We start from the raw sequence: 57,671 nt of genomic DNA, 5'->3' as shown, positions 1-57,671 counted from the left end.
TTCTCTTCAGACCAATATCCCTCCACGCGGCTACGCATCAGCGGGGACTCTCACATTTGTTTGCAGATCCCGCACAATTTTTGAAATTGCGGTCATATTTGCTTCTCCGACAGACCTTGGATTCGTTGCGCTGTCAAAATTGACCGCAAAAAATATCCCACTCACCAAATAACCGAAATGGTTATCGGTCTTTCGGATGACGCAGGGAGAGTGCTTCTCGTAGTCGATCAGTCCGGCATCGGGACCCAGAGTGCTCACATTACGATGACTCGCGCTGGATTTGAGCAACGCCCTATTGCCCTCGCCGAATGTCATCAAATTGGCGCCGTCAATCCAGATCTTTTCTCCGTCCTCAAAGACGGAGGATATGCAGGGATCCACCTTGGCGGGTTCGAAATTCATGATGTATTCAGTAAAGCATCCTTCAAACCACTCCAGTCCACGAACCTTGATGCTCGTCGGATAGGCTGCAAGCTTATCGAGAAGATCGGCATAAGGATTCGGTGAGCGCGACCGCTCACTCCCCAAGGGATTAACGGTTTCCCACACCTGCAGGAATTGCAGATAGAACGGTGTGCGATTGTCGATTTTTTCAAACAATGCATCGCGGAAACCGGCGACATTATTCAAAAATGTAAGCAGGTTGTCCGCTGAAAATCCGATGATGATATCGGAATCACGCAGTTGATCGACGATGTCTTCAAAGAAGCGGATTGGTTGCGGATGTCCCAGATAGTCATCACGTCCGAATTGAATGATTTCGGTAGGCTCGTCCTTGGTCGCCCGCCGCAAGGCTTCTACGCTATTCGAAACATACCCGTTTGGCGCGCCCTTGAAGTCTAGTATAAAGTATTTCACGATTCAATATCCCTGTGTATTGATATATCCATAATAGAATTTATGTTAAGTAGTGTCAACAACAATATTTATTAAGCATCTAGTATATAGTATTCTTGTTATTGCAAATTATTTGTATTGACCAATATGCAATTCGATATTATCGTATAAATACAGTAATAGGATTTTTTACTATGTTTATATCTGAACCTCGTCACTTTATAGAGGCGTTCAACGCAGCCGCGATAGCGGGCAATATCGGAAGCTGGACGTATGGCGGACGCCTCCTGCTACCGGGCAACGACGCGTCAATCATGGTGAAAAAGTCAGCCATTATCGTTACGATCGACAATGTACCTGCGCCGAACGATCATCCGATCAATGAATTCGTCGCCGATAATGAAGACGAGATTCGCGAGGTGACGGCAGAGGATCTCGGCTCACATCGAGAAATTATCATCGCCGGCCGCTGGCATGACAACGGAAATGAGACCCAGTCCTTCGAGCCGTATCTGATCCACAAGATTTCAAGCGATGGCTCCGCCAGATCTGCGAAATACGACTATGCCTTCTATGGTATCGGCGGCTACCGATTTGGCCTGGATCTCCATCCAGGCGTGGATGGCGAGTGCGCATTTGGAACTATGAAAGCCGCCACCGCCGATCATACCGATTACAGCCATCTGCGCCCCGGGCTGGCTGAATCCGTCGGCCTTCCAACTGGTGTCGTGTGGTATCCGGTGATCCCATCCGCGCTGCCATTTCTTGTAGTGGAACACGCCAACAAGATCTTTGAACGGCGTTCGGCGTGATGCTCGTAACGGCCGTAACAAAATCAGTGAAAGGCCGGACCGATCGCAAAATCGAGTTCAGCACTGTGGCGCCGAATACTTTTCCAATAACCAAGCACTCAAAGGACATTTCAATGCCAAAACCTAAAGGACAAGACAGCTTCACCCGCATGCAGCGAGCGATCCAGAGCAGCCCGATACCGGAGATGATCGCTGATCTTGCAGCAGGCAACATCACGCCGGTCAGCTCAACGGGAGAACTCCGGATGCGTTATCGAAAGGACCATATCTCCGAGGCGGACGCAACAACTTGCATGACTCATGCATGTCGTGCCCATGCGCTCGCGGTTGGATCGGTCCTCGTTGTGACAGATCATGCTGGAACAATCTGTTTCGGTGTTGTCCCTGATCCTGGTCTTGAAAAGGACGATCCGAAGATGGCGCCGGTGTTTCGAACACTGGGGAAATTGATCGACACCGATCATTCCGTCACCATCGTAGCGGCTAGGGCAGAACCCGATTCCCGCAGATCGGTTGAGTGTCCGATTTTTGTGATGCCGGCATTCGAATATAGGCGCACCCACGGCCGATTTGTAGAAGCCTACGGCTCCTACCTGACAAGCTTTCAGCTGGCTGTACCTCAGCTGCATGTGCAACCCGCACCTGTCGATTGACCGCTGGCCGGCTTTAAGCCGCTGACCAAGGATGTGAGATTGTATCCCCCGACCGGTCACATGCGGGGGATACTCAAGGTCAACCTATAATCAACCCGAAAGGGCAGATCCGATCTGCCGCGACATCCTTGCCCAGTGAGGGGTGAGGGCACCGCAGATATTTTCAAGCACATTCATCCGGGCATCACTGAGCGAGGTACTGTCTCATCCGTAAACTGCAAAACGTATTGTTCCACGAAAACCATCAAGAATATGAATCAATCCCTGGATACCGATTCACCGATATCATTGGACGCCGGAGTCTGAATTCCCGACATTGTCGGTATGATCACGCAGCCCTATCACATCTATGTCGAACGCACAGACGCCTCCAAAAACATGGCTCGCTATTACGCCATGGAAATCTCGGGCACGTTGTTTGGTGAAGCCTGTCTGACCCGAACATGGGGCCGCATCGGCAGTCGTGGTCAGAGCAGGATGCAACAATTTGAGAGCGAAGGAGAAGCGGTAGATCTGTTTCTGGATCTGATGCGCAAGAAACACAAGCGAGGTTATCGATCGAGAAGTCCAATGCGCAAACCCATTTGAATGAGAGTGTTGCACTTCGTTGTTCATTCAGCGCAGAAGTTTGGCTTCGATGCCACGCTCAGCCAGCAGATCTTCTACATGGCGCAGGCTCAGCGGAAAGCGAAAATAGAGCCAAACCGCGTGGACGCTTTTATCGGGGCGTCGCAATAGCGGCCGGCGGCTTCGCGCTCATGCCGTAAAATACCGCCCTGGATGTTAAGGGAACGCTTCCTCTCTAAGTCACTCAAAGCCACCGACCCGCTCGTGGCACAGCGTGAGCATCTGCACGGCCTTGCTTGCAATGTCTTCGTCGATGCCGGAGACATTCGGAATTTTAACCGCCTCGACACCTGCGCCAAGTCCGGCAAGCATCTCGTCGATCGCCCGGTTGGCCGCGCCGGCTTTCAGTCCCGCGGTTGCCGCCATCTTGAGGAAGTCCGAGCGGCGCAGACGATCATCCTTCCCATTGATCTTCAGGGCCATGCGATCGTGTTCTAGGCCCGGAAAGACAACCGTGGTGACCGCGTCATACAGCGGCGCGAGCTGCACAGTCGAAAATTTGCGCGTGCCCGGCTGCGCAATCTTGAGCAGCGCCAGGTTCTTGAGGTGCATATCGCCATCAGCAATCAACCAGGCGAACAGCGCTCGTTTGAGGACGAGCAGCAACGCGGCTTCGGGTTCGGTCGCAAGCGGTCGCACGGCGCGCGCGATACGCTCGATCGTGCCGCTATATTTGGCGTCGGGGGTAAGATCGAGAACCGAGCACAAATCTTCGAGCGCAAGGCACCGCTTGTCATCGGCGGAAGTCCGTATGTCAAAACGCTCGACGATCAATGCCGGCGGCATCCCGTCCGGCATGACGGTCAGCGCCGTTTGTGGCACGGTGAACCCGGCATGGCGGCCGAGCGCCATGGCGAGGTGTTCGATCACCGGTAGCGCCTGAAAGCCGCCAGTCCCGCCGGGTTTGAGGATGTGCGTGAAGGGCAGCCCCGTACTGGGAACGAGCTTTCCATCTTCTGAGAGGAACATCGGAGCCTTGATCTGCACTCCGGAGAGACGCGGCGTATCGGCGCTCGCATAAAGATGTGCGAGCTTATCTTCGAAACTCTGCTCGATATCCCCGCGGCTCGGCCCGGCATAGATGCCGGTGAAGATATCGCCGGCTTTGAAATCGTTCAGGCGGCTGACCAGGATATCGGCCGGCAAGGCGTCGAGGGCGGCAGCCTTGGTGCTGATGGTGATATTCGACATATAGCGCTTGCCCGAGCGCAGAACGGCGCGCTCATCGGTTTCCTTGAGGACGCGCTCCAGCCAGCCTTCAGGCAGCAGTGAGAGAATAAAGGGCGGCAGCTTGCCGGGAATGCGCTGCTGGATCAGCGGGAGATCGAACCCTTTATCCGGTTCCCAGCGCCATTCAAAGCCGTCGTTCAACAGATGCCCGATGTGATTTCCGTGCCAGGTGACGACGAAATCAAGCGCCGCTTCGTTGCGAACCTCGACCTCCGCCGAGGTGCGCAGCAGATAACGCTCTGCCTGCTCGCCCTCGCGATACCACTGGTTCTCACGGGCCAGCGCCCAAAGTGCGTCAGCGGCGGCCTTCGGGTCGCCATATTCGGCAACCAGCCGCTGCGCGATGGCGGCGCGCATTGCCTCGTCGATCGACGCGGCATGCTCGCTGCGCAGACGAAAGGCTTCGAGAAAGCGCTGGCGAATGGACGAGACATTGGTTCGGAATTCACCCATGCCGTCATCGATTATGGCGCTGGCAGTCGCTGGATAATCTGGTGCGCTATTCTGGATTATTTCCAGGGTCCTGATCCGGGTGCGCTGGTTGCGCGGCCCGCTGATAAAGAGCCTACCATCGCGCGTCGGTGCGAGCAGGACGGCGCTGGCGGAAGAGAGATAGGCGCGCGGATAGAGATAGCGGGCAATCCGGATGGCGTGCCGAAGCACATCAGCATCGGCATCAGCGTCGGCATCGACATAAATGCCGCGCATGAGCTGCACGATCTTGCCGGTTTCGGCCTGATAATGAGCGCGGGTTTTGTCGAGATTTTCGCCAACGAGATAGAGCAATTCTGTAACTTTCACGTATTTTACCTACGAGAAAGTTATAATTTCACATTTCAAATGTCAAGAAATTCTGACTTAATCGTATTTCATATACGCGATAGTTAGCATTCACCCACTTCTTGTCAAGGCGGGGCGACCATCCGCGGGCCGACAACTTCATCGGCATGATGACCATCATCACCACCGCCGTGGTGACCATGGCGCCAATGTCGGCACCGACGACGTTCGCTAATAACCGGCACAAGCATTGGCGGGAGCAACCAAATATGCCAGCCGATCAAAGAGGCGTTGGTGCGCAGATAAGATTTCAACAGACAGTCCGCCTTTGGGTCGAGAAATTTGGTCGCCATTTTGCCAACGAAATCCGGCGCCGGTCAGCCGGAAAGCTTGGCGACAAATGGTATCTCGATGAAGTCGTCATCTCCATCGGCGGCAAGAAGCACTGGCTGTGGCGGGCCGTCGATCAGGATGGCTTTGTTCTTGATGTGCTGGTGCAGAGCCGCCGTAATACCAAGGCAGCCAAACGTCTGATGCGAAAGCTTCTGAAAGGACAGGGGCAAGCTCCTCGTGTGATGATCACCGACAAACTGCGATATTATGGCGCTGCCAAGCGAGAGATCATGCCCGGCGTCGAGCATCGTTCACACAAAGGCCTCAACAACCGGGCTGAGAATTCACATCAGCCGACACGACGGCGAGAGCGCATCATGAAGGGCTTCAAGTCAGCTCGACATCTCCAGCGTTTCGTCTCCATCCATGACCCGGTCGCCAATCTCTTCCACATTCCACGCCACGATATCCCGTCCCACCATCACCGCGACCTGAGAACCGCAGCCATGCAAATGTGGAACGAGATCGCTCGCCTGCAAACCGCATAACCGAAAGCGGAGGGCGAAAATCTTGACCGGTATTCGTTAAGTTTACAGTGCCTGTTTGCGGCTTCTCGAGAATGTTGGGCTATCCTCAGCCGGTCAGGTAGCAGAAAGCCGCGATATCCCGGCGCCCACTAATCTCCCGGCGCCAATCCCATACGCGTCGCATGCCAGGAAGCTTCCGCGCGGGACGAAATTCCAAGCTTTCGATAGATCGATTTCAGGTGACTGGCGACCGTGCTTTCTGAAAGGCCTAGGGTTTCGGCGACATCAACGTTGCGCAATCCACGGCTGATAAAGGCCAATACCTCGCGTTCACGTGCCGACAGTGTGGAAGATTCTTCCGACACTGGTCCCGTGCGACGGAAGTGCTCCATAATGCGTCGCGCAATCGACGGCGATAGCGCGGGAATACCCTCAGCAAGCTGCGTAAGCTGCTGCACAATGCGCTCGGCAGGCTGCTCTTTGAGCAGATAACCACTTGCCCCGCGTGACAGTGCTGCAACAATATTGGCATCGTCCGCCATCACCGTAGTAACGACACCGAGAGTCGGCGCGCCGGATCGCCGTATATAGGACAGCAGGTCCAATCCGTTGCCATCAGGCAGACCAAGATCGATCAGAGCCAGATCGAAGACGAACCTGTCTACCGCCGCACGCCCGGCCCGCAAGCTGTCAGTCATAGTTGTGGTACATTCAGGAAATGCCGCGCGCGCGACGTCACCGAGCCAGTTCCGCGTTTCCGAAACATCTTCGACTATCAGGACGTGTTTCATGTGCGCGAACCTTGAACACTCGAGAATTGGGCCTTTAGCGTGAAGCCAGGCCCGCTCTCGATGATCTCCATCTGACCTTTGAGCGCGACCACCCTGGCGCGAATTCCGGCGAGCCCGCTGCCGGTGCCGCGCTGAAGGTCCGCTGCAGCGCACTGACCATCATCACTAATGGTCAACGCCAGCCAGCCATTTGCATGCGCGATTTCAACGGTAACTGTTTTAGCGTTTGCATGGCGAATGGAGTTGCTCACCCCCTCTCGAACAATCGACCGCAATGCATGGGTAGCAATGGGGGAGACCGGCGCATCATCGTCGCCATGAGACGTCCACCGCATTGCAAGGCCGGCTGCGGAAAGCCTTTCGGCTGTCTCAAGCCGCAATTCAGCCAGACTTTCATCAAGGGTTTGAGGCAAGCCGGTGACGTTGTTGATGATATCTCGCAAATCCGACAGAGCATCTCGAATCATAGCATCCTTGCTTTCCGGTCTTGTGCCGTGCAGCGCGCTGAGCAGTTTTGCTCCTATATTGTCGTGCATATCCCGCCCGATACGGGCACGCTCCTCTGCTATGCCCTGAGCATAGGCGTCACGGCTGGCGCTGGAGTGTCGTAGCATCCCATAAAGGTCGCCCGCCAGATCCACGTCTCGTCGAGAAAAAGATCGGATTCCGGCTTGTGCGCGGACGAGCCTGAGGGGCGAAACCAAGCCGCCGCCGGGAATGTTCAGAGAACGACCGTTGCTATCGGAATGCGGGGTTGCGAATTCAGCCGTACTTTCCAAATGCAAGGGACCGAAAGCGCGTATGAGGAGATCCTGCCACTTCTGATTACGAGCACCGTTTGGAACAGTCATGGCGACGTTTACCACTTCCTCAAACATCTGACGGTGCAGATTTTGCTGAGGCAGAAAATGCCGAGTGATCGCAGCACGTATAAGGATAAACAACGCGCTTACCGCGGCAAGGGAAACGCCAAAAGCGGGAACTTCATCAAGCGACGTTACTGATATGAGGAGAATGTGAAAAATAGCAAACGCGACAACGCCCGCACCGTAAAGCAATAACCGGAATGTCCATATTTCAATATCTAACAGGCGATAGCGGACGACGCTGAGCGTCATTCCTCCAAATAGAATGAGAGCTATCGCAAAACCCGCGACCGGTGGCACATCCGCCTCGCGGCCAAGCAACGGAGGGATGGTGTAAAACAGATTGAAAATGGCGATGCAAAGCGCCAGCGAGAATCCGAACCAGCCTATCGCGGTGCGGGTTTGCGGATCGCCTCTTGCGCGCAGGTATTGCATGGCTGCCGCTAAAAATGCCGCTGAAGCAGTCAGCGTGATGGGCAGATAGCGAGCAACGCCTGGTACCGACAAGCCGATCTGAAAAAATTCAATGACGCTCCAGAGAACAAAAACAGCGGCAAGCAGACCTAGCACGAATAAAGGCACCAACCGGCGCGGGTACACCAAAAACAGCGCCAACAGCAGCACGCAAAACCCTAAGGAACCGGTGGAGTTGAGTGCCGAGAGCGCGCGGAACAAGTTTCCGCCGAGCGCGAGTTCGCGCGACGTGTAAATGGCGGTGGGAAAGCAGCCTATCAGCAAGGCGGCGTTACTTAACACCAATATTCTGACCCCGACAATGTTTTGACGGAAACCGAGCGCCCATCCCGAGATCAGTGCGCTGGTAAAGCCGGCCAGAAGCTGCATCCAAAAGACGATGGGTAGACTGATAATCGGCCGCGCAGTGTATGGCGTGAAGCTAGCCTTTGAACCATCTCCCAACGTGAAAGTGACAGTTCCAGAGTGGATTATATTGGCAATGCGTCCCTGGCGAACGAAGAAATTTCTATATTCGGCATAAGTTCTGGCGGCGTCGGGCTCTTCAACAGCGTCAAAGGGCTGTAAGACCAATTCCTGCCCGCCACCGGCAACCCTAAGAAGATAATCACCTGGCTTTATTCCGGTGGCAGGTCCGCCCGGATCAACGGCAACGACCCTTAGTCCCTGCTCGACATTCTGGCCAGAAAGGGTCAATCCCATCCAGGGCTGGCTGAGTGCGATGTAAATCGTCGCGGCAACCAGAAAAGCTGCTGCCAGCCCAGTGGTTAAGACATTTAAGAACGAGCTTTTTCGATGTTCCAATGACTGTTCTCTAGACGATTAAAACTGAAATTTAGCGCATCGCCGACATCACGTCTCCCGCTAAATGTTCCTTGACGTCCCCTGTTCAGGGGATACCGGTAACCGCCGATTCACGTCATTTTAGCTTCGTGAGTATCGTGAAGACCGGCCGATAATCCGGAGTTCAGCAATTTTATGACATTGCGACCGACCTCCAGGCTGATGTCTCCACTGGATTTTCTTTGTCAGGGGCACCAATGAACTTTCTTAAATTTAAATGCCTTCTGAGTGCCACGGCGCTAGGCAGTGCTTGCTTGTTGGCGATACCCGCCAGCGCCCAAGAGTATTTGAACACCGGCGAAAGGCTGAAAGGCACAGGGGTTTCCGATAACGGCTCGGTGGTAATCGGCAATACAGATCCGCTGGACGGCGGCACGTCCAGTCACGCAATGGTCTGGACTCAAGGCACCGGGTTCACTTCGCTCGGGGGCGTAGAGCGCGGTATCTTGTTCAAGCTCGATGCCCTGGGCATTTCCGGCGACGGTTCAGTTGTTACGGGGACTGCAAACAATTCAATCTTTGATTCCGACACCACGGGAAACCGGGCCTATCGCTGGACAGCCGCAAGCGGTTTTCAGGACCTTGGGTCACTCGGCTCCAACAATTCGAGCGGCCTTGGAATTTCGGCCGATGGGAACGTCATTGTCGGTGGTTCCTATGATGGCGGCGGGCGATTACGCGCCATGCGTTGGACGAGCGCCGGCGGCATGCTGAGCCTTGGCCAACTTGACGCAGACGAAGTCTCGTCAGCAGCTTACGCCTCTTCCGGTGATGGTGCTGTTGCCGTCGGGATTTCCTCGGGCTTTACAACTCCCACAATTCCGCGCGCCTTTTCGTGGACCAACGACACAGGCATGGTGGCGCTGCCGACGCTGGAAGGCGGCAGTTCCAATGCTCTGGATGTCTCCTATGACGGTAGGGTCATCGGCGGCAGTTCCAAAATGGGCGGTCATCAGGTCGCAGTGCGCTGGGTTGATGGTGTTGTTTCGACCCTTGGGCAGACAGACCGCGGCTCAATTGCCTATGGGGTCTCCGGAAACGGAAAAGTTTTGGTTGGCGACATTGCTGACCCAGGATATCCATCCGGTTTTCGCTGGGATGAAACCAGCGGCCTTGTCAGCGTCGAACAATGGCTGCGCACGAGCGGTGTGAGCATTCTTGACGGCAGCACCTACACAGCGCGCGCAACCAATTGCGACGGCAGCGTCGTGGTTGGTGGGACTTTCCCATCCGGGTTCGGCCCCTTTGTTCGCTCTGACCTCTACATAGCCCGTGGCAATGGCACGGGACCGTCGACCTGCAGCTACACCACTGATGTATCCAGCGGTGACAAAGATGTGGTCGACAAAGATCCGGTCGACAAGGACCCAATCGACAATAATCCGGTCGATGTCGGCGCAGTTGACGGTGATACGGGCATGGGCCTCATCACCTTGACCGACCTGAACGCGACACTGGGCAATGCGGCAGCCACGAACGCGACGACGGTAAACGGGCTTGGCCTCTTGCTCAACGGGGCGGGCAGCCGACCGCTGGACAGGCGCGCACCGGCGCAACGCAATATTGTTTGGCTGAATGGAGACCTGGGCCGTGACGATCACGGTACGCGCGACGGTTCCGTTGGTGTGGGCGAACTCGGCGTGGGGCGAAATTTGGGCGCGGTTCAAATCAACGGCGCCATTGGTGTTTCAGGCAATAGACAGAATTCCGGCTTTGGTGGAAGCACCGATGTCTTGAGCACCTATGCCAAGCTTGAAACCATCGGTCAGCTTTATCCAACCAACGCCGGCGGGCTGTGGGGCGTGTTGACGGGCACGGCACTCCTCGGCAGCGCTGATATCACGCGCAACTACATCGCCAATGGCGGCCTAATTTCAAGTTCCACAGGCAAGACCGATCTTACCGGATTCGGCATTCGCGGCCGCTTGCAATGGGAGAACATGGTTCCTTATCTTTCGCCCTATGTTGAAGCTTCGCACGCACATGCCTGTATGGACGGCTATTCCGAAACCGGTGGCGCGTTTCCGGCCAGTTTTGACAAGCTGTGCGACAACACAACCCAAGCCCGCATTGGCTTTGACGCCCGCGTTCCAGTTTCTGAAACGGTCAATGTGATTGGCACCTTGGAGGCCATTCACCGCTTCCAATCCGCCGGCAGCAATGTCACCGGCCAGGTCATAGGCTTGGGCGCATTCAACGTGGCCGCATCCCCCTACGAGCAAGACTGGATGCGAGCCGGTCTCGGTGCTGAAGCAAAATTCGGCGATACAATTTTCTCGATCGTAGGCAATGTCACAAGTGCCGGGGAAAGTCCAAACACCTGGATCGGGGCGAGTGTGCGCACTACTTTCTAATTGTGGCATCGTAACGTTAACCCGCGGCGATTGGCCTTTGCGATTTTGCGGCATGACCCAAACCGTTCGTGATCCCCTTTATCGCCGCCACCAGTTCCCAGCTGAAGTGATTGCTCATGCCGTCTGGCTTTATCTTCGTTTCCCGCTCAGCTTGCGGATGGTCGAGGACTTACTGGCGGCGCGCGGGATCATTGTCTCGCACCAGACAGTCTGCCTTTGGGCCGAGAAATTCGGTTGGCACTTTGCCAATGAAATCCGGCAGCGGTCCGCCGGAAAGCTTGCCGACAAATGGTATCTCGATGAAGTCGTCATCAACATAGGCGGCAAGAAGCACTGGCTGTGGCAGGCCGTCGATCAGGATGGCTTCGTTCTCGATGTTCCGGTGCAGACCCGCCGTAACACCAAGGCCGCCAAACGTCTGATGCGAAAGCTTCTGAAAGGACAGGGTCAAGCACGCCGTGTGATGATCATCCACAAATTCGGATCCTACGGCGCGGCCAAACGCGACATCATGCCCGGCGTCGAACACCGTTCGCACAAGGGATTGAATAACCGGGCGGAGAATTCCCAGCCCCAAACGAGCCGGGCGGGAATGCGCCCCCAACTCGGCCACAGGGACCAGCCTCACCGCTCCTCAAGCAGACATTGCAAAAGATATCACCAGAGGTATCAGTACCTAAGGTTTGAGCAGTTCGTCTTGTAGCTCTATCCTGACCAGAAAGGGCGGCATGTGGCGAGTGAGGTCCGGCTCGGACGAAGCTCATGGCCACTACGATCCTTTGTTTTCACAGACTTTATAAACGCAGGCCAGAGAGCATGAGCATCGCGCAGGCGCGGGTTCACTTCGAAAGTTCGATCAATTTCTTGTCAAACCCGGATGCGGCGATGCTCTTCTCGCCGCATGCAATTGTTTTATCCAGCATATCCGCCTTTTTGAATTCTGCTGCTGCTTTTTCGTTCTTCAGGATGATCCCGTCGCCATTTTCATTCAGCGCTTGAATGTAGGCTTCAATGGTCTCGTCAGACAGAGTTTGAAAAGCTGCCGTGACGGTACAGTCGCACCGCTGTTTTGTCGCATCAAAATTGTAAGGGTCTAGCTGCTTGAGCTTGGTCTCGGTGAGATAATTCAAGTTGCCCTTCTCACTGTCTTTCCACTTTGTGTTTTGATATCCGATACAGGCTGCGTACAAATCGCCCCTGTTGACGAACTCGGCTTTGGCGGCAGCCGTTGTAGCCAGACACAGAAACAATGCGGTTATAGTGGTTTTCATTCTGAAATATGTCCTTTGTTTATCGGCTCGGTAAAACCCACCTTTTGGAAGGCTGGGCTGGCCACCCAATTGTCTGACTGTATATATATCGACGCCTCTGGAGCAAATGCAGTGATTGTTTAGGAGAGAGAGGGAGACCTAGCCGGTAGAAGCGGGATTACTGAGCTACAGAGTTCTGCAGACTGATGAAGACCGTCAAACAAGTCTCCCCAATTCATTCGTTGCCAATCCGATAGGTATCCCCCATACCTAGATATATTCCCGTGTAATGGCTGTATTTTCAATCGGCTAAGGTGCGGACATCGACAAAGCCCGGGCAATTGCGCCCGATTTGGCAAGGCTGCATGCAGACCTTCATGAGGTTGCCGGACCCAAGATCCTTGCTTTGGCGGAACTCAAGTGTCGACGTGTCTATGGCCGCAGGTTTTCCGTTGAAAATGGAACCTACGTGAAGAACGAAAAGGTTACGAAGCGGTGAGAGCGATAATACTCCAATTTGTTTTTTCAGCACGGCACCGGCTGGTTTCTGGTTGCCTGATGCTTTTTCTGCTCTCGGGATGCAGTGATCAACGCAACAGTTTCCTCGATCCGGGCGGGCCTATTGCCGCCGCACAGCGCGCCCACATGCTCGAAGTCGTGGCCTGGACAATGATTGCGATCCTGCCGGTCTTCATTCTGGTGCCATTGATGTTCTGGCGTTATCGATATCGCAACAAGAAGGCGCGCTATACGCCGGACTGGGAGTTTTCCGGTTGGCTCGATCTGGTCATGTGGGGCGGGCCGTTTGTGATCGTCGCCGTGCTGTCGACCCACCTTTGGAAAAGCACACACGCGCTTGATCCTTACAAACCCATCGCATCTGCTGAAGCACAGGTAAATGTGCAGGTGGTGGGGCTCGACTGGAAATGGCTGTTCATCTACCCCGATCTTGGCATCGCCACGGTCAACGAACTGGCTTTCCCTTTCGGCGCGTCGGTGGCGATGGACCTGACCACGGATACGGTGATGCAGTCACTGATGATCCCGGCGCTGGCGGGGCAGATTTATGCCATGCCCGGCATGCGAACCAAGCTGCATATCATGGCGGATGAAACCGGCCGCTTTGCGGGTGAGAACACGCAGTTCAACGGCACCGGTTTCACCAAGCAGAAATTCGAGGCGCTTGCGATGACCTCCGGGGACTTTGCTATCTGGGTGGCAAAGGTGAAGGCCAATGGCATCAAGCTGGACGCGGCGATCTATGACCGTCTGGCCGCCGCGTCGACGGGCGCGCAAGCGCATGACACGCTTGGCTCGCCGAAGATGCCGGAGGGCGTGCTCTATTTCAGTGAGGTCGAACCGGCGTTCTTTGCCACGGTGCTGGGCCGGTATACCCAAGGCACTGCCGTACCTTCCACCTTACAGCCCGGCGCCCCGGGATATAACCCGGCGGCGGCAGCAGGAGCAAACTAATGACCCCCGACCAGCCCGTACACTGGCTTTTGGGCCGACTTGGCGTTTCTTCATTGCCTATTCTGCCGGCCCTTGAAAATCCAACGGTCAGCGAAATGGTCGGCGCAGGCGCGGCGATGGTTGTCATCATCGGCGCTATTGCGGTGATTGCGCTCATCACCTGGCTTGGTGCCTGGCGCGCGCTGTGGCGTGACTGGCTGACTAGCGTCGATCACAAGCGGATCGGCATTATGTATATTGTTCTGGCGCTGGTGATGCTGGCGCGCGGGGTGCTTGAAGGTGCGGTGATGCGAACCCAGCAGGCGTTCGGATTGAATGGCGGTTTCCTTACGCCGGAACACTTCTCCGAATTGTTCAGCACCCACGGCACGATCATGATCTTTTTCGTGGCTATGCCGCTGATCGTCGGTCTCGCCAACTACATCATGCCGCTGCAGATCGGTGCGCGTGACATGTCGTTCCCGGTTATGAACCAGATCTCTCTGGGGCTGACGGCGACTGGCGCGGCTCTGGTGATGATCAGTCTTCTTCTCGGGCAGTTTTCGACCGGCGGCTGGTCCGCATATCCCCCCTATACAGGCTATGATTTCAATCCTGGTCCGGGGCCGGATTACTGGATCTGGTCGGTTGCTCTCGCCGGAATTGGGACCACGCTGTCGGGGATCAACTTCGCGGTCACGATTTTTAAGGAACGTGCGCCGGGAATGAGCATGTTCCGGATGCCGCTGTTTACCTGGACGATACTTTGTGCGGCGATCATCATGATTTATGCATTGCCGCCGCTGACCGTGGCTGCGCTAATGCTGGCTGCAGACCGCTACCTTGATTTCCACTTCTTCACCAATGACCTTGGTGGAAACATGATGAACTACGTCAACCTGTTCTGGTTGTTTGGTCATCCGGAGGTCTACCTGCTGGTGATCCCCGCCTATGGCGTGTTTTCCGAGACCATCTCGACGTTTTCAGGCAAGCGGCTCTACGGCTACAATTCGCTGGTCTATGCAACGATGGCAATTGCCGTGTTGAGCTTCACAGTCTGGCTGCATCACTTCTTCACCATGGGGCAAAGCGCAAATGTGAACATCGTCTTTGGCATTGCGTCCATGTTCATTGCGGTGCCGACCGGCGTCAAGATCTATGACTGGATGGCGACCATTTTCCGTGGTCGTATCCGGATGACTGTGCCGATGATCTATGCTCTCGGTTTTTTCTACCTGTTCGTGATTGGAGGACTGACGGGCGTCATGCTTGCCAATCCGACGATCAGTTTTCAGGTCCACAACACCCTGTTCCTCGTGGCTCATTTCCACAACGTCATCATTCCTGGCGTCGTTTTTGGTCTGATGTCGGGATATCATTACTGGTTCCCAAAAGCTTTCGGGTTTCGCCTGCATGAAGGATGGGGTCGGGCGACTGCCTTGTTCTGGATTTTCGGCTTCTCCTTCACGTTTTTCCCGCTCTATGCCCTGGGGTTTATGGGAATGCCGCGCCGTTCGGCGAGTTTCACCGACCCGGCCTTTACGCCGCTGATGCTTGTTGCACTGTTCGGGGCAGTGTTGATCGTGTCGGCCCTCGGATCGCTGCTGATCCAGCTCCGGGTCAGCGTCCGGGAAAAGCAAAGCCTGGCGGTGCCGTTGGGCGATCCGTGGAACGGCCGCACTCTGGAATGGGCGACCGCATCGCCGCCGCCGCATTACAATTTTGCCGTCCTGCCGCAAGTCGAGGACCGGGACGATTTCGCCGATGCCAAAGCCAAGGGGCGTGCCTATCAGGAGCCTGATGCCTACGAAGACATCGAGATGCCGAACAACACTTCACTTGGCATGATTGTCTGTGTCGCATCGACGCTTCTGGGGCTGGCGCTGGTGTTCTACATCTGGTGGCTGGCAATCCTTGCCACGGGGGTTATCGTCGTCGCTTTCCTCGCCCGCACATTTGTCTTGTCGACCACCCATGTCATCCCTGCGGACAAAATAGCGGCCGAGCATCGGGCCTGGCTTGCGCAGGTTCACGCCGCAGCGCCGATCACGCGCGACGCGGAGACAAGCAGTGCAAATCGAGGGCTAGCCAGGCTTGAACCACCGACATTCGTGGGAGCCGGACAATGAAAACGCCAGTCCTTCACCCTGGTCTTAACCTCGGGCCGCGTCACGGCGAAGCGCACGAACGTGCAGAAAAACTGGCCTTCGGCTTTTGGGTCTTTCTGATGAGCGATCTCATCATCTTTGGCCTTATGTTCGCGACCTACGTTACAATGGCCAACCCGATGGGGATGGCTGGTGGTCCGGGACCAAAAGAAGCCTATGACCTGACCAGTATTTTCATTCAAACGATGGTCTTGCTCACCAGCAGCTTGACATTTGGCATGGCGTCACTGGCGATGCGATTTGAGCGAGGAAAGGCGGCGATTACTGTTTGGCTTTCCGTCACACTCCTGCTTGGTATCGGATTCTTGTCGCTTGAAGTGCGGGATTTCGCGCACATGATCGATATCGGTGCTGTTCCATCGCGCAGCGGATTTCTGTCTGCGTTCTGGGGGCTGGTGCCGCTTCATGGTGCCCATGTCGCCATCGGATGCCTGTGGATCATGATCATGCTGATCCAGATGCGCGTCTTCGGGCTGGTTCAGCTGGTCAAGACACGGATTTTGCGTCTCGGCCTGTTCTGGCACTTTCTTGACCTGATCTGGATCGGGATTTTTACAATCGTCTATCTGGGAGCGCTGGCGTGATGAGTGAACCGAACTATCAACAGGAAGTGCGCGGGTATCTGACCGGCTTCGGACTGGCGCTTGTGCTGACGCTTGTGCCGTTTGCCTTGGTCCTGCGGGGAGACCTGAGCCCTCTCGCAACCCTCATCGTTCTGGGGGGCTGTGGCCTCGCACAATTTGTGGTGCAACTGCGGTTCTTTCTGCATATCGACCTGCGCCGTCAGAAGCGCGAGGACCTGCAGTTGATTTTGTTTTCCGTCCTGCTTCTCGTCATCATGGCGGGCGGTACGATCTGGATTATCGGCAATCTTGGCATGCGGATGTAGGTCGTGCTCAAGGCTGGGCACGCCTGCTTTCAGGCGAGCCCCGGAAGAACAGCCTTCGTCCCGACCATGATCATCTCCACAGCGATCGCCAACAGGATCATGCCCATAAGACGCGACATGATCACCCGCATCGTGTCGCTGAGGGCTTTGCCGAAAAAGGCCGCAAAAAAGAACACGACAAACAGCATTGCCAGAATGCCTCCAACAATCCCGCCGATGGCGATCAGGTCTTCAAATCCCTTGGCGTGTCCAGTGTAGATGATCAGCGTTGCGATGGTTCCCGGACCGACGATCATTGGAAACGTAATGGGATAGAAGGCAAGTCCGGACAGTTCCTGCATGTGGTCCTGCTCTTTTTCAGTACCATGATGCGAGGAAACGCTATTACCGTTCAACATCGTCCAGGCGATATGTGCCAGCACCACACCACCGGCGATGCGAAACTGATCGACACTAATGCCGAAAAAATCAATGATCTGTTGGCCTGCGAAAAGAATTACCACGCACATGGCAGCAGAGAAAAGTGCAACTTTCGCAGCCAGCTCGCGCTGTTGAGTCACCGTAAAATCTGCCGTGAGCGCCAGAAACATCGGCAGGTTTACAAAAGGATTCATGATTGCAAAGAATGCCCCAAAGGCTTTCGTCAGTTCAGCGTAGTCCATGTCGGCTCCTTGCCTCATATTTTCTTCGGCCCTGGCTTGTCTTTCCCATGAGGCGCTCCCCGATTATGGGCCAAAAAGAGCAGGAATTTTTCCAGGGCAAGAGCTCATCACAATGGAAATGTCGATGAGCCGCTCTCAGGTGAAATCGGCAGAGTGGTACCGATCGCACAATGAGCAGCGGAATCCGGTATAGCCTCTAGGTCATACCAGATCGTTAGCAAACCACTTTGCTTCTGGGCTCGGCTGCAAACTGGCCGGTTTCCGGTTTGCAAGGCGGTTACACCCAGCGAGCCCCCAACGCCGGTTTACTCAACAAATCGATCCCTCCCTGATCCTGGCTATGACCAGCAAATTGGCTCAACCATCCTCCCACGCTCAACCGACGTACATTCCGGATCGTGTCCGGAGGAGGCAAAGTATACCGCCCCGACCCCCAACGTTTATGAGAAAGCCGTATTATTGAAGGGATCAGGATGTTAGGTTCTTGAAATTATTCGAACATATGATGATTCCAGATCAAGGTATTTCCTATGACATCCGAGCAGATGAAACCACACTGGGCCTTGCGTGCTCTGGGTGCCGTTGCGCTTTTGGCTGGCCTCTATTTGCTGGTGGGCGGCGCCTATCTGATGTCTCTGGGGGGCTCCTGGTATTACGTCATTGCCGGTTTGGGGCTTGTAGCCAGTGGCGTTCTGATCTTTTTGGGCAGGATTCTGGGCGTCGTCATCTACCTCGCCACCTTTATCTTCACGGTCTGCTGGACCTATTACGACACCGGCTTGAATTTCTGGGGCTGGGTCCCCCGGACCGCAGCGCCGCTGGTGATTGCCATTGCCGTTCTGCTGTCGGTGCCGCTGTTCCGTGGCCGGACGGTCACGCCGCTGCGATCACGCCTGTCGGTGACCGGTGGTCTGGCGCTGATTGCGGTCTTTGCCGTATTTTTTGCGCAGATGCTCGAACCGCATGGCATCGTTCGAAATGATATTTCCATAACCCCCGGCAAAGAGACCGAAACCACCGCGGAAATGGGTGGCGAGTGGCGCGAATGGGGCAGAACCGGCGAAGGCGTCAGATATTCGCCGCTTGACCAGATCACCAAGGATAATGTCGGCGATCTCGAAGTTGTCTGGACGGCTCATCACGGGCAAATTCCAGACGCCGCTCTGGCGAACGAGGACCAGAACACCCCGCTTTATGCTGATGGGACGCTGTTTCACTGTGCGTATAATAATGTGGTCACCGCATTCGACGGGACGACGGGCAAAGAAAAATGGGTCTTCAATCCCCATGCGTCTGCGCCGTTGTGGTTGCGGTGCCGCTCGATCGCTTACGTCGATTCGGCTGTTGTCACGGGTGCTGCGGGCAACGCCAAAATCGGGGGCATTTCCGGCACCGCAAACCGGAAGACTACCGGATCAAGCTTCGCGCCTGATGTGAAGATCCTGACCGAGGGGGCGACTGATGGCTCAAACACTAAGGAGATTGATGCCAATCTGGCTGCAAATGCCGGCGACACTGTTGCCGAGCAATCAATCGAGGCAGGCAAGCGCGACAACGGAGAAGAGGAAACCGCTGACGCGAATGCCAGCACCACCAATGCCGCGGTTGCTGACTCCAATGAAACTGCCGATGTGAGCGAAGATTGCGGCCCGCGTATTGTTGTGGCCACGGTCGATGGTCGTTTGATGAGCATTCGCACCAGCGACGGCAAATTGTGCACAAGCTTTGGTGAGGACGGTGTTGTCGACCTGCATGAGGGTATGGGCAGCTATTTTGCCGGCGAATATATGCCAACGACGGGCGCTATCCTTGCAGGCAACAAGATTATTATTGGTGGCTGGGTGATGGACAACCGCTCCGTGGGCGAAGCCCCGGGTGTTGTGCGCGCCTATAATGCCATCACGGGCGCTCTGGAATGGGCTTGGGATTCAGGCAATCCGAAAATCGATACATACCCGCCAAGGGGTGAGAGCTACACACGCGGCACGCCAAATGTCTGGGCGCCGATGTCCTATGATCTCGAGCTCAACATGGTCTACCTGCCCACCGGCAATGCGACACCGGATTATTGGGGTGGCGAGCGTAGCGATAGCGATAACAAGTATTCCTCGTCAGTTGTTGCGCTCAATCTGGATACCGGCAAAGAAGTCTGGCACTTCCAGACAACACACCATGACCTTTGGGATTATGACCTGGCATCGCAACCGGCGCTGGTGGATTTCCCCAAAGCCGACGGAACCACAGTTCCAGCAGTGGTGCAGCTGACAAAACGCGGTGAAATCTTCGTGCTTGACCGGCGTGACGGCACGCCGCTGACCAAAGTGACAGAACAGCCTGTTCCGCAGGGAAGCGCCCGAGGCGAGTATTATTCGCCAACGCAGCCGTTCTCGACCGGCATGCCGTCGATCGGGTCGGACGATTCCGTTCTCAGTGAAAACAAGTCCTGGGGCATGACGCCGTTTGATCATCTTTACTGCCGCATCCGGACCATGAAGACCCGTTGGGACGGGCTGATGACACCACCTTCCACCGATGTCTATTACGAATTTCCCGGCAATGGCGGCGGCTTCAACTGGGGCAGCGCATCCTTCGACCAATCGCGAAACCTGCTGGTTTTGAACAACATGATCTGGCCGAACCGGACCCATCTGATTGAGACGGACACCACCGGCGGCAAGGATTTGAGCGGCGGTAGCGAGGGTGGCCCGATGGCCGGCACGCCCTATCAGGTCTTCATTGGCTACAATATCCTGGAATTCTTCGCGACCCCGTGCTTCGAGCCGCCCTTTGGCACCGTGACGGCCATCGATCTGGCGACGCAGAAGATCAAATGGCAGATCCCCATGGGAACGACCGAAGACACCGGCCCCTTCGGACTGAGGACCTACTTGCCGATCAACACCGGCATGCCTACGCTGGGCGGGTTGTTGACCACCAAACCGGGGCTCAGCTTCTTTGCCGGCACGCAGGACTATTATCTGCGCGCCATCGACACCGAGACGGGTGATATTGTCTGGAAAAGCCGCCTGCCTGTCGGCAGCCAATCAGTTCCGATCACCTACACCGACGAGAACAATCGGCAAATAATCGTTGTTCAGGCCGCCGGCGCGCGCCACAGCCCCAATCGTGGCGATTACCTGATCGCGTATGCGTTGAAAGAGAAATAGGGGCGCTCTGGACTTTTTGCACTGCTGAGGAGCTGACGGAAATCTGCCGTGCCCATGTGTACAGTCGGCATCGTCCTCTGGGGCGGCATAAACTCCAAACCAGCCATCAGTCGCCTCGGTCACTGACTGCGTACAATCTGCTGAAGCCCCACACCTAAGGTATCCGTCTTTATCAAGCTGTTCTTGATGTCTGGTTTCGATTCTGCTTGATGAGAGTGTTGGCCAGTTTGATCAGCTGGCATTGCCAAGTTGTTGGGTCGCGGGTTGGCGAGGCGATCGTTTTTCAAGCTGCCATTTCTGCCGTGTAATCAGCCCACAGTCAGAAGGCATCGGCGTTGTCACATAAACCTGTATTGCAGTTGCCTGCGTTTTGGGTTGGGCGTAAATTTCGACGATGCAGACACCAGATATCAGTTTCAAGCGTCATCGTTTTCCGCCATAGATCGTTGCTCACGCAGTTTGGCTTTACCTGCGGTTCAATCTGAGCCTACGTGAAGTTGAGGAAATGCTGCTCGAGCGTGGTATCGGCGTTTCCTATGAGACGGTCCGCCGCTGGATCGCCAAGTTCGGACCCCAGATCGCCCGCAACTTGCGGCGACGGCAGGCCCGCCCCGGCGATGTTTGGTATCTGGAAGAAGTCGTTGTGAAATGCGCTGGAGAGAAGTTCTGGCTCTGGCGCGCGGTCGATCAGCATGGCACCGTTCTCGAAGAAATCTTGCAAAAGCGACGCGACAAAAGGGCAGCCAAGCGCCTGCTGGTGGCGTTGATGAAACGCTATGGCTTTGTTCCCAAGCGGATCATCACCGATAAGCTCCGCTCCTACGGCGCTGCAAAGGCGGACGTGGCGCCTGGCCTCGACCATTGGTCTCACAAGGACCTCAACAATCGGGCTGAGAATAGCCATCTGCCGTTTCGAAAACGGGAACGAACCATGCAGGGCCACCGATCACCAGGAGCATTGCAACGGTTCGTCTCCATGCACTCCGCTACCCGCAATTGCTTTTCAGTTCCGTCCCGCCGCCGTGCCGCACAAACAATTCGCTACCATCGCCTCGAAGCATTCGGTGCATGGCAAACTGCGGCCTGCATCGCCTAAAAATTCAAGAGCCGCTGTCCTTTCTCGGCCTGGCAAACTTAATGTGACAATGCCGGTAGAACACCTGATCCGCACTGCGATGCACTCGGATGGCGACGACAACACACTTGAAATGGCTCAGTTGCCGCAATTATAATTCTCGTCTCAAAAGGCGTCATTTAGCGGAATCCACGGGATGAGTTCATCTATGCGTGATTGAGGGTGGCCGCACGCCAACAAACAGGGCAACATTGCACCCCACTCCCGGTCCGGCGTTGGCGCGCCCGCTATTGCAGCGGGCGCGCCAAAATCACCAGCCGCCTTCTGCGCGCCGGTTGTAGCTCTTTTCACCGCCCAAATCGAAGACCAGTAGTTTGCGCTCAGTGAACGTCTCAAGGAACCACTGCGACAGCTCACGGCCAACCCCGGACTGGCCGGTGCCACCGAAGGGCGCCAGCTGATCCCAATAATTCGAAGTTTCGTTAATGTTAACGGTGCCATGCGGCAGGGCCTCGCCGACCCGCCAGGCGGTGGCCAGATCCTGTGTCCACAGCGAAGCGATCAATCCAAGGCCGGACTGGTGCGCAATCTCGATTGCCTGCTCGGCATTCTTGATCTTGATGATCGGTGCCACCGGCCCAAACGTTTCTTCCTGTGCGATCAGCATGTCGGTGGTGACATCGGTAAGGATGGTTGCGGGATAATAGAGCCCGTCTTCCTTGCCGAACTGTTCAATCTTGGCGCCCTTTGCCACCGCATCCTGCACATGCTGCTTGACCCGGGCCAAAGTGGTCGGATTGCACAGTGGCCCCATCTCGGTGTCTTCGTCCGCAGGATTGCCGATGCGCAGCGCTGCAGCCCTGGCACGGAATTTTGCAAGGAATTCGTCATAGACATCTTCATGCACCAGCACGCGCTCGGCCGAGGTGCAAACTTGACCGGTGTAATAGAAGCAGCCATTCATCGCTCCTTCAACCGCCTTGTCGATATTGGCATCGGCCAGAATGATGAACGGGCCATCGCCGCCGAGTTCGAGCAGATGCGGACGCAGCGCACATTTCTCGGCAATGCCGCGGCCGGTCTTGGTCGAGCCGGTGAAGAACACCCCGTCGACGCCTTTCGATTCCACCAATGCCGCCCCAACCTCACCTGTGCCCTGCACCAGATTAATCACCCCGTCCGGAAGGCCTGCCTGCTTGAAGAGGTCCGCCACCATGGCGCAACACTTGGCTGCGTATTCCGATGGCTTCCAGATGATTGTATTGCCTGCCGCCACAATATGCGCCAATGCGATTGAGGCAATATCGGTCGGGAAGTTGTAAGGCGTGATCACCGCCACCGTACCCAGCGGACGATAGTTCATCACCAGACGCTTGTTGGTGGTGCGTTCCTGGGTTGACGGAAAAGATAGCCCACGATGGCGCAGGATCTCTTCCGCCGACTTGCCCCATGATGGAGCCGAGTACTCAAACACTTCTTCACGTGCATCGGTGATCGGCTTGCCGATCTCGGCGCAAAGCACCTGCGCGATAGCCTCAGCATTCTCAAGGAACAGCTGATGAATCCGCCGCATGATCTGGGCGCGCTCAATCACCGACAGGGCCGCCCATGCCGGCTGTGCCGCCCGCGCATTGGCGACCGCCTTTGCCACATCATCGGCGTTGCACTTGCCGACATTGTAGAGCAGCGAGCCGTCATGCGGATTGCGTACTTCAAACGTACCGGCCGAACCATCGACCCATTCACCGCCAATTAAGGCGCCTTTGGTCACGTTAGGATTGGTTATGCTATGAACGTTCATGGGGACCCTCCAGTGTTAGACGTTTTTGGATTTCGTTTTGTCGCGCAACAGCAGCACGGATGCGAAGATCAGCAGAATTGACATCGCCACGATCAAGGTGCCGATGGCATTGATTTCCGGCGTCAGCCCGCGGCGCAACGTCGACCAGATATACATCGGCAAGGTGTTGTCCCTGCCTGTCAGAAAGAAGGTGACCGGGATCTCGTCGAACGACAGCGTGAAGGCCAGCATGCCGGCGCCGATCACGGCAGTCCGGATATTTGGCAGCGTCACCAGGAAGAATGTCTGCAGGCCTGACGCCCCCAGATCGGCTGATGCCTCCGTCAGGCTCGCCGGCAAGCGCTGTAGCCGCGCAAATACCTGCGTCACCACAACTGCCAGAAGCGCCGTCGCATGGCCGACGATTACCGCTTCCAGGCTAAGATTGAAACCAAGCGATCGAAACATGATCAGCATGGAGATGCCGGTGATGATCCCGGGAAGCGCGATCGGCAACAGTATCAACTTGCGGAACAGCCCCTTGCCCGGAAAATCGAACCGGTCGAGCGCGATCGCCGCGGGGACGCCGATAAGCAAAGTCAGTGTCGTGGCGCTGAGTGCAACATAGACACTGTTGTAGAAGGCCTGGATCAGCTGATCGTTCTGGGCGAGCTTGTGATACCAGTCCAGCGTCAATCCTGACATCGGCCAGGTCAGCGACCGCGAGTCGTTGAAGCTGTAGGCGATCAGCACCGCAATCGGCAGGTAGAGAAACCCGAGAACCGCGGCAATTCCCAACAGCCACGACACCCGCTCGATAGCGGCCAGCAAAGTGCGCCCCCGGGGACTCGAAGATTTGACGGGATCCGCGGTCATGCGAATTTCCCCTTCCCCAGCCGCTCGAACCGATCCGAAATGGTGATGATGGTCAACACGATCAGCATCATCACCAGCGCCAGCGCCGCCCCCAATGGCCAATTCAATGCCGCGCCAAACTGGGAGGCGATGACATTTGCCACCATCAACCCGTCAGGTCCGCCGACAAGGAACGGTGCGATGAAATCGCCAAAGGTCAGACAAAACGTCATGGTGAACCCGGCAACAATGCCCGGGATCGACAAAGGCAATGTCACCTGAAAAAAAGTCCGGACCCGACCGACCCCAAGATCGTTCGAGGCTTCTGTCAGCGACTTCGGGATTTTCTCCAGAACCGCATAGATCGGCATGACCATGAACGGGATAAACACATAGATAAGCGTCACGATCATCGCCGTCTGATTGTAGAGAAACACTGACGACGGCTCTGACAGGATGCCGATCGACATCAGGAACGAGTTCAGGATGCCGGTTGTGCCCAAAATGGTTTTCCAGGTGTAAGCCCGCAGCAGATACGACACCCACAGCGGCGCCACCACCGCCATATAGAGCACCTGCCGCACGGACGCGCTTTTGACCTTGAACACCAGAAAGTAGGCATAGGGAAAGGCAATCAGGGCTGCACCAAGCGATACGAACAACGCAATTTTCAACGTTCGAGCCAACACATTGAAATATTGCGGATCGCTGACAATCTGCAGATAGTTGCCGAACTGAAATGCTGGCTGGAAGGTCGGGTAAACCTGCTCCCAGAAACTGTAGACGAACAGGATCGAGTACGGGATGAACATGAACACTATGGTCCAGATCAGCGGCGGTGACAGCACCGCCGCGCGCCAGAGACGACCGGAAGCCGGCGCACTCATGCCTGGGCCTCGTCTCTCAGGATCATGATCTTGTGTGGATCAATCGACATGGCGATGGCGCTGCCCACCTGAGGCAGGCCGGCAGTGCCAACCACATCGGTGATCGGCATGTCGACGACCACCTGTCCGCTGCCAAGGTCCATCACCAGTCGCGCGCTTTGTCCGTGATAGAGCACATCGGCAAGCTGGCCACGCAGTGTATTTTCAGCCTGTGTGTCGCCGCGCAACAGCGTCGCCTTCTCGGGACGAAACCCAAACAATGTATCTTTTCCACCCAATGCCGCCGCCGCAGCGGGCGCCTGCAGGCTTTGGCCGAAGCAGGAAATCAGTGGCCCCGAAACTCCCGCCTCTATGCGCGAGCGGAACATGTTGGTGCTGCCGACAAAGCCCGCGACATAGCCGGTTTGCGGGTTCTCATAGAGATCTTGCGGGCTGCCGATCTGCACAATCTTTCCAGCACGCATCACCACCACCCGGTCCGACATGGTCAGCGCTTCTGTCTGGTCATGGGTCACCAACACGAAAGTAAGCCCTACCTTGGTGTGCAGGGTCTTCAATTCAACTTGCATCTGCTCGCGCAGATTGGCATCGAGGGCTGACAAAGGCTCGTCCAGCAACAGCACACGCGGCCTGCGCACAATAGCCCGTGCCAGGGCCACCCGCTGCCGTTGCCCACCCGACAGCATATAGGGCGAAGCCTCATAGCGATCTTCCAGGCCCACCAGCGCCAACGCCTCGCGCGCCTTGCTGTTCACTTCAGCCTTCGGCACGCCGCTCACCCGCAGGCCATAACCGACATTTTTGCCGACAGTCAGATGCGGAAAAAGCGCATAGTCCTGAAACACCATGTTCACCGCGCGCTTGGCTGGCGGCACGTGGGTCACGTCTTCTCCGTCCAGCTCAATCCGACCGTGCGTCGGCTCTTCAAAACCACCGATCATCCGCAGCAGCGTGGATTTTCCACACCCCGATGGCCCAAGTAGAGTGACGAACTCACCCTCTTCGATATCCAGCGAGATGTCATCCACTCCCCGCACATCGCCAAATGTTTTGGTCAGGCCTCTGATTTCAATGATCTTCGTCACACGCAGCGCTCCGTCATATGGGGAGAGTCCGCGGAAGAACCGCGAACTCGTTTGCTATGATGAACCGGCTGCTTACTGCGCTTTCACCGCGTTCCACGCATTGGTGTATGTGGGCAGGCGAGCACCCAGATTGGTCCAGAGCAGCAGGCTGTCCATATATTGCGGATCATCCTGATGCAGTGCGCTATATTCCTCAGGCGACATGAAGCTTTTTGCCGCAACCGGATTGGTCGAGGAATAGCCGTTCACCTTGAACACGCCAGCCTGACCCTCGGCAGCGCTCGCCATGTTCAGGAACTGGTAGGCGCACTCCTCATTCGGCGTGCCAGCCACAATCATGTTGCTGTCCATCCAGCCTTCGGCGCCCTCTTCGGGAATGAACTCGACGACATCAATCCCTTCGGCCTTCAGCAGCGATGACTGATATCCGCCCCAGGTGTTGGAAATCCAGACTTCACCGGACTTGTAGAGATCAACCAGTTCACCTGCAGTCGCCCAGTATTTGCGAATATTGGGCCGCTGTTCGCTGAGCTTTGCCTGCGCCGCCGCAATCTGGTCATCGCTGAGTTCATAAATATTCATGTCACCGTTCAAACGCGCGGCGACATAAAGTGCACTCTTGTCATCCCACAACGAAACCCGGCCCTTCAGTTCCGGATCCCACAACACCGCAATCGAGGTTGGCGGAGTGGGGAACTTGTCCTTTAGATACATGAAGGGAATTGCACCCCAGGCGTATGGGACGCCGTAGATCTTGCCGTCTTTATGAAGACCTTCGGCAGAGGTGAATTTCTCATAGAGATCATCCCATGCCGCGATTTTCGAAACATCGATCGGCTGGACAAACCCGGCATCGATCAGGGATTTGGTGGTGTCGATAGAAGGCGTAACGATATCGAACACACCACCGCCGGCTGCCAGTTTCGGCGCGAAATCATCGTTTGAGCCTACATAGGTTGCCGAAACTTTGCACCCGGTAGCGGCCTCAAAAGGCTCTATGACAGAAGGGTCGGCATAACCTTCCCATGTCAGGATATTCAATTCACCTGATAACGCCGAAGACGCCATCGAAACGGTACACAGCGCAGCAATGCTAACGCTAAAAAAGATATTCTTCTTTGTCATGTCTTTGGTTCTCCACTGTAGGTTTTTGCGGTCGTTGCCGTTGAGGTTTCCGCCGTTGGATCGGCAGTTTTTCGAACGATTGTCCCGATATCCACGCCCAGGGCATTGGCAGCCTTTCGCTTGCTGCCATGCAATCGGATTGCCTTGTCAATAAGCGTCCGTTCATAACGACGCACTTCCGAGCGCAGATCATATGGCTCCACCCCCTGCCCCGCGGTCGCCGACGCTGCATCAAGGCCAGGAATGTCGATGGGAGCCAGAAGATCAGCCATCAGTTCGGCCAGATCGTCGACCTCTTCCAGGAAGATCGACAATTTTTGAACGATATTCAGCAACTCGCGGATGTTGCCCGGAAAACTGTAGTCGCCCAACATTTCCCGCACCCGCCGCGGAACAAACAGCGCAGCCTGCCGGCGCTGGTTGATGGTCTGTAGGAAGCGTCCGGTCAGATGGTCAATCAACGCAGGCATATCGCGCAACGGCGGCACCCGCAGCGGCACCACAGCCAACCGGTAATAAAGATCCGCACGAAAGCGCCCCTCCCGCACCATCTGCCGCAGATCGCGATTGGTGGCGGCAATCACCCGCACATTCACCACGCGCTGCTCGCCGCCATCGGGATTGCTGACAATGCCGTCTTCGAGAAAGCGCAACAGCAGTGCCTGTGCCGTCAGCGGAATTTCCGCCACCTCGTCGAGAAACAGAGTGCCGCCTTCGGATTGCTCTATCAATCCGACAAGCCGCTGCTGGCCTCCCGCCGCCGGAGCGCCGAACATGGCGCGCGCGAACTGCGCATCTCCCGACAGGGCACAATTGGCCACCACAAAGGGTGCATCCGCGTCGGCGACTGTCGAATGCAGAAACTTCGCGACCTCGGTCTTGCCAACGCCGGATTCTCCGGTAATCAGAATCCTGCCGCCTTGAAGCATCGCGCGCTCGCCGCGTGACAGCACCCGGTCCAGTTCGGGCGCCAACCGCCGCTGTTCGATAAAATCGGGTCGCGTCCTGTTCTCTGCAATGAATACTGTCCGCATCGCCTTGGCCTGCCGAGTGGCCCGCTCGCGGCGATAATCCAGCCCGGCAAGATCACGCAAGACAATGATCCGCGCGGCGGGCGAACCTGTCAACTCAGGTGCCGAACGCGGGGCAGCGAGGATCTCACGTCCATCAACACGCCGCAGCATGCAGTCTGTTGCCTGGCCCGTCACCACCGCGTGCACCAGGTCATCCCAGCCCTGACATTTCACCGGCAGATCAGAAAAATATCTGCCCCTTGCCGCCTCGGCTGCAATGCCAAGTTGACGGGCGGCCTCGGTGGTCATGTGCAAGACGGCACCATCCGCTGAGATCAGCACGACACCGTCGTCGAGCATCTCGAGGCTGAGTTCAGCCTCCGCCTGGGACTTGGCCGAAAAAAACGGATGATCTGCAAGGGTGAAATTGCTCACGCTAGATCTCCATGACATCGTTTGACAACATCAGCAAAACAAAGCCGGTGCCCTGCGCAGTCTCACGCGGTGCGATCTGCCATACAGTATCGGGCATCGCCTTGGCGAAGCGAACACTCATGGAAACCCCCAGGGACCGAACCTTCGCGATCACCTTTGCCAGTTCCGGAAGAACCGGCTCTGGGCACGCCTTGCGTATCATGGCGTCAAAGGATTGCCCCTCCGCAGCCGGCCCGAACTGCGCGACGGCTGCCGGGTTCAGTGTTTGAATTGCACCAGAGGCATCAACGGTGACGAAGGGACTTGCCAACGCTGCAATCGCCCCCTCCATCGCCGCCAACTCGTCGTTTAGCGCCTGTTCCCGCCGGCGGTGCTTAGCAACATTTCTAACTGTCCCAAACATCCGGTAAAGCTTGCCATCACCGATATGCGCACGCACATCGTTCTCGACGTAAATCTGCAGCCCGTCATAGCGCTGATCAAGTGCGGGGGAACCGTCAACTTCGAACCCGTTGGCGATCAGATTCAGCAGGAAATTCCGGTTGCTGGCATTGTCGGGAAAAATTTCATGCACCGGCCGGGTGTTCATGTCCTGCCCGGCGGGCAGCCGGTAAAGCCGCTCCATCGCCGCGTTGCAGTGGCGCCAGACTGGTCGGTTCGCAAAAATCTGATGCACAACCTGATGATCGTCCGCCATCAAATCTACGGGCGGGCTGAATTCCATGCACCAGCAGGCATCATTTGACGCAGCAAGCATGCCCCTGAGAATGTCCTCGGTCGAGACGTCCGGCAGCTCGTTCCGCACATTATCTTCGACCTTTCTTGAGACAACAATCTTACTCATGTCTAAACGATGCAGGATTTCATCGAATGATGCAATCCTAATTTTCAATAGACATGCCGCCCTACTTGCTGGGCCATTTTCATAGAACTAGCGCTGCAATATGTCATCACTAGAGATCATAGCCATGTCCAAACACGGTTTACAGGAGGAATTATCTGGGCGCAGGCTGTTCGATCGTTCGAGAGTGGGACTCAAAGCAGTCAGGACCAGCGTTGGCGCGGGGATCGGCAAATTTGCGGAATTTAGCGGCTTTGGTGCATGAATAAGAACTCAACAATTTCTGCTTATTCGGTTGCGATCGAAACCAACTTGATCGGTCCAGCATGCCGTATAAACATAACACCAGCCGCCGCCATCATATCAGGAAGATGCGATTCAAGGTGACGAACTGGGGAGAGTACGAAGCAGGCCTTCGCCGCCGTGGCAGTTTGACCCTTTGGATAACGCCTGAAGCTCTGGCGAGTTTGGACTACCCCGCGTCGCAAGACGCGTGGGGGCCAGCCGCTTTACACCGATCTAGCCATTGAGACGACGTTGATGCTGGGTATGGTATTCGGCCTGCGACTGCGCCAAAGCGAAGGGCTTTTGAGTTCGGTGCTTGCGCTGATGGGACTGGATGTACCTGTGCCCGATCACACTACACTCAGTCGGCGGGCAAGAACCTGGATGCCAACTGTCGAGCGACGGACTGCGCCCGATGCACCGCTTCACGTGCTGGTCGGCAGCACCGGGCTGAAGGTTTATGGCACCGGCCAATGGCTGGAAGAAAAGCATGGGGCAAAGTCTCGCCGTGGCTGGCTCAGATCGACGATGAGATCGACCAGTTCACTGCCGATGGAGCCTATGATGGTACTCCCCCACCGACGACGCTGTTTTCCATCACAGCGCAGGCGCAAGGGTCGTCATTCCACCGCACTTGAACGCGGTTGAACGGCCTACCCCCCAAGCATGCTGCCAGAGAGACGACCACATAACCTCCATGCAGATAGATAGGCGGCTGAAATGGCAGGCATAAACCGGCTATGGCAAGCGAGCTTTGGCTGAATCCGCGATGGGTCGATACAAGGGCTCCATCGGGCCGCGTTTGCGTGCTCGCTCATTCCTTGCTCAACAGACAGAGGCTGCGATCGGCGTCGCCATTCCTAACCGAATGCTCGCCTGCGGACGCCCTAAATCCGTTTGTTGCGAGGCATCGGCGGGAGCAACCAAATAGGCCTCCCCATCAAAGACGAAATTACGCACATTTGCTGATCCACGCACCAACGCTCCTATCCAACCTGTCTCTCACCGGGTCCATTAGCGCGGATTTGCGCCATCAGCATTGGTCCGAGCGAGAATTCGCCGCGTTCAGCGCGTCGGGTCAGATCCCGCAGATACCCGCCGGCGGAGTTGATATGGCCACCCCGTTCCAGAATACAGGCCATCACAGTGGCCGCATTTTCAGGCCCGAGAATCGCGCAGGCCTCCTCGTAGGCCGAGGGCGAGACGCCCAGCATCGAACGCACCACCACTGCGGCCCCCATCAGGTCGCGCCAGCTAGAAATTGCCCCGACAGGCCCATAATCGGCGATATCCCGGCACGCCGAAAGAACCATCCCGAGCGGAAACGGCTTGAAGCCGCCATCCAACATACGCTCGCCAGATTTTTGGGCGCGGGGAACCATCCTAACCGTATCCGCCGCCTCAACCCGGCTCATCCCCTGCCCTTCATTTGGCCTGCCGGATTTCATCTCAATGCAATCCGGCACCACATCTGATTTAACCGAGGCATCCGGAATTTTGCCCTGTTCTGTTTCTAAGAGCAGTTCAGATTCAGGAATAGAGTCGGTGTTTGAATTCTGTATATGGCGCTCAGTTTGGACGGGATTGCCGCTCGGTTTTTGAGCTTTAATCTGTGTTTCCAACTGATTGAGTACGTTTTCGCGCAAAAACTCCATCTCATGAAGCGTCGCCGAGACAACTTCCGCAGACGGGCTGCGCGGGTGGCTCGCAAGAATCGACCTGTACTGCTCCTGAACCGCCAGCCAGTCGCCCGCAGCACCCTCTTCAAGCGCTGTTTCAATCAGCTTGATCACATCACGCCGGCAGATCGTCAGGCGTTCCTTGAGGCGGCGCAGATGCAAGCGTTCCGCTTCGACTTCGGCAGCCAGTCGCTTGATTTCGTCAGCGCGCGCCAACAATGGTTTGAGCGAAAAGCCGAAGGCCTCGTCAATCTCCCCTGCCCGGCTGCGGCGTGCAAAGCGTTTGCCATTGGCGCTGTCCTTGCGCACCAGCAGCCCGGCTGAAATCAGCACCGCGACGTGACGCCGAATGGTCGGCTCGGCCATTCCATTGGCGCGTCGCGACAATTGTGCATTGGAGGGAAACACGATCATGGAATCGGCCGCCGCAAGATCTGGCTTGGGATAAAAGCTGATCAGCGCGCTCAACACCGCCAAGGCCCGGTCGGTCACGCCCAGGCGCGGCCGGGCTTCGCACAGCGCGTGATAGATCTTCCACTTGTCGATCCGCGCGCCGGGCTCAACCTCATCGGCGGCGATCTGGTCTGCCAACATGGCATAGGTCATTGCCCGCCGCCCGAAGGGCGTCGCTATATGGTCCAGTTGCATCGTCTTTCACCTTTCAAAAAGGCAACAGAAATCCAGCCGCCAAAAATATGACGTCAAACGCTTGACTGTGATTCGGGGAAATGCGATTCTCAAGCTGCGAGACACGAGAAGGGCTTCCACGACGGCAACGTTTGGGGGCCTTTTTCTATTGCGTTACACTAACTCCGTTGAACTTTTGGTTTTGCCTTGATCTCCTTGAGATAGGCGTCGTGAATGGTTTCCATTTGCCCGGCCAAATAAGCGACAAAGTCCGGTGGAACAGATTTGGCAAAGCTCATCCGCGCGCCGGAATTGCCGTAGCTGATCTCGGCCAGCTTCATGCCCTTGGACATGATTGTTTCGCGCGCGCTGGCCTTCGGCTGTAGTCCGGATGGCTTTTCAAACATAACTGACAGCGCCAAGGCAAAACGCTCCTCGCTCGGCAGGCTGGCGTCGGCGTTCTTGAGCAGTTCTTCAACCAGCTCATGGGCGCGGGGAAAGGCTATCCACTTTTCCACCAGCTCAAGCCAGCGCCGGCGGCCTATCTCCGAGGCCGGGCCAATGGCCTGCAACAAGTTTTGCGGCAGGGTGGATGCAATGCGGATCATCTCGGAAATATGCGATTTGCCGGTCGACAGCGATGCGCTGATGGTGGCCCGGTCAAAGCCTGCCTTTTCCTGGGCGAAGGCGAAATTGCACTTCTCGATGAAGGTCAGGTCATTGCGGGCAGAATTCTCTTCCCCCTGAAATACAATGGCTTCCTCATCATCAAGGGCACGAATGATAGCCTTAAACTTCAATCCCAGCTTTTTCGCGGCAGCCAACCGGCGGCGTCCATAGACGATCTGGTAGCGCGTTGCGTCGCCTTTGACCGGACGCACGAGACCGGGAACAATCTGCCCGCGCTCGCGCATGGACTCGGCCAAATCCGATATCGCTGCCTCGTCATAAGCGCCGGGAAACCGGTCGGTGATGCCTGAAGGCAGAATCTGGCCCGGATCGAGATCGGCAACATAGCCGCCGTCCTTGAGCAGGCGCTCGGCCAATTCGCCGCGCTCCTGGATCTGCCGGACACCCGCGGCTACTTTCTGAAGATGCGGCGAGGACGAGGTTTTCTCGACCGGCCTGGTCTCAAGCGGGCTGTTGTCCAAATTTCCCAGCACATTGGCAAACATGCCTTTTGAATCTTTGCGGCTCATTCCCGCCCCCATGCATGTGTCAGCAATTGCTCGATCTCGGCATTCACGCCATTGATCGACTCCATGGCCCGGTCATAGGTCTTGGGAGCCGAAAACCGTGAGCGTTGCACTTCGTACAGACTCTGCTTCCATGTTAATGCATCAGCGACAGCTGTGGATTTAATCACCGTATTGAGAAGCAGATCGGTGCCAAAAACCTGCCGCATCAAGGCCATCATATTGGCTTGCGGATGGTCATTGGCCTCGAATTTGGTGATCAGGAACTTGGCAAAATCCCACTCGGCCGTTGTCCCCATATTGCTCAGGATCTGCATGTAAGACCCGGCAAGCTCGAGGAATTTTGCCGTGGAATCAACATCCAGCATATGCGCCGGGACCGGGATCAGAACGCCCGTCGCAGCTGTCAGCGAAGACAAGGTCAAAAAATTCAGCGACGGAGCCGAATCCATCAAGATGACATCATAGCTCTGTTCAACTTGCTCAATCGCCTGGGCCGCTCGCAGCAGAAATTCCGTGCCGCCGGATTTGCGCATTTCCAGCGCCACCGCGGTTTCAAACTCCGTGAGTTCGAGGCCGGCGCAGATCACGTCCAGGCCTTCAATATGGGTCTTGTGGATCAGCGATTGAGTCGGCACCGGATCATCAAAGCGAATGGCGGAATAGAAGGTATCGCCCTCGCGGGGATCAAAATCCGACAAGGCGCCATGCAGGGCTGTCAGCGAGGCCTGCGGATCGAGATCGATTGCCAGCACCCGGTAGCCACGCAGCGCCAGATAGTGCGCCAGATGAATGGTGGTCGAGGTCTTTGACGACCCGCCTTTGAAATTGGTAACCGCGATCACCTGGCAGGCTTCACCCTCGATCCGGCGTGGATTGATCCACTTCTTGCGGCCTTTTTCAGCCAGCAACAATCTGAGTTCGAGAATTTGTTCGACCGTATAAAGCCGCCGGCCATTGTTGCTGACTTCCGGATCAGGGCCCCTGCCCTTCAAGGAGAGCTGGCGGATATAAGCTTCCGTCACATCCAGAAGGCTCGCGACTTCTGACGACGCAAATGTTCGCATGGTGCGAATCGCGTCTGGCGGATATTGTGCCAGAGACAAATTGCGCAGCGCGTGGTCCAGTTTGTTGGAACACGTCTGCATGAAGTCCAGACTGTTTAGATGCCGAGTCAATTGGCTACTCCGAGAGGTTATCAGCGACTATATTGCCCGGGATGGTTAACAAAAGGTTAAGCTCGTGGTGACTACGCAAAATATCGAAATTATCGACTTTCAACGTAATTACAGATAGCCCGATTCGGACGTGGCAGCAAACGGGCAAAATGTTTGGATCCAGCCCGGGCAAGCGTAAGTTCCCCGTGGGGAATTTTTGGAAATCCATGCTAAGAAGGCGCCTGTTCCCCGCGGGGAACCTGTCGGAACAACAAGTGGCTTTGAACCTTCGTAACCGCGCATGAACCTGCAGAGCCGCGAACCTTTGAAACCTTGCCATTGTCCAAAACCCGTCCGGACTGAAAACGGGTGAGCTTCACAATCCGTCGGATTCTGCTAGCGGCCATCCAAACCTGGAAGCTTCTGGTCCGCCAAATTCCCGGCTGCGGATCAGTTAGCGTAAACCGGAGATGAACCAGCCCTGTTCCCCGCGGGGAACAAGCTCCTCACGCGACCAACTGGAAACACAAACCAAGCGTGACGCCCGGCGTGTCCGGGACCGCTATGGGAACGAGATACAATCACTCTTCGCTTGAAAAACGATGCCGCCTGCGCGGCTTGATGGAAATGCTCATGCCGGTGACGGAGTTCGAGCGCTCTACCGGCCCAGGCCATCTTTCAAAAGATGGCTTTGCTACGGCAATAGTCTCTCGAGGGGGTCCTACAAACAATCCGCGATGACAACAGCGGTGAATTCGCCAGACAGGAAGCGTGCAGGATAGGATCGGAATGCCAGCCTTTTTCTGCGATTTTCGCGGCCCCTGGCAACGCCACTGAGCCGAGAATGCCGATGAATGCATAAGGCAAGATCTGCCCGGTCCACAAGGATTTCCGAATACCGCGAAACCGACATGGTATGGATGCTGAATTCAACTCCGAGAAAACGCCTCGGTTTCCGGACACCAATTGAAGCTTTCGCTCAAGAACTCGGCATCGGCGCGCCCGTGCTCTCGTTCGGGGATTTAACCGACGTTCTTCATCGCTGCGCACGAGACTCTTCGGCAACTACCGCTGTTTACGCGAGATCTCGGCTGGTATCAGTCTGACTGCCCAGGGGGTGAACTGATCCCCAACTCAATAGCGCCATCGAAGGGCAGGGGCCTTAATCACAGCCCCGCCGCCTTGCTCAGGTTCACCCTGAACCGGTCCCTTCGCCGCTGATATCGCCGGGTCATTTCCGCAGACGCGTGTCCAAGCTGCTTTTGCACATATCTCTCGTCGACCTCGGCAGAGGAGGCCAGACCAGCGCGGAGCGAATGGCCAGAGAATTTCAACACCCGTTCGACTTCACCCAGATCGCCGCGGATTCCAGCAGCCTCTACTGTGCGCTTGACCAGCCGGGCAATCTGCTTGTCGTTGAGCCGGTCGGCACCGGCCTCCTTGCCCCGGCCGGTAACCCGGCGGAACAGCGGACCATGGGCGATTTTTGCAAACCTGATCCAGGTCTGGACAGCGACAACAGGGCAGGTGGCATGAGATGAGCCGCGGCCGATTTCAACTTCGCGCCAACCGGTCTTGCCGCGCAGCGTGACCAGCATGCCCTTGTCAAAAATTTCGATCCATCCGCGGCCATCTTCAGTTTGTTCAGGCTTGAGGTCGAGACCGACAATTTCGGATCGCCGCAAACCGCCGGCATAGCCGATCAACAACATGGCGCGATCACGCAGGCCGCGCAGGCTGCTCCTATCGATCGTCTCCAGCATGGCGATGATATCTTCCGCCATCACCGCTTCCTTCTGAACCGGCGGCCTGGCATGGGTGTTGCGGATGCCGGCCATCACCGTTGCGATATGCCGGTCTTTGCGATCTAGGGTTTGACCGCGCTGCAAAAAATTCCAGGACAATGAGGAAAGGCGCCGCTCAATTGTCGCCACACTGTTGGGCTTTATATCTCGCCCGGAGCTGCCAGATGCAGGGGCATTGTCACCGACGATGGCACCGTTTGTTGCACAGGCGGTGATGTACAGCCCGACAGTTTGTGGATTGGCGGGTAGGGCGGCCAGTCCTGAGCGGCGGCACCAGGCGGAAAAATGCTTCCAGTCGGAAGCATAGGCTTTGCGGGTGTTGGCGGAACTGGCAGCCTCGACATAGCCGCGGGCCCGCTCGGTAAGACACACGATGTGTGCGAGGTGGGCGTGGTGCGGGTGATGGGCCGGCAGATCGGAGTTCGAGCCAGAACCTGTATCGAGGCCCTCAACAGGGGAGGGGAGGGTGCCGTCCTGATCGGCCGGAGCCCCCGGTGCGAAAACACCCGGCGCGGGAACAGTGACGCTGGAGACTGAGCTGCCCTGCGGAGCGGAGTTTTGATCGGGATGAATATTGCGGTTTTGGTCGATGATTTTGGCCATTTCTCTATAATGAAGAAAACGTCCGATAATGCAAGATTATCGGTCGTTAAATCCCAACGACATGCCGTGCGGTTAGAAGCGTTTTCGGTAGCATAAACCGCGCACCCAGTGTAGCGTCGTCCGCATGGATTCGTTGCCGCCCGACACATCATCAATACCGACTTCTGCATTTCGCCTGCCAGGCTGGGCGGTAGCGCGCGGTCGTGATCACAACGAAGCCGACGCGGCTTTTGCAGCCGGCATCGGCTTGAAAACGCTCGACGATCTGGTTCTGCTTAATCCCGTATGGGCCGGATGCTGGCGCTCCCGGCAAGCTCTGAACTGCGCCACTATTGCCGCCAGGATGATCGGCCGCAACGAGGGCGAACACGCTTCGCGTGACGCGGTGTTGCTGACTGCGCCAAGCGCTGATCCCGGGCCGGCGGGAAGGGTATTTTTGGCCTACAAAAGGCTTTCCGCGCGAAAACCCGGCCTTTCCTCAAAGCATGTGGCCGAACTGGCTGATCTTTTGGGTCTCGCCCGGGACGAGCCGCTTGCTGCCGCGGCTGCGATTGCGGCCGACAACGCGCTCCAGTCTGGCAGATCGCCACCCTTTGCTGCTGCGGAGCTGGTGACAGCGGTCTGTGCCGCTCGTCTAGATGCCGAACCGCTTGCCTGGGCACTTGCTGATGTTTTGATCGCCGAAAAGCTCAACTGGCCAAAACCTGTGCCGCTGCTGATGTCCGAACGTTTTGGCCCGGCCTTCCGCACAATCGGGAGGAGGGGACGAGTCCGTCCCGGCGAAGTGGCATTCGCCACTGCGATCTGCTTGGCTCTTGTTGACGCCACGGAAAGCGCTCTGCGTTCAGCCGACGAGATCGCCCGCCGAGCCGATCAGCTTGTTGCTGTGGCGCCGAAGCTGCGCACCAAGGGAGCTGAGCCTGTGATCCAAAGATTGCTCGACGAGGATGCGATTGCGGCCTCGGCGCCCGGCAGTGATCTGTCCCGCTGGGCCAGTACCCGACTGTTCGAACGGCTGGAGAGTTTTGACGCGGTGCGCGAGCTGTCCGGCCGATCGTCGTTCCGGATTTATGGATTGTGAGCGTGGCCAGATCGATCGCTGCAAAACCAATTCGCAGCAAAAAAGCGAACGCTACAGCCGAACGGCTGTTTGATCGGGAGCTGGAGGATTTGCCGCAGGAGCTGCGCTGGCGCGAATGGATGATGCGGGTTGAGGCAGTGATTTTTGCCTCTGCCGAGCCGGTGACCCGCGAGATTTTGGCGCGCGTTGTCGGCAAGGATTGCAGCGTCGACCTACTCATTGATGATCTGCACGAGGAACTTCGTTCCCGGCCGTATGAACTGGTTTCGGTCGCCGGCGGCTGGCAACACCGAAGCCGTTCGGCTTACGCGCCCGCGATCCGGGCTTCTTCCGCGCCAACGCGATCGGCCGCCGCAGTGCTGTCCGAGCTCGAGTCGATGGTGCTGATGGCGATTGCGTATTTCCAGCCAGTGACAAGAAGCGAACTGTCGAAGATCTTTGGCAAGGAGGTCAGTCGCGATCTGATCGGATCGCTGCGGGGGGCCGCTTTCATCGCCTCTGGGCCGCGCAGTCCGACGCCGGGGGCGCCCTATACTTACGTGACGACGAAACATTTTCTGTCCGCGTTCGGCATGGAGACGCTGCGCGACCTGCCCGACATGGAGGCGCTGGAGGATGCAGGGTTGCTGAGCCGCCATGCGGTATATGCGGAAACGCTGTCGGTCGAACCGGACGATGACGAGTTGGTGGAATAGCCAAAACATCTGCTGACGCAGGAACGTGCGCTTAAAGGGTCAATACTCGGGGAAGATGCGCCGCATGCGCACCCGCAGCGCCTCCAAGATTCGCGCGGCCATGGCCTCAAAAGGCCAAGGTGTCATCCTTGGACAGGCGCCGCTGCGGCCACTTTTCAATAACAGTGATCAAGCCCTCCGATTGCCATGGCTGAAAGGAATAGGACGCCCCGTCGGAATGAGCGTAGACCTCGTTCCGCAATGTCAGAATCTGGTCGTGCAAGGTCTTTTCCTCGTCGCTCCACTTGATGAGGCGCGCTGGCAGGCCGGGGAGGCCGCGGGCCGTCGTGAACGGGCGCGCGTAGGAAACGACCAGTGAGGTAGTGAACGCGGACTGTTGCAGGTAAATGCTACCGCGCCGCTCCCACTCGTGGGAGTGCCAGCCCTTCTTGAAGAGGAAGCGCGCATTGAAGGGAATGGGCAATGTCCATGGCGGAAATGCGGAACTTATCGAACTGGCGTTTCTGGTGAGGGTCAAGCTCAAATAGCATGTGGCGGCTCCACATTGGGGTCAGAACAAGAGCAGTGCGAAATCGTACGCTAAGGTCGAACGGAACATGAACTGTCTCGGATCTCGGATGTGCGGCCTCCGATCTCTGTGGATTGGCACCGTTAGGCACCAGTTTTGGTATCTTCGTCCGTCCGACTCGACAACGCTCTGGGCAGATTGGTCGTGTGGGGTTGGGCGATGGCAAAACGGAAGCTTCTCAAAGTTCATGATCGACAGAAGATTTTCGACATACCAGCCGACGAGGATAGCCTGATCCGGCACTATTCGTTGTCACGGTATTGCCAAGTTGTTTGACCCCGGCGTTTCGGTTATCGAGACGACATGAGATTGCCGAGCACTTTCCCCCGTCTGAAGGGGTTTCGTTTTCCGCGTGAAGTTGTCGCCTACGCGGTCTGGGCCTATCATCGGTTTGCTCTGAGCACGGCCGATGTGGAAGACCTTCTTGCTGAACGCAGTGTTATCGTGAGCAGGGAAACGGTTCGTCTCTGGATCAACCGCTTTGGCCAACATTTTGCCGACTGCGTTCGCAGAGACCGCCCCAAGCCGAACGATAAGTGGCATATGGATGAGGCCGTCATCACGATCAGTGGAAAGAAATTCTGGCTCTGGCGGGCCATTGACGCCGATGGTGACGTACTCGACATTCTAGTGGATGGAATCTAACGCTTGGTGCCCACGTTTGACGGCGGCAATAATTTTGTTGGGATCGGCGTTCCAGGTGAAGGGCTTTGGCCTTTTATTATGTTCTGCGACGAAACGGTTGATGGCGGCCTGGAGGTCGACGACTGAGTGGAAGACACCGCGCTTCAGGCGGCGCTTTGTCAGCTTTGCGAAGAAGCCCTCGACCGCGTTGAGCCACGAACAGGACGTTGGCGTGAAGTGGAATGTGAAGCGCGGGTGCCGGCCGAGCCAGGCACGCACCTTGGGGTGTTTGTGGGCGGCGTAATTGTCGAGGATCACATGCACCGCCTTGTCGGCCGGCACGCTGACATTGATCGTGTTCAAGAAGCGGATGAACTCCTGATGTCGGTGTTTTTGCATGTTCCGCCCGATCACTGTGCCATCAAGGACGTTGAGCGCGGCGAACAGGGTTGTCGTACCGTTGCGCTTGTAATCATGGGTCATGGTGCCGAGCCGCCCTTTCTTGAGCGGCAGTCCTGGCTGGGTCCGGTCGAGCGCCTGAATCTGGCTTTTCTCGTCGAATGACAGCACGATGGCGTGCGCAGGTGGTTCGACATAAAGCCCGACAACATCGTGGAGTTTATCCGCAAACTTCGGATCATTAGACAACTTGAACTGCCGGAAGCGGTGCGGTTGCAAACCATGGGCCTTCCAGATGCGGCGCACCGCACTGGCGCTGATCTTGTTCGCAGCAGCCATCATATCCGCCGTCCAGTGCGTCGTCTCGCCCGGGGCATCGGTCAGGGTCAGCGCCACCACGCGTTCGGCCACCTCAGGCTTGAGCGGAGCGATGCGCGAGGGCCGGGTCTTGTCGCGCAGCAGACCCTCCACGCCCTCGCTCATGAAACGCTCTTGCCAGCGCCAGACACAGGTCTTGGACTTGCCTGTCCGTCGCATGATCGCAGCTGTGCCGACCCCGTCGGCGGACAGCAATATGATCGACGCGCGCCAGACATACTTCTGAGGCGCATTGCGGTCTCTGGCCAAACGCTCAAGGCGGAGGCGGTCAGGCGACGAAACTTCAAATGTGATCCCTGTGCGCATGACAATGAATCGCATGCTGCCGCCCGAAAGGGAATCCCAAAACGGACTCTTCTGTCAGGCGTTATCCACTAGTTCAAGCTCGCCGCAACACCAAGGCTGCCAAGCGCTTTTTCTCCAGACTGGTCAAGCAATTCGGTGAACCGCGTGTCGTCGTGACGGACAAGCTGCGCAGCTACATAAAACCGATACAAAATCTGGCCCCGGATGCTGATCATCGAGCCCACAAGGGCCTGAATAACAGAATTGAAAACTCACACCGCCAGACCAGGAAGCGAGAGAAGATCATGGGGCGGTTCAAATCGCCCCGCCAAGCACAGCGCTTCCTGTCAGCCCACGATCAGATAAACACCATCTTTCGTCCCCGCCGATACAAACTCTCAGCCCGCTCCTGGCGACACGCCAGGGCAGATGCCTTCTGCCTGTGGTCCGACTACACTGCAGAAATGACCGCTTGAAAAAGCAGGGGCCGCGCCGCCTTGCATCCAATGACAAACAACTTGGCAATACCGCTCGGAGTACTCGGAATTTCAAGAGACTGGCACGAGAATGTCCAAAACACCTGAAAAAAGCCACGAAGCGCCGGCCGCCGGTAAAAAGCAACTCAAGATTGTCTCAGGTTGAATGTCGCGGTGAGGGGTTCACTCGGGCAACTTATTACAGGTCAGCGTTGCCTGTCGAGAAAGCAGTCAGACAATCAGAACTGGCGCAAAGCCACCGCCGGGAGTTCTGAAATTCGTGGTCTGGCCCTGATAAATCCGCGCCGCCACCAACAGTGGTTTTGCGTCATAGGTATAAAGCCGCAAATCGACTTTGCGCGGTGTCGGTACGTCATCAAGCATGATCATCCGCTGGCTAGGGGTAGCCAGCGCCTGCGCCACATACTCGGCGCTTGTGATGTCGCCCCAGACCGATTTCGTCAGCTTGTCGCCGCGATAAACCGCCTTGCCGCCATGCCCTGAGACCGGTTTGAAGAACAACTGCCGCCGGTTCTGCCACAGCGCGTCGGCATTTTCCGGCGTGACCATCCGGGTCTGCGGGATGAAGCGCAATCGAGCGGCCAGCGCCGGTTTCACACCCAGTCCTGCCAATGCCGCAGGGTCCGACAACACCGTCAGATTGCGTTTGTGCGCCAGCAAGGCGTGATTATGCGGGTTGGGCGTAACCACCACGGCACCCGCACGATAGCCGTCACGCAGGGCTGCGTGGTGCGGTTCGGACAGTGCAAAATCCACCAGCCTGTTGTAAACCAGATCGATCGGCAGGTCGCCGAGCGACAGCCCGGCGTCACCCAAGGTCAGCGCCTTCGGATCGCAGATCACTGCATCTATACCGTGCCGCGCCAGCAGTTGCTCGACAAGCACGAACTCGGGATAAAGATACTGATCCTGCGGCGCATCATCCACGATGGCGATGCGGCGCAACGGTGCCGTCCCGCGCTGACGCTGCCATTCAGCGCGGAACATTGCAATCACCGCGGCCTCGAACCTTGTGTCCAAACTGTCAGCTGCAACCTGCACCCGCCCGACACAACATAAGGTTTGCGCCTGCGCCAGCAGTGCGTTGAGAAACCCGCCACCAGCGTTGGTGTTTACTTCGATCAGTTTCGGGCTGTCCTCGGACAAATGAAAGTCATAACCCATCAACGCGCCCTTTGGCCCGTGATCGGGGTGCGCGATTTCAGGTGCCCAGCCAAGAACAGCCGCCTTGTAGGCCGGGACCTGTGCCACTTGTTCGATGGCCACGATGATATCCTGCATCACAGCCAGGGCCGTGGCGGGCAGAAACACCGGCACGTTGGAAAACAGATGTGGCTGGTTGGCGGCGATCCGGTCCTGAAACCCCGGCTCGCCCGAGGTCGTTTCCAATGCCTGCCCCAACTCGTCCCGGTCCAGCGTAATGCAGAAACAAGATTGGTTGAGCAGATCGGAGGTAAAGGCACTGTCGCAAGACTGGTCGATGGGCGGCACGGCGGGCATGGGCGGTCCTTTATGGTCGGTGCAGATCAGTGGTCATCTGTCCCCTGATCCCATTTCATATCTCCTCGATCAATGCGCCGAAATTCCGACGCGGCTCTTGCTTAACGCTAGATACTCGCGGGCGACGTTATCCTGTTCTGGATAAGTCCGACCGTTGGCTGATCTACATCAACGACAAAGGGCCGGGCATAGGACTTTATCATCAGTGAATAGCCCTGTAAGGGCTGAAAGTGATGACTGAATACAGCATCGGTTACGGCAGGATTTGGATGTGGGTCGTGGTGGTGCTGGCCATTCTGGCCATCGCCGCATTTGTCAAATTCCTGCGCAAATGACGGTGTTTGTACTGGTCTGTCGGGCCGCGTGTGTGCATTGCTTTGCGGATGCGAAAGGATCAATCGGGAGGGTAGGTTGCCACCACACGGTTTGAAATGGCAGGCTCGGCCTGCCCATAACACGCTATGCATTCCGCTCCAAATTGCCGCAAGGATGGGCCCCGCAGATGACAACGCCGCACGACCTGTCTGTGGCGTCTTACAATATCCACAAGGGCTTCGGCACTGACCGGCGGCGTGATCTGGCGCGGACGGTGGCAGTGATCGCCGAAATCGGCGCCGATATTCTGGCGCTACAGGAGGCGGACACCCGGTTTGGCACGCGCACAGGACTGCTCGATCTGGACCACATCCGCAGCGATCTAGGGCTAATTGCCGTGCCGCTGGACGACGCGGGCGGGGCACATGGTTGGCATGGCAACCTGTTGATGGTGCGCAATGCAATGGTGGAAGAGGTTCATCAGCTTGTCTTGCCGGGAATCGAGCCGCGTGGAGCGCTGGTGACCGATCTGAAGATCGCGGGGCAGCCTTTGCGCATCGTAAATGCTCATCTGGGGCTATTGCCCGGCTCGCGGGCCGCACAAGCGCGCGCGCTTATCGACAAGATCAGCCAGCTTGACGGCCGGCCGACCCTACTGGTTGGTGATCTGAACGAATGGCGGGGCAGCGGGGCACCGCTGCAAACGCTGGGCCAGTATTTCCAGATTGCCGAAGCCCGACCCAGCTTTCCGTCGCGCTATCCGTTGCTGGCGCTGGACCGGATGATGCTGTCGCCTCATGGCGAACTGCTGGATGTGGCAGCACATGACAGCCCGCTGTCACGCCGCGCCTCGGACCATCTGCCGATCAAAGCACGACTCCGGCTTGACGGCACTCTCCCGGCAATGCTGACATGATCCACCATGGCGTTTTTCTCGTGGTGTGGATCATCGGCATCGCGGTGTTGCTCGCCTTTGCTTCGTGGCTGACGCATCGCTCTTACCTCCGCTTTCTACGAAAGGTGCAGGGGCCTGTGTCAACCGCGCTGCCCGTCGCGGGACCGCACACGCCGCTTGATACGCTGCTGGAACCGCTGGAGACCCAGAATTCCGGGCAAAGCGGGCTGCTGCTGCTGCTTGAGAATGCCGATGCCTTTGCCGCGCGTGCGCTGTCGGCTGCCAAGGCGGGCCGCAGTCTGGATCTGATGTATTACATCTGGAGCACCGATCAGGCCGGCTGGCTGCTGATCGACGCGCTGGTCGCTGCCGCAGACCGGGGCGTGCGTATCCGCCTGTTGCTGGATGATGTGAACGTGCAGGGATTCGATCCGGCTTTTCTGGCTCTAAGCCAGCACAAGATGATCGAGGTGCGCCTGTTCAACCCGACGCTGCATCACGGACATGGCTTGCGCCGAATGCTGGAAATGGCATTGGGACTGACCCGGTTCAACCGGCGCATGCACGGCAAGTTGTGGATCGCGGATGGGCGACTGGCGATCATCGGCGGTCGCAATATCGGCAATACCTATTTTGGTGCGGACGAGGGCAACCGTATGTATGTTGATGCCGACATCATGCTGGTCGGCGGTAACGTGGCCGAGGTTTCAACCGTATTCGACAGTTTCTGGAACCTTGGCCTGTCCTTGCCGATTGCCGCCATCTGGCCAGCCTTCAAGGTCAACAAACCTCGGTTTTGCAAACGTCTGGCGCGGCACGTCAGGTCCGTCCCGTCACGCCGGTTTCTGGCGCAGACAATGCAGGGGCGGGCAGCCGACAGTTTCCTGACGGAACGCCTGCGCTGGACCGCCAAAGTGCAGCTTCTGGCCGACCCACCGAATAAGGCCTATGGCGAGCATTCCACACCCTGGATGTCGACGGCCGTTGCGGGCATTCTGGCCGCGGCAAAAACAGAAGTGCGGCTGATGACGCCCTATTTCGTGCCGGGCGAGGCTGGCATCGCGGGGTTGACCGGGCTTATCGCGCGGGGTGTCCGGGTGTCGCTGCTCACCAACGCCCTGTCATCGACCGATCTGATACTGGTGCATGGCGCCTATCGCCATTATCGAGATCCGTTGCTTGCCGCAGGAGGCCACATCCACGAATATGCGAAACCCGCATTGCCCGGTCATAAACGCAACGCGCTGCATTCCAAGGTATTCCTGATGGACGGGCGGAAGGCGATTGTCGGTTCGTTGAACTTCGATCTGCGCTCGGCGTTTACCAACACTGAACTTGGGCTTGTGTTCGAGGAACCGGCATTGTTGGCAGAACTGACAGCCCTGTGCGACAGCCTCTGCGCGCCAGATCAGTCCTACTGTGTCACGCTTGAAGGGCAGGCCCTCCGCTGGGAAGTGGCGCGCCCCGGCCTGCCGCAAGATATGACTGTCGAGCCAGAGGCAGGATGGCACAGACGGGCGCTATCATGGACTGTAGGTCAATTGCCGATTCAGGGCTTGCTGTGAGGACAGCCCACTCGGCACCGGAGAGTTTGGCAAGGCTGCAGTTCAGTGCTCGGGCATAAGTTTCGATTTCGCGCGACCCTCTGTCTTTTGCCGGTCCTCATGGGCGGATATCGCTTTGGCGATGTCTTCTGTACTTGCTGCAGGTCCTGAGCAACTGGGCATACAGACAAAATCAGGCATACGGGATTTGCTTCCAAAAGCAATCCACCAGGTCCTAATCATCTTGCGGGCATCATCACAATTTCTGCCCGTCAACACCGTGATGTGTCTAGCATTAGCTTCGACCGGTGATTAGCCGCCGCGGTGAGAAGCACCCCGGGGGGTAAAGCGGTGAATGAGCTGGGGTGGCTGAACTGACGCTGGAAAACCGTCGGCTCAAAACAATGAGCGGGACTTGGTCCGGTTCGGTGGCACATGGGTTCGCCGCAGTCCCTCGACGTTCCAGGTGCAAGTCGGTCGCCAGCTGTTGACTGATCCAGATAAGGGCCACGACTACAGAGACGTCTACACTGCCCCCGCCAAATTCCGAACTTATTCGGATGGCTTTCAAAGCTTGACATAAAAAATTTGGAATCCATGGAACCTTCCCACGTGGTAAGGTTGTTTAACCTACACTTGTGGCAAATTTTGGGAGTCAAGAATGTCCTACACTCGCTTCTTGCTGATGATCGTGGTGTCGACGATCGTCATGTTTGGTTTGATGTATCTGAACACATACGCATGGGATCATATCTTTTTTAGCGAAACGCGCAGTTTTGCAGCTTTGTATATGGGCGCCAGCATGGCGATCATCATGCTGGCATTCATGCTCGGCATGTACACCAACAAGAGGCTGAACATCGCGATCTTCTTGGGCAGCGTGTTGATCTTTGCCACATCGCTGTTTCTGCTGCGAAGCCAGACCACAGTTGGCGACGTCTCCTACATGAAGGCAATGATTCCGCATCACTCAATAGCAATCCTCACGTCGGAACGTGCGAAGATCGTTGATCCCCGGGTTCGGAAGCTGGCCGACGACATCATTGAGGCCCAGGTACGCGAAATTGGAGAAATGAAGGCTCTGATCATCGATCTTCAAGGCGGTGCGAAGGCGACGCCGGAAATTGACGGCAAATAGGGGGAGCGATCATGGCGGTTCTACCGAAAGCGTCACTCTATCGAATGGTAATGCCCGACCACATCTGTCCCTATGGCCTCAAGGCAAAGTCGCTGCTGGCACGAAAGGGCTATGAGGTGGAAGACCACTGGCTCAAGACGCAAGCCGAGACGGAATCATTCCGGAAAGAACATGGCGTTGAAACAACGCCGCAGACTTTCATCAATCAAAAGCGGATTGGTGGCTATGACGACGTAAGACGCTTCTTTGGGCAGCACGTTCCTGAAGACGGTGAAACCAGCTATCGTCCGGTCATCGCCATATTCCTGATGTCGCTCCTGCTGGCAGTGGCAGTGACCTGGATTTCTCCCACGCCCGTGCCGGCCATCACCATAGTTGAACGGTTTGTTGCCATTGCAATGTGCCTTCTCGCTGTTCAGAAATTGCAGAATGTGGAGAGTTTCTCCACGATGTTTCTGAACTACGATCTGCTTGCGAGACGCTATGTTCCATATGGATACGTCTACCCCTTTGCCGAAGCTACCGCAGGCCTCCTTATGCTTGCGGGCGCTCTGACGTGGTTTTCAGCCCCGCTCGCACTGGTGATAGGCGGAATTGGTGCTGTCTCCGTGTTCAAAGCGGTCTACATCGACAAACGGGAACTCAAATGTGCTTGTGTCGGTGGCGACAGTAGCGTTCCGCTTGGCTTTGTTTCGCTGACAGAGAACCTGATGATGGTTGCAATGGGGATTTGGATGCCGGTCAGGATGTGGCTGGTGTGAATCATGAAGCCCGAGGTTGAACTGCTTTTATCCAGACGGCGATCAAATCCATGGCCGCCGCGGTCTAGCATTGGTTGACCCACAATGAGTGTAAATTCAGAGGCCGGAAGATTATGCCGCGTGGCATGTACGCAAAGTGCGACCAGTTCTTGTATTCCGGTGCAAGTTGATGGGGCACGTCCTCGGCTATCCGAGGCGTGGCAAAACGTGGCTACCAACGAACCAACACCAATTGAGAATTTTCCGATGTCTCCAGACTTGTTTACCCTGACCTCAATCCTTCGGAGGGAGATTCAGGAAAACGGGTTCGGCAAACGGTACGCGATTTGGACCAGCACCGGCGATCATTCGATTTTTATCTCTTCTTGCTTCCAGCAAGTGGCGGTCAAGTGATTTAAAACAGGGATTGGCTGCACAAGCCACTTATGTCGGCGCCGTAAGCGAGAAGTTCATGCAAATCCACCGTCATCCTGATTGCGCAGCGTAATTTCGCCGCAAGCATTGTATCTTGTCGTTTAGCACCCGTCCGAAAAGGGGAACTCGATGAACTTCAAGGCATGCGCAGTTTTGGTGGCCGCAATCACTTTGGTGGGTATTGCTGCGCTCACTACGAACGTTGTGCTTGCGAATGAAAAGACAATGATCGCTCGACAATCGGACATGAAATCCATGGCCGAGGCAGCAAAGCTGATTGATGGTATGTTCAAGGGCAACACTTCCTACGATTCTGAGTTGTTCAAGGCAGCTGCGGAGACGATATATAAGAGGTCCGGCAGTGCCTTGATGGCTCACTTCGAAGGCAATCCCGTCATTATCGGCTCACAGGCCAGTTCGACCATCATGTCCGAGCGCAAAGAGTTCAATTCCCTGGCAAATGACCTTGGCGTGTATGCCAATTCGCTCTCCTCTGCCGCTGAACGCCATCCAGATGCATTGACCCAGGATATGCGCATGAAAGCGGGCGACGTCATTGGTCTCGGACCATTCGGGAAGAAAACCGACCCCGCAGAAGCGGTTTTGTCGATGCCCGCCGAACACGCCTTTCACATGCTGCTCCAGACCTGCACATCCTGCCACGCCAAATACCGCCTGAAGACAGATTGACCCGGCTAGACCGGATGGCTGAGACCAAATTTTGATAGTGCTGTTGGGCCATCTTCCCGCATGGGTTCAGCGATGCCGTCAATGATGGGACACTCTGGCCTGCCATCGCCATGGCAGTTATTGGCCAGGTGCTTTAGCGTCTTGGTCATGGTCTTTATGGCTGCGGCCTTCCGCTCAAGTTCGGCAATGTGGCTGAGAGCGAGCGCTTTCACATCTGAACTTGCCCTGGAACGGTCCTTCCAGAGGGCCAGCAGGATCTTCATCTGGTCCACGGAAAAACCGAGGTCTCTAGCCCCACGAATGAAACGCAGCGTATGGATGTCGCTGTCTGAATATACGCGATAACTGGACTCTGCACGGCGCGCGGGCGCAATCAGGCCAATCTGTTCATAGTAGCGGATCATTTTGCTCGAGACACCGGACGCCTTGGAAATTTCGCCGATTTTCATGATGGTCTCCTCTTTCGTTTTGAAGGCGTAACGCGCGCCCCCTTTGATCAACTCTCAGCTTGTCTTGAACCGACGCAGTCGCAGAGCGTTTGTCAGCACAAAAACGCTCGAAAGGCCCATCGCCCCGGCGGCAAGAATGGGCGACAATAGCGTACCGTTGATCGGATACAGAATGCCGGCCGCAACTGGCACGAGACTTATATTATAGGCGAAGGCCCAGAACAGGTTTTGCCGAATGTTCCGGATGGTGGCTTTGCTAATCGAAATCGCCGTAACCACGCCCGTAAGATCGCCTGACATCAGTACGACGTCGGCACTTTCGATCGCGATATCGGTTCCAGTGCCAACCGCAATTCCGATGTCTGCTTCTGAAAGAGCGGGTGCATCATTGATGCCATCCCCCACGAAGGCGACTTTCCGTCCACCCTCTCTGAGCCTTTTGACGGCATCGACCTTCCCGTTGGGGAGTACTTCAGCGACCACTTCATCAATACCGACTTGGTGTGCAATGGCATGGGCGGTTCGGGCATTGTCACCTGTAACCATAGCCACTTTGAGCCCGAGAGCGTGGAGTGCGGCTATGACTTGCGGCGTCGTGTCTTTGACGGGGTCAGAGACTGCGATGATTGCAGCAAGCTTCCCGTCGATTGCCGCGTAGAACGGTGACTTACCTTCGTCGCCCAATATCGCCGCTTGCCTACTGAACGCCGAAACGTCCACGCCGGCTTTCGTCATAGATCGATCCGCGCCCACGATCACGATCCGACCGTTGATCTGGCCGCTCACCCCATAGCCCGGTGCAGCCTGGAACTCCGAGACGTCGGCGAGAGAGACCCCTTCTCGCTTTGCCGCTGCGACGATGGCGTCTGCGATGGGATGCTCGGATTGTGACTCGAGGCTTGCGACGAGGCGGAGGATTTCGCCTCTGTCAAATCCTTCGCTAACGACGAAGTCTGTCAGCTCCGGCTTGCCCTTGGTGAGCGTCCCCGTCTTGTCCAGTGCGATCACATCCGCATCGCGCAATGTCTGGAGCGCTTCGCCTTTCCGAAACAGGATACCCAATTCGGCGGCGCGACCCGTACCGACCATGATTGATGTCGGCGTGGCGAGACCCATAGCGCAGGGGCAGGCGATAATCAGCACTGCGACGGAGTTGATCAATGCGAAGGTGAGGGCAGGCGACGGGCCAAGGAGCAGCCATGCCGCGAAGGTTAGAGTTGCCGCAGCGATCACGGCCGGGACAAACCAGCTCGTTACCCGATCGACCAATGCTTGGATCGGAAGCTTGGCTCCCTGTGCCGCCTCGACCATCTTAATGATCTGGGCAAGCAGTGTGTCTGAACCAATTTTCGTCGCTTCGAAAGTGAAGGCTCCGGATTTGTTGATCGTGCCGCCGACCACATCCGCGCCGGCGGACTTTATTATCGGAACCGGCTCGCCCGTAATCATGGACTCGTCAACGTAGGATTCGCCATCAACCACGTGACCGTCCACGGGAATTTTCGCGCCCGGACGTATTTGAACGATATCACCCAAAATCACATCGCTGATCTGAATTTCGACGAAATTTCCATCACGCTTCACGTGCGCGGTCTTTGGCTGAAGACCAATCAGATGCTTGATAGCCTGGGAAGTCTTGCCCTTCGCACGGGCTTCGAGATAGCGACCGAGCAGAATAAGAGTAACAATGACGGCTGCCGCCTCGTAGTAGACGTTCGCCGTTCCTAAAGGCAGAATGCCCGGAAGGAACGTGGCGACAACCGAATAGCCCCAGGCGGATGAAGTGCCGAGCACTACCAACGAATTCATGTCTGGGGTCCATCTCAAAAGATTCGGAACGCCCTTTGTAAAAAAGCGTAGGCCTGGCCCGAACAGGACGAGCGTGGCCAGAACGAACTGGATGACAAGATTGTTGTCCATGCCGACATTGGTCATTATCCAATCATGGATGGACGCGCTGAGATGCGATCCCATTTCAAGAACAAAGAGCGGAAATGTAAGCACTGCGGAAATGACCAGCGACATTCTCAGACGGTTGATCTCTCGGTCGCGCCGGTCCCCGTGACTGTCATTGGTGACCTCAGCAGCAATCCTCCGGACATCATAGCCGGCGTTGCGAACGGCGTCCTCCAATGCTGATGTGGGTGTCCCCACAACTGCGCGAACCGTTGCCTTTTCTGTTGCAAGGTTGACTGACGCATCCCTGACGCCCGGGACGGCGTTGATCGCTTTCTCCACGCGACTGACGCAGGAAGCGCAAGTCATGCCTTCAATGCCGAATTGAAGTGTCTCGATCCTGGGCTCGTAGCCTGCCATCTCAATTGCCTGAACCACAGTCTCCATCGGCACCGCTTCATTGAACGTGACGGTGGCACGTTCGGTCGCCAGGTTTACCGTTGCAGAAGTCACGCCTGGAACGGCTTCTATGGCCTTCTCAACGCGATTGACGCAAGACGCGCAGGTCATGCCTTCGATTCCGAAATCGGTGGTAGCGGAGGACGCTACGGGTATCCTGACTTTCGATATCGCATTCATTTGAGCGGCTCCTTTACTAACCGTTGACATCTGTAATCCTTCCCGTGATGGGAAGGTCAAGGGCATTTTTGCGTTTTTTATTGACTCTGCGTTTCGCAGCGGTGAGGTTCCCCATGATTTGGCGCAGCCATAGGGCGGCGATCAGGCCTAACTAGCGACGGCTTGCTCCACTACGGCAGAGAAGCGGCCCGTAAATTGCCAAGCTATCGAATTTGGTCTTGATATGTTGGACGGCTGAGGCGCACCTGATTTGAGCAGACCTATGGTGGAACCTAAACGGACGTCCGCGCAGTTGCATAGTTCACTGAAAAACGGTCGCCCCTCACATTTGCGGAGGGCGACCGTATTGGCAATTAGAGTTTCACGTAGGATACTGGATATCCGGCATTCCTAATCGCGTCCCTGATAACGGCCGGGTCAAGGCTGGTTTGGACTGTCGCCTTCTTCGAGGCCAGGTCGATCGTTGCGACCGCGGCGGGATCGGCTGCTTTAATCGCTTTTTCAACCGTGCCGCGGCAATGGCCACAGGTCATATTTTCGACGTCGAACTCATAGGTCATTTTGTTTCCTTTCAAAGCTGCTCGTCTGATATGGGGCTTCCCACGATGGGAAGGTCAAGGGGTGGCAGATTTCAGAATCTGAGGCTTCGCAGACGAAGTGAATTCATTACGACCGAGATCGAAGAGGCACTCATGGCAAAGGCGGCAAACATCGGGCTAATCAAGATGCCAAACCACGGATAGAGCAATCCCGCCGCAACCGGCACACCGAGGGTATTGTAGACCAGGGCAAAAAACAGGTTCTGGCGGATATTACGCATAGTAGCCTGACTGAGCCGCCGAGCACGCACAATTCCGTCCAAGTTGCCGCTAACCAGTGTGAAGCCTGCACTCTCGATGGCGACGTCCGCTCCAGTTCCCATGGCAATGCCCACATCGGCTTGCGCAAGTGCTGGCGCGTCATTTACGCCGTCGCCGGCCATGGCAACCTTTCGGCCCATATCCTGAAGTTCGCGAATGATCCGTGCTTTGTCCTCAGGCAGCACATCGGCTCGAATTTCGTCGATACCCAGTCGTCCCGCTACGGCCTTGGCTGTCCGTTCGTTGTCGCCTGTGGCCATGATGATGTGAAATCCGAGCTTGTGCAGAGCTTTGAGTGCTGCTGGCGTGGTTTCCTTTACGGGATCGGCGACGCAGACCAGACCGACAATGGTGCCATCGAGCACAACGAACATCACTGTCTCGCCTTGGTCGCGACGAGCGTTTGCCTTATCCATAAGTGACGGAGCCGCCAGCCCCATCTCGGTCATCAATCTCAAATTTCCCAACGCGATCTGGCGGCCATTAACAACGCCTTTCACACCCATCCCTGTGACGGCTTCGAATTCGGTGGCGGCGGTCATTTCGATGTGCCGTTCCTCTGCGCCTCTTACTATCGCCTCAGCGAGCGGATGTTCCGATCCCCGTTCCAAAGAGGCGGCTAGCTGCAAGACCTCGGCTTCGTCATGGCCACCTTCAGGCAATACAGCGACCAGACGCGGCTTGCCTTCAGTCAAAGTTCCGGTCTTGTCCACGATCAGGATATCGACTTTCTCGAATCGCTCCAGTGCCTCCGCATTCTTGATCAAAACTCCAGCCTGAGCCCCACGGCCTGTCGCGGTCATGATTGACATCGGGGTCGCGAGACCGAGCGCACAGGGGCAGGCTATGATGAGCACTGCGACGGCGGCGATGAGTGCATAAGAGAACGCAGGGCTAGGTCCCAAAAGCGCCCAGGCGGCGAAGGCCAGCACCGCAACGCTAATAACGACAGGAACAAAGTAGCCCGAAACCTTGTCGGCGTATTTTTGGATAGGTGCGCGTGAGCGTTGGGCGTTTGCCACCATCTCTACGATCTGGGAAAGCATCGTGTCAGCGCCAACCCGTGTGGCCTCTATTATCAGACTTCCAGTGCCATTGATTGTTGCTCCAGTCACCGGATCGTCTGCAACCTTTTCAATCGGGACGGGTTCTCCCGAAATCATGCTCTCGTCAATCGAGGAGCGGCCATCAAGGACGATGCCATCAACAGGGACCTTGTCACCCGGGCGGACGCGCAGTTGATCGCCGACTTGTACTTCTTCGAGCGGGATTTCTTCCTCGCGCCCGTTTTCCCGGATCACGTGGGCCGTCTTCGCCGCCATGTCCAGCAAAGCGCGGATCGCTCGGCCTGTACCTTCGCGAGCTCGAAGTTCCATCAACTGGCCAAGAAGGACCAGGGTGACAATCACAGCGGCGGCTTCGAAATAGACTCCGACATGTCCCTCACTGTTACGGAAGCCATCCGGAAAAATACCGGGCACCAGAACGGCGACAATACTGAACAGCCAGGCTGCCATCACGCCCATGCTGATCAGGCTGAACATGTTGAGCTTCAAAGTTCGGAATGATGTCCATCCGCGAACAAGAAATGGCCAGCCAGACCAGAGAACGACAGGCGTGCCAAGGGTCAATTCGATCCAGAGTGTCGCGCGTTCTCCCAGGATTTCTCGCACGCCGGCAAGACCGACATATGGTCCCATCGTCAAGACAAGGAGCGGGATACTCAGAACGACCGCGACCCAAAAGCGGCGGGTGAAGTCCACCAACTCCGGATTTGGTCCGTCACCTTCCATCGCTGACGACTCAAGCTCGAGTCCCATCCCGCAGATCGGACATGATCCCGATTTGGTCTGACGAACTTGTGAATGCATCGGACAAGTGTAGACCGGGCCAGAGTAATCAGGTGGCACCTTGTCATACTGGCGATCATCGTTCCTATTCTTCACAGCTTCGCGCCCGCCGTGGCTGTGGCTACTCCCGTGTTCGTGTCCTTCATGGCCATCGTCGTAACTGTTGTTTGCGCCCTCATGTATCAGACGCATATGGCATTTTGGACAGTCCCCGGGTTCTGTGCGCCTGACTTCGAGGTGCATCGAGCAGGTGTAAACCGTGCCGGAAAAACTGGCAGGAACCTGATCGTCGACTTGTTCATCTTTCATCATCAATTCCCTTCCGGTTACATTTTGTGCGGTTTGTAGGTGATGCCGTTGGCGAGTTGCATTTCGCGGACGTAGCTGATTATTTTCGCGACCTCATCCGGTGTCACTTGGCTAAGTCTTGGCATGTTTCCGTATGGCCAATGGTGTTGGGGAACACCGTTGGCAACCGCGCTGAAGAACGCCTCATCGGGATGATGCCCGGGATTGTAAATGTCATGGATCAGTGGAGGCCCTTTTCCGGTGCCTCCGCCAGTGTCGCCATGACAAGATGCGCAGTTGGCACCAAACAAGGCCTGACCGGCTTGTGCTTCACCAGACACTTGAGTCAAGCCAGCCATTGCATACGGCGTCTCGGAATCTGCCTTCAAGTTCTTTGAGACAAGAGCAACTAATCCGAGTCCGAAAAATCCGATGACGAAATATTTTGTCAGGTTATTCTTGAGTTGCATTTGTCTTTTCCTTATTTTTAGGACGATGCTTCGATCTATAATTTCGAACAAGGCATTTTCTTTGCGCTTGCCGGTTCGGCGCGATCCTTCGATCGTCTGCTTTCGATTCTTGCCTATAACGATAGTCCTTTGGACGGTCCTCTCCGAAATTACGGAAGCACGACCATCTGGTGGCCCTCGCCGGAAACGGTGATTTTGCCGATGACCGCGAGATCTATCTGGTTGATGATCCAAATCTTGGGTTCGTCGCGGCTCGATACGTAAATCTTGCCAGTGCCGCCGATCGTTGTCAGATGATACGGAGCGGGCGACAGTGAAACGGTTCGCATCGCACCGGATTGCAGATCGATCGCGACAAGCTTGTCTTCGCCCTTTCCGCTGACGAAGAGCGTGCTCCCGTCGTCCGACAAGTCGAGCCCGTGCAACTCTCCTCCAATCTCGAATGAGCGGAGAATGGCACCATCGGACACAGCAATCTCATGGATTTTGCCGATATCTGCGTCGGCCACATATAGCGTTGCCCCGTCACCGGAGATGACCACATGCTCGGGAGCTGTACCAACAAGCAAATTGCGCCTGACAAATCCCTTCTCGACATCGACTTCACTGATTGTGCCGTTGCCTGAATTGGTGACGAGAACCGAAGCGCTGTCTTTGGAAAAAACGGCATAATTCGGTGCCGATCCAGTTGGAACAAAGGCCTTGAAAGCCAAGGTTTCGAGATCGATTATGCTTATCCCGTCACCTGATGGATGAGTAGCTGCAGCGTAACGACCGTCGGGCGAAACAGCAGTATGATGGACCGCGCCGGGCACTTCGATCCGACGCAGTATCTCACCAGACTTTGCGTCGAGGATGGTCAGAATACTGATCGCGGCATCCTTGGGCATCGCCCCCGCTGCGGGTTTGGCGTGATGGGCCGCATGTTCGTCCTCCGACACACCTTCTGGCTTAGCGAGTGCCGTGGCCTCGGTGCCTTCGACCTCGGAATAGCTGCCGGCGACGAGGTACCTAACACCAGGTGCACCAGAAAGGCCGTGAATGGCATCCAAGCCGGTGATCTTGCGTTCGACCGTGCCAGTGTCTGTATCAACGACGATGATTTGATCCGCGCTGCCATCAGCAATGTAGACCGTCGCGGCCGTCGCTGACGCCGAAGTCAGGAGAACGGCGAGGATTGCCGAAAGAGAGAGCTTCAATGGTGACGTCATAGTTGAGTTCCTTTTGTTGTGCGTTGCATCAACGTGCCCAACGGGCAGAGAAATAGTTAAATAGCGGCGCGAATATCAGCGCGACGAACCAGCCATAGGCAAAGGCCTCCACCCCGCCGAGCAGAAAGCTTGACCAAGTCAACCAAGAGAAACCGGGAAGCAGTTTCAACCACGTCTGGTACATGGCCTGCCCGGGGAAGATGAGGTCGAAGCCGACACACAGCGCAAACGTCACCACGAGAAAAATGCCCAAGCTCATGCCGAGCGCGAAGACTGGGATATGCGGTGGACGGATCACGGGCAGAGGTATGCCTGCCCGGTGAGTTTGATCAGATCTGGTCAGATTAGCCATCAGCTTGCTCCCTCATGTCTGGGATGACTGCATCAGTTGTAGCAAGGTAGGAAGCTGGCGCGGCCTCGAAACGCTCGCGACATTCCCGTGAACAGAAGTAGTAGACATGGCCGTCATGGACGGCCGACTTCGAGTTTCGCGTCTGAACGGTGATTCCGCACACAGGGTCAGTGTCAGTCTTCGGGGCAGTCCAGCGGACGTCAGTCGCCGATCCGCTTGGCTCGTCGCGGGTTGCTCCTGATTTGCCGTGACCCATAACCTGAGCGCCACAGCCAAACCGCATCATGATGAATATGAAGCCGGCCCAAAAGAGAAAATAGAGGATAGATTCCATTGCATGCTCCACGCGCAAATCTAAAAGCGCCTTCGCCGTTTTCGGTTATGTCCGAACTGGGCCTGGTCCAACGCAGGTGACTGGGGATGGCGGAGACGTGTTGGTGAGCGTTTCAACTCAACCCCAAATATCAAATGCCATTCCGTTCGCCGCCATGCTCGCGTGGGAAAAGTTGAACCGCCAAAAGTGGCAGACACCTCAACTCACGCCGCTGGAACAAGCTCAGCCGGAAGAACGAATTCGTCGCGTCAGGAGATTTTGGGAGGAGGGGCAGGAAAAGGGGAAAACTGTTGCCTAACGAATGCCTGGGTCGAAGAGATTTCGCCCGCCAGGTCATCTCTATGGCTTGACGCTTCGCTCGGCAAAATCGCTGCG

Annotated in this window: 46 protein-coding genes and 6 pseudogenes; 23 read left to right on the top strand and 29 right to left on the bottom strand. The window is 56.5% G+C overall.

Going from position 1 to position 57,671, the window contains the following annotated elements; translation table 11 throughout:
- Nucleotides 1-30: 30 nt before the first annotated feature.
- Entirely contained in the window at nucleotides 31-858 is an 828-nt protein-coding gene (locus IMCC20628_RS24080; protein WP_156174728.1) for a hypothetical protein, read from the bottom strand.
- Between the two features lie 173 nt (nucleotides 859-1,031).
- On the opposite strand from IMCC20628_RS24080, the gene IMCC20628_RS24075 reads away from it, so the two are divergent.
- The 3 genes from IMCC20628_RS24075 (at nucleotide 1,032) to IMCC20628_RS24065 (ending at nucleotide 2,890) form a co-directional block, all read left to right on the top strand.
- On the top strand, nucleotides 1,032-1,649 hold the full coding sequence (locus IMCC20628_RS24075) for a hypothetical protein (RefSeq protein WP_156174727.1): 618 nt from the start codon (nucleotides 1,032-1,034) through the stop codon (nucleotides 1,647-1,649).
- Nucleotides 1,650-1,762: 113 nt separating this feature from the next.
- The gene (locus IMCC20628_RS24070; protein WP_156174726.1) at nucleotides 1,763-2,302 is read left to right on the top strand and encodes a hypothetical protein; all 540 of its coding nucleotides are present in this window, start codon (nucleotides 1,763-1,765) and stop codon (nucleotides 2,300-2,302) included.
- Between the two features lie 324 nt (nucleotides 2,303-2,626).
- On the top strand, nucleotides 2,627-2,890 hold the full coding sequence (locus IMCC20628_RS24065; protein ID WP_047033098.1) for a WGR domain-containing protein: 264 nt from the start codon (nucleotides 2,627-2,629) through the stop codon (nucleotides 2,888-2,890).
- A 48-nt stretch (nucleotides 2,891-2,938) separates the two neighbouring features.
- Here IMCC20628_RS24065 and IMCC20628_RS25290 read toward each other — a convergent pair.
- Nucleotides 2,939-3,037: pseudogene (locus IMCC20628_RS25290) on the bottom strand (IS6 family transposase); the annotation flags it as partial.
- A 72-nt stretch (nucleotides 3,038-3,109) separates the two neighbouring features.
- Entirely contained in the window at nucleotides 3,110-4,945 is a 1,836-nt protein-coding gene (locus IMCC20628_RS24060; RefSeq protein WP_047033097.1) for a HipA domain-containing protein, read from the bottom strand.
- Nucleotides 4,946-5,253: 308 nt separating this feature from the next.
- Between IMCC20628_RS24060 and IMCC20628_RS24055 the strand changes: the two are divergent.
- Nucleotides 5,254-5,820 (top strand): annotated as a pseudogene (locus tag IMCC20628_RS24055) (IS6 family transposase); the annotation flags it as partial.
- A 128-nt stretch (nucleotides 5,821-5,948) separates the two neighbouring features.
- Here the strand turns inward: IMCC20628_RS24055 and IMCC20628_RS24050 are convergent.
- Both IMCC20628_RS24050 and IMCC20628_RS24045 read right to left on the bottom strand, forming a co-directional pair.
- The gene (locus IMCC20628_RS24050; protein ID WP_047033096.1) at nucleotides 5,949-6,590 is read right to left on the bottom strand and encodes a response regulator transcription factor; all 642 of its coding nucleotides are present in this window, start codon (nucleotides 6,588-6,590) and stop codon (nucleotides 5,949-5,951) included.
- Nucleotides 6,587-8,734, bottom strand: a complete 2,148-nt coding sequence (locus IMCC20628_RS24045; RefSeq protein WP_047033095.1) for an ATP-binding protein — start codon at nucleotides 8,732-8,734, stop codon at nucleotides 6,587-6,589. Before IMCC20628_RS24045 ends, IMCC20628_RS24050 begins: the two co-directional genes overlap by 4 nt.
- A gap of 893 nt (nucleotides 8,735-9,627) precedes the next feature.
- On the opposite strand from IMCC20628_RS24045, the gene IMCC20628_RS24475 reads away from it, so the two are divergent.
- Both IMCC20628_RS24475 and IMCC20628_RS24945 read left to right on the top strand, forming a co-directional pair.
- Nucleotides 9,628-11,127 carry an autotransporter domain-containing protein gene (locus IMCC20628_RS24475; RefSeq protein WP_197078509.1) on the top strand — a complete coding sequence of 500 codons (1,500 nt, stop codon included), beginning with the start codon at nucleotides 9,628-9,630 and terminating at the stop codon, nucleotides 11,125-11,127.
- A gap of 52 nt (nucleotides 11,128-11,179) precedes the next feature.
- A pseudogene (locus tag IMCC20628_RS24945) lies at nucleotides 11,180-11,701 on the top strand (IS6 family transposase); the annotation flags it as partial.
- Nucleotides 11,702-11,966: 265 nt separating this feature from the next.
- Here IMCC20628_RS24945 and IMCC20628_RS24030 read toward each other — a convergent pair.
- The gene (locus IMCC20628_RS24030; protein ID WP_047033093.1) at nucleotides 11,967-12,398 is read right to left on the bottom strand and encodes a hypothetical protein; all 432 of its coding nucleotides are present in this window, start codon (nucleotides 12,396-12,398) and stop codon (nucleotides 11,967-11,969) included.
- A 537-nt stretch (nucleotides 12,399-12,935) separates the two neighbouring features.
- Between IMCC20628_RS24030 and IMCC20628_RS24025 the strand changes: the two genes are divergently transcribed.
- From IMCC20628_RS24025 to cyoD, 4 genes are read left to right on the top strand one after another with little or no spacing between them, the layout of a single operon-like run.
- On the top strand, nucleotides 12,936-13,850 hold the full coding sequence (locus tag IMCC20628_RS24025; RefSeq protein ID WP_047033092.1) for a cytochrome ubiquinol oxidase subunit II: 915 nt from the start codon (nucleotides 12,936-12,938) through the stop codon (nucleotides 13,848-13,850).
- Nucleotides 13,850-15,958, top strand: coding sequence for a cbb3-type cytochrome c oxidase subunit I (locus IMCC20628_RS24020; protein WP_082128199.1), 2,109 nt, complete (start codon nucleotides 13,850-13,852; stop codon nucleotides 15,956-15,958). Before IMCC20628_RS24025 ends, IMCC20628_RS24020 begins: the two co-directional genes overlap by 1 nt.
- Complete coding sequence (locus tag IMCC20628_RS24015) at nucleotides 15,955-16,581, top strand: cytochrome c oxidase subunit 3 (RefSeq protein ID WP_047033091.1); 627 nt, start codon at nucleotides 15,955-15,957, stop codon at nucleotides 16,579-16,581. The genes IMCC20628_RS24020 and IMCC20628_RS24015 overlap by 4 nt, the downstream gene beginning before the upstream one ends.
- Nucleotides 16,581-16,886, top strand: coding sequence for a cytochrome o ubiquinol oxidase subunit IV (gene cyoD, locus IMCC20628_RS24010; protein WP_047033090.1), 306 nt, complete (start codon nucleotides 16,581-16,583; stop codon nucleotides 16,884-16,886). Before IMCC20628_RS24015 ends, cyoD begins: the two co-directional genes overlap by 1 nt.
- Before the next feature lie 29 nt (nucleotides 16,887-16,915).
- Here the strand turns inward: cyoD and IMCC20628_RS24005 are convergent, their stop codons facing one another.
- Nucleotides 16,916-17,548 (bottom strand): MarC family protein, encoded by a 633-nt coding sequence (locus IMCC20628_RS24005; RefSeq protein WP_047033089.1) that lies wholly within the window; start codon nucleotides 17,546-17,548, stop codon nucleotides 16,916-16,918.
- 545 nt (nucleotides 17,549-18,093) lie between these two features.
- Between IMCC20628_RS24005 and IMCC20628_RS24470 the strand changes: the two genes are divergently transcribed.
- Complete coding sequence (locus IMCC20628_RS24470) at nucleotides 18,094-20,715, top strand: PQQ-binding-like beta-propeller repeat protein (protein ID WP_197078508.1); 2,622 nt, start codon at nucleotides 18,094-18,096, stop codon at nucleotides 20,713-20,715.
- A 442-nt stretch (nucleotides 20,716-21,157) separates the two neighbouring features.
- A complete protein-coding gene (locus IMCC20628_RS23995; protein WP_245307995.1) occupies nucleotides 21,158-21,811 on the top strand; it encodes an IS6 family transposase in 654 nt (217 codons plus the stop codon).
- A gap of 289 nt (nucleotides 21,812-22,100) precedes the next feature.
- Here IMCC20628_RS23995 and IMCC20628_RS23990 read toward each other — a convergent pair whose 3' ends face one another.
- From IMCC20628_RS23990 to IMCC20628_RS24460, 7 genes are all read right to left on the bottom strand, one after another.
- Nucleotides 22,101-23,591 (bottom strand): aldehyde dehydrogenase family protein, encoded by a 1,491-nt coding sequence (locus IMCC20628_RS23990; RefSeq protein ID WP_047033088.1) that lies wholly within the window; start codon nucleotides 23,589-23,591, stop codon nucleotides 22,101-22,103.
- A gap of 15 nt (nucleotides 23,592-23,606) precedes the next feature.
- On the bottom strand, nucleotides 23,607-24,446 hold the full coding sequence (locus tag IMCC20628_RS23985) for an ABC transporter permease (RefSeq protein WP_082128403.1): 840 nt from the start codon (nucleotides 24,444-24,446) through the stop codon (nucleotides 23,607-23,609).
- Nucleotides 24,443-25,312: an ABC transporter permease gene (locus IMCC20628_RS23980; RefSeq protein WP_047033087.1), complete on the bottom strand. Its 870-nt coding sequence runs from the start codon at nucleotides 25,310-25,312 to the stop codon at nucleotides 24,443-24,445. The genes IMCC20628_RS23985 and IMCC20628_RS23980 overlap by 4 nt, the downstream gene beginning before the upstream one ends.
- A complete protein-coding gene (locus IMCC20628_RS23975; RefSeq protein WP_047033086.1) occupies nucleotides 25,309-26,397 on the bottom strand; it encodes an ABC transporter ATP-binding protein in 1,089 nt (362 codons plus the stop codon). The genes IMCC20628_RS23980 and IMCC20628_RS23975 overlap by 4 nt, the downstream gene beginning before the upstream one ends.
- A gap of 72 nt (nucleotides 26,398-26,469) precedes the next feature.
- Nucleotides 26,470-27,522 (bottom strand): ABC transporter substrate-binding protein, encoded by a 1,053-nt coding sequence (locus tag IMCC20628_RS23970; RefSeq protein ID WP_047033085.1) that lies wholly within the window; start codon nucleotides 27,520-27,522, stop codon nucleotides 26,470-26,472.
- Nucleotides 27,519-28,970 (bottom strand): sigma 54-interacting transcriptional regulator, encoded by a 1,452-nt coding sequence (locus IMCC20628_RS24465; RefSeq protein WP_052766661.1) that lies wholly within the window; start codon nucleotides 28,968-28,970, stop codon nucleotides 27,519-27,521. Before IMCC20628_RS24465 ends, IMCC20628_RS23970 begins: the two co-directional genes overlap by 4 nt.
- Before the next feature lies 1 nt (nucleotide 28,971).
- Nucleotides 28,972-29,814, bottom strand: coding sequence for a PAS domain-containing protein (locus IMCC20628_RS24460; protein ID WP_052766660.1), 843 nt, complete (start codon nucleotides 29,812-29,814; stop codon nucleotides 28,972-28,974).
- A 323-nt stretch (nucleotides 29,815-30,137) separates the two neighbouring features.
- Between IMCC20628_RS24460 and IMCC20628_RS23955 the strand changes: the two are divergent.
- Nucleotides 30,138-31,027: pseudogene (locus IMCC20628_RS23955) on the top strand (IS5 family transposase).
- Nucleotides 31,028-31,082: 55 nt separating this feature from the next.
- Here IMCC20628_RS23955 and repC read toward each other — a convergent pair.
- From repC to IMCC20628_RS23925, 4 genes are all read right to left on the bottom strand, one after another.
- Nucleotides 31,083-32,423 carry a plasmid replication protein RepC gene (repC, locus tag IMCC20628_RS23950; RefSeq protein WP_047033084.1) on the bottom strand — a complete coding sequence of 447 codons (1,341 nt, stop codon included), beginning with the start codon at nucleotides 32,421-32,423 and terminating at the stop codon, nucleotides 31,083-31,085.
- 158 nt (nucleotides 32,424-32,581) lie between these two features.
- Nucleotides 32,582-33,601 carry a plasmid partitioning protein RepB gene (gene repB / locus IMCC20628_RS23945; RefSeq protein ID WP_047033128.1) on the bottom strand — a complete coding sequence of 340 codons (1,020 nt, stop codon included), beginning with the start codon at nucleotides 33,599-33,601 and terminating at the stop codon, nucleotides 32,582-32,584.
- Nucleotides 33,598-34,776 carry a plasmid partitioning protein RepA gene (gene repA, locus IMCC20628_RS23940; protein WP_047033083.1) on the bottom strand — a complete coding sequence of 393 codons (1,179 nt, stop codon included), beginning with the start codon at nucleotides 34,774-34,776 and terminating at the stop codon, nucleotides 33,598-33,600. The genes repB and repA overlap by 4 nt, the downstream gene beginning before the upstream one ends.
- Nucleotides 34,777-35,921: 1,145 nt before the next feature.
- Nucleotides 35,922-37,163, bottom strand: coding sequence for a site-specific integrase (locus tag IMCC20628_RS23925; protein ID WP_047033080.1), 1,242 nt, complete (start codon nucleotides 37,161-37,163; stop codon nucleotides 35,922-35,924).
- Nucleotides 37,164-37,287: 124 nt separating this feature from the next.
- Between IMCC20628_RS23925 and IMCC20628_RS23920 the strand changes: the two genes are divergently transcribed.
- Together IMCC20628_RS23920 and IMCC20628_RS23915 are read left to right on the top strand one after the other, a co-directional pair.
- Nucleotides 37,288-38,244, top strand: a complete 957-nt coding sequence (locus IMCC20628_RS23920; protein WP_047033079.1) for a DUF1403 family protein — start codon at nucleotides 37,288-37,290, stop codon at nucleotides 38,242-38,244.
- A 2-nt stretch (nucleotides 38,245-38,246) separates the two neighbouring features.
- Nucleotides 38,247-38,939 (top strand): SMC-Scp complex subunit ScpB, encoded by a 693-nt coding sequence (locus tag IMCC20628_RS23915; RefSeq protein ID WP_047033078.1) that lies wholly within the window; start codon nucleotides 38,247-38,249, stop codon nucleotides 38,937-38,939.
- A 106-nt stretch (nucleotides 38,940-39,045) separates the two neighbouring features.
- On the opposite strand, the gene IMCC20628_RS23910 is transcribed toward IMCC20628_RS23915, so the two are convergent.
- Nucleotides 39,046-39,456, bottom strand: a complete 411-nt coding sequence (locus tag IMCC20628_RS23910) for a hypothetical protein (RefSeq protein WP_156174723.1) — start codon at nucleotides 39,454-39,456, stop codon at nucleotides 39,046-39,048.
- 354 nt (nucleotides 39,457-39,810) lie between these two features.
- Between IMCC20628_RS23910 and IMCC20628_RS23905 the strand changes: the two are divergent.
- A pseudogene (locus tag IMCC20628_RS23905) lies at nucleotides 39,811-40,140 on the top strand (DDE-type integrase/transposase/recombinase); the annotation flags it as partial.
- Here the strand turns inward: IMCC20628_RS23905 and IMCC20628_RS23900 are convergent.
- Nucleotides 40,135-41,214: an IS630 family transposase gene (locus tag IMCC20628_RS23900; protein WP_047033126.1), complete on the bottom strand. Its 1,080-nt coding sequence runs from the start codon at nucleotides 41,212-41,214 to the stop codon at nucleotides 40,135-40,137. The pseudogene IMCC20628_RS23905 and the gene IMCC20628_RS23900 sit on opposite strands and share 6 nt — an antisense overlap.
- 68 nt (nucleotides 41,215-41,282) lie before the next feature.
- On the opposite strand from IMCC20628_RS23900, the pseudogene IMCC20628_RS24940 reads away from it, so the two are divergent.
- Nucleotides 41,283-41,669, top strand: a pseudogene (locus IMCC20628_RS24940) (DDE-type integrase/transposase/recombinase); the annotation flags it as partial.
- 231 nt (nucleotides 41,670-41,900) lie between these two features.
- Here IMCC20628_RS24940 and IMCC20628_RS23895 read toward each other — a convergent pair.
- The gene (locus IMCC20628_RS23895) at nucleotides 41,901-43,190 is read right to left on the bottom strand and encodes a hypothetical protein (RefSeq protein WP_047033076.1); all 1,290 of its coding nucleotides are present in this window, start codon (nucleotides 43,188-43,190) and stop codon (nucleotides 41,901-41,903) included.
- A 502-nt stretch (nucleotides 43,191-43,692) separates the two neighbouring features.
- Between IMCC20628_RS23895 and IMCC20628_RS23890 the strand changes: the two genes are divergently transcribed.
- From IMCC20628_RS23890 to IMCC20628_RS23870, 5 genes are all read left to right on the top strand, one after another.
- Nucleotides 43,693-44,421 (top strand): endonuclease/exonuclease/phosphatase family protein, encoded by a 729-nt coding sequence (locus tag IMCC20628_RS23890; protein ID WP_047033075.1) that lies wholly within the window; start codon nucleotides 43,693-43,695, stop codon nucleotides 44,419-44,421.
- Entirely contained in the window at nucleotides 44,418-45,965 is a 1,548-nt protein-coding gene (locus IMCC20628_RS23885; protein WP_047033074.1) for a phospholipase D family protein, read from the top strand. The genes IMCC20628_RS23890 and IMCC20628_RS23885 overlap by 4 nt, the downstream gene beginning before the upstream one ends.
- A gap of 640 nt (nucleotides 45,966-46,605) precedes the next feature.
- Nucleotides 46,606-47,082 carry a DUF305 domain-containing protein gene (locus tag IMCC20628_RS23880; protein WP_047033073.1) on the top strand — a complete coding sequence of 159 codons (477 nt, stop codon included), beginning with the start codon at nucleotides 46,606-46,608 and terminating at the stop codon, nucleotides 47,080-47,082.
- A gap of 11 nt (nucleotides 47,083-47,093) precedes the next feature.
- Entirely contained in the window at nucleotides 47,094-47,843 is a 750-nt protein-coding gene (locus IMCC20628_RS23875) for a MauE/DoxX family redox-associated membrane protein (RefSeq protein ID WP_245307987.1), read from the top strand.
- A gap of 543 nt (nucleotides 47,844-48,386) precedes the next feature.
- Complete coding sequence (locus IMCC20628_RS23870; RefSeq protein ID WP_052766659.1) at nucleotides 48,387-48,947, top strand: cytochrome c; 561 nt, start codon at nucleotides 48,387-48,389, stop codon at nucleotides 48,945-48,947.
- A 5-nt stretch (nucleotides 48,948-48,952) separates the two neighbouring features.
- Here the strand turns inward: IMCC20628_RS23870 and cueR are convergent, their stop codons facing one another.
- The 8 genes from cueR to IMCC20628_RS23825 form a co-directional block, all read right to left on the bottom strand.
- Nucleotides 48,953-49,396, bottom strand: coding sequence for a Cu(I)-responsive transcriptional regulator (cueR, locus tag IMCC20628_RS23865; RefSeq protein ID WP_047033072.1), 444 nt, complete (start codon nucleotides 49,394-49,396; stop codon nucleotides 48,953-48,955).
- 54 nt (nucleotides 49,397-49,450) lie between these two features.
- A complete protein-coding gene (locus IMCC20628_RS23860) occupies nucleotides 49,451-51,931 on the bottom strand; it encodes a heavy metal translocating P-type ATPase (protein WP_047033071.1) in 2,481 nt (826 codons plus the stop codon).
- Nucleotides 51,932-52,284: 353 nt separating this feature from the next.
- Nucleotides 52,285-52,491, bottom strand: coding sequence for a heavy-metal-associated domain-containing protein (locus IMCC20628_RS23855; protein WP_047033070.1), 207 nt, complete (start codon nucleotides 52,489-52,491; stop codon nucleotides 52,285-52,287).
- 71 nt (nucleotides 52,492-52,562) lie between these two features.
- A complete protein-coding gene (locus IMCC20628_RS23850) occupies nucleotides 52,563-54,953 on the bottom strand; it encodes a copper-translocating P-type ATPase (RefSeq protein WP_245307993.1) in 2,391 nt (796 codons plus the stop codon).
- 14 nt (nucleotides 54,954-54,967) lie between these two features.
- Nucleotides 54,968-55,399 carry a cytochrome c gene (locus IMCC20628_RS23840; protein ID WP_052766658.1) on the bottom strand — a complete coding sequence of 144 codons (432 nt, stop codon included), beginning with the start codon at nucleotides 55,397-55,399 and terminating at the stop codon, nucleotides 54,968-54,970.
- 149 nt (nucleotides 55,400-55,548) lie between these two features.
- Nucleotides 55,549-56,610 (bottom strand): YncE family protein, encoded by a 1,062-nt coding sequence (locus IMCC20628_RS23835; protein ID WP_047033067.1) that lies wholly within the window; start codon nucleotides 56,608-56,610, stop codon nucleotides 55,549-55,551.
- A 28-nt stretch (nucleotides 56,611-56,638) separates the two neighbouring features.
- Nucleotides 56,639-56,962: a DUF5676 family membrane protein gene (locus tag IMCC20628_RS23830; RefSeq protein WP_245307992.1), complete on the bottom strand. Its 324-nt coding sequence runs from the start codon at nucleotides 56,960-56,962 to the stop codon at nucleotides 56,639-56,641.
- Nucleotides 56,955-57,218 carry a YHS domain-containing protein gene (locus IMCC20628_RS23825; protein WP_245307994.1) on the bottom strand — a complete coding sequence of 88 codons (264 nt, stop codon included), beginning with the start codon at nucleotides 57,216-57,218 and terminating at the stop codon, nucleotides 56,955-56,957. Before IMCC20628_RS23825 ends, IMCC20628_RS23830 begins: the two co-directional genes overlap by 8 nt.
- Before the next feature lie 181 nt (nucleotides 57,219-57,399).
- Here IMCC20628_RS23825 and IMCC20628_RS23820 point away from each other — a divergent pair, with 181 nt between their 5' ends.
- Nucleotides 57,400-57,594: a hypothetical protein gene (locus IMCC20628_RS23820; protein ID WP_156174722.1), complete on the top strand. Its 195-nt coding sequence runs from the start codon at nucleotides 57,400-57,402 to the stop codon at nucleotides 57,592-57,594.
- The last annotated feature ends 77 nt before the right edge of the window (nucleotides 57,595-57,671 follow it).

This window comes from Hoeflea sp. IMCC20628 (assembly GCF_001011155.1).
In the GTDB taxonomy this organism is placed as follows: domain Bacteria; phylum Pseudomonadota; class Alphaproteobacteria; order Rhizobiales; family Rhizobiaceae; genus Hoeflea.
The sequence above is the reverse complement of the archived record's forward strand: the minus strand, read 5'-3'. Positions and strand labels throughout refer to the sequence as shown.

Bases quoted from the DNA above. Each gene is read 5' to 3' on its own strand.
- IMCC20628_RS24075 (WP_156174727.1), top strand. From the start codon at position 1,032: ATGTTTATATCTGAACCTCGTCACTTTATAGAGGCGTTCAACGCAGCC.
- IMCC20628_RS24070 (WP_156174726.1), top strand. From the start codon at position 1,763: ATGCCAAAACCTAAAGGACAAGACAGCTTCACCCGCATGCAGCGAGCG.
- IMCC20628_RS24065 (WP_047033098.1), top strand. From the start codon at position 2,627: ATGATCACGCAGCCCTATCACATCTATGTCGAACGCACAGACGCCTCC.
- IMCC20628_RS24050 (WP_047033096.1), bottom strand. From the start codon at position 6,590: ATGAAACACGTCCTGATAGTCGAAGATGTTTCGGAAACGCGGAACTGG.
- IMCC20628_RS24475 (WP_197078509.1), top strand. From the start codon at position 9,628: ATGGTGGCGCTGCCGACGCTGGAAGGCGGCAGTTCCAATGCTCTGGAT.
- IMCC20628_RS24030 (WP_047033093.1), bottom strand. From the start codon at position 12,398: ATGAAAACCACTATAACCGCATTGTTTCTGTGTCTGGCTACAACGGCT.
- IMCC20628_RS24025 (WP_047033092.1), top strand. From the start codon at position 12,936: ATGCTTTTTCTGCTCTCGGGATGCAGTGATCAACGCAACAGTTTCCTC.
- IMCC20628_RS24020 (WP_082128199.1), top strand. From the start codon at position 13,850: ATGACCCCCGACCAGCCCGTACACTGGCTTTTGGGCCGACTTGGCGTT.
- IMCC20628_RS24015 (WP_047033091.1), top strand. From the start codon at position 15,955: ATGAAAACGCCAGTCCTTCACCCTGGTCTTAACCTCGGGCCGCGTCAC.
- cyoD (WP_047033090.1), top strand. From the start codon at position 16,581: ATGAGTGAACCGAACTATCAACAGGAAGTGCGCGGGTATCTGACCGGC.
- IMCC20628_RS24005 (WP_047033089.1), bottom strand. From the start codon at position 17,548: ATGGACTACGCTGAACTGACGAAAGCCTTTGGGGCATTCTTTGCAATC.
- IMCC20628_RS24470 (WP_197078508.1), top strand. From the start codon at position 18,094: ATGAAACCACACTGGGCCTTGCGTGCTCTGGGTGCCGTTGCGCTTTTG.
- IMCC20628_RS23990 (WP_047033088.1), bottom strand. From the start codon at position 23,591: ATGAACGTTCATAGCATAACCAATCCTAACGTGACCAAAGGCGCCTTA.
- IMCC20628_RS23985 (WP_082128403.1), bottom strand. From the start codon at position 24,446: ATGACCGCGGATCCCGTCAAATCTTCGAGTCCCCGGGGGCGCACTTTG.
- IMCC20628_RS23980 (WP_047033087.1), bottom strand. From the start codon at position 25,312: ATGAGTGCGCCGGCTTCCGGTCGTCTCTGGCGCGCGGCGGTGCTGTCA.
- IMCC20628_RS23970 (WP_047033085.1), bottom strand. From the start codon at position 27,522: ATGACAAAGAAGAATATCTTTTTTAGCGTTAGCATTGCTGCGCTGTGT.
- IMCC20628_RS24460 (WP_052766660.1), bottom strand. From the start codon at position 29,814: ATGAGTAAGATTGTTGTCTCAAGAAAGGTCGAAGATAATGTGCGGAAC.
- repC (WP_047033084.1), bottom strand. From the start codon at position 32,423: ATGCAACTGGACCATATAGCGACGCCCTTCGGGCGGCGGGCAATGACC.
- repB (WP_047033128.1), bottom strand. From the start codon at position 33,601: ATGAGCCGCAAAGATTCAAAAGGCATGTTTGCCAATGTGCTGGGAAAT.
- IMCC20628_RS23925 (WP_047033080.1), bottom strand. From the start codon at position 37,163: ATGGCCAAAATCATCGACCAAAACCGCAATATTCATCCCGATCAAAAC.
- IMCC20628_RS23920 (WP_047033079.1), top strand. From the start codon at position 37,288: ATGGATTCGTTGCCGCCCGACACATCATCAATACCGACTTCTGCATTT.
- IMCC20628_RS23900 (WP_047033126.1), bottom strand. From the start codon at position 41,214: ATGCGCACAGGGATCACATTTGAAGTTTCGTCGCCTGACCGCCTCCGC.
- IMCC20628_RS23895 (WP_047033076.1), bottom strand. From the start codon at position 43,190: ATGCCCGCCGTGCCGCCCATCGACCAGTCTTGCGACAGTGCCTTTACC.
- IMCC20628_RS23890 (WP_047033075.1), top strand. From the start codon at position 43,693: ATGACAACGCCGCACGACCTGTCTGTGGCGTCTTACAATATCCACAAG.
- IMCC20628_RS23885 (WP_047033074.1), top strand. From the start codon at position 44,418: ATGATCCACCATGGCGTTTTTCTCGTGGTGTGGATCATCGGCATCGCG.
- IMCC20628_RS23880 (WP_047033073.1), top strand. From the start codon at position 46,606: ATGTCCTACACTCGCTTCTTGCTGATGATCGTGGTGTCGACGATCGTC.
- IMCC20628_RS23875 (WP_245307987.1), top strand. From the start codon at position 47,094: ATGGCGGTTCTACCGAAAGCGTCACTCTATCGAATGGTAATGCCCGAC.
- IMCC20628_RS23870 (WP_052766659.1), top strand. From the start codon at position 48,387: ATGAACTTCAAGGCATGCGCAGTTTTGGTGGCCGCAATCACTTTGGTG.
- cueR (WP_047033072.1), bottom strand. From the start codon at position 49,396: ATGAAAATCGGCGAAATTTCCAAGGCGTCCGGTGTCTCGAGCAAAATG.
- IMCC20628_RS23860 (WP_047033071.1), bottom strand. From the start codon at position 51,931: ATGAATGCGATATCGAAAGTCAGGATACCCGTAGCGTCCTCCGCTACC.
- IMCC20628_RS23855 (WP_047033070.1), bottom strand. From the start codon at position 52,491: ATGACCTATGAGTTCGACGTCGAAAATATGACCTGTGGCCATTGCCGC.
- IMCC20628_RS23850 (WP_245307993.1), bottom strand. From the start codon at position 54,953: ATGATGAAAGATGAACAAGTCGACGATCAGGTTCCTGCCAGTTTTTCC.
- IMCC20628_RS23840 (WP_052766658.1), bottom strand. From the start codon at position 55,399: ATGCAACTCAAGAATAACCTGACAAAATATTTCGTCATCGGATTTTTC.
- IMCC20628_RS23835 (WP_047033067.1), bottom strand. From the start codon at position 56,610: ATGACGTCACCATTGAAGCTCTCTCTTTCGGCAATCCTCGCCGTTCTC.
- IMCC20628_RS23830 (WP_245307992.1), bottom strand. From the start codon at position 56,962: ATGGCTAATCTGACCAGATCTGATCAAACTCACCGGGCAGGCATACCT.
- IMCC20628_RS23825 (WP_245307994.1), bottom strand. From the start codon at position 57,218: ATGGGTCACGGCAAATCAGGAGCAACCCGCGACGAGCCAAGCGGATCG.